Source organism: Myroides injenensis M09-0166 (assembly GCF_000246945.1).
In the GTDB taxonomy this organism is placed as follows: Bacteria; Bacteroidota; Bacteroidia; order Flavobacteriales; family Flavobacteriaceae; genus Flavobacterium; species Flavobacterium injenense.
Window position 1 is genome coordinate 1 of sequence record NZ_BAEX01000020.1, and the last position, 41,458, is coordinate 41,458.

At 31.8% G+C, this 41,458-nt stretch carries 37 protein-coding genes and 2 pseudogenes; 21 read left to right on the plus strand and 18 right to left on the minus strand.

All coding sequences use genetic code 11. From position 1 onward, the window contains the following. From RH98_RS04850 to RH98_RS04860, 3 genes and pseudogenes are all read right to left on the minus strand, one after another. Window positions 1-1,889, minus strand: a 1,889-nt coding sequence (locus RH98_RS04850) for a M1 family metallopeptidase (protein ID WP_010251142.1), incomplete at its 3' end; no start/stop codon positions are given. Window positions 1,890-1,975: 86 nt separating this feature from the next. Further along, window positions 1,976-3,594 (minus strand): annotated as a pseudogene (locus tag RH98_RS04855) (S8 family peptidase). A gap of 76 nt (window positions 3,595-3,670) precedes the next feature. Then, window positions 3,671-4,531 (minus strand): MBL fold metallo-hydrolase, encoded by an 861-nt coding sequence (locus RH98_RS04860; RefSeq protein ID WP_010251144.1) that lies wholly within the window; start codon window positions 4,529-4,531, stop codon window positions 3,671-3,673. 961 nt (window positions 4,532-5,492) lie between these two features. Between RH98_RS04860 and RH98_RS04865 the strand changes: the two genes are divergently transcribed. The 4 genes from RH98_RS04865 to sufD all read left to right on the plus strand — a co-directional run bounded on the left by RH98_RS04865 (window position 5,493) and on the right by sufD (window position 9,551). After that, entirely contained in the window at window positions 5,493-5,822 is a 330-nt protein-coding gene (locus RH98_RS04865; protein ID WP_010251145.1) for a HesB/IscA family protein, read from the plus strand. Window positions 5,823-5,924: 102 nt separating this feature from the next. Further along, complete coding sequence (sufB, locus tag RH98_RS04870; protein WP_010251146.1) at window positions 5,925-7,373, plus strand: Fe-S cluster assembly protein SufB; 1,449 nt, start codon at window positions 5,925-5,927, stop codon at window positions 7,371-7,373. 57 nt (window positions 7,374-7,430) lie between these two features. Then, on the plus strand, window positions 7,431-8,186 hold the full coding sequence (gene sufC / locus RH98_RS04875; protein ID WP_010251147.1) for a Fe-S cluster assembly ATPase SufC: 756 nt from the start codon (window positions 7,431-7,433) through the stop codon (window positions 8,184-8,186). A 42-nt stretch (window positions 8,187-8,228) separates the two neighbouring features. After that, window positions 8,229-9,551, plus strand: a complete 1,323-nt coding sequence (gene sufD, locus RH98_RS04880; RefSeq protein ID WP_010251148.1) for a Fe-S cluster assembly protein SufD — start codon at window positions 8,229-8,231, stop codon at window positions 9,549-9,551. Between the two features lie 511 nt (window positions 9,552-10,062). On the opposite strand, the gene RH98_RS04885 is transcribed toward sufD, so the two are convergent. From RH98_RS04885 to RH98_RS04910, 6 genes are all read right to left on the minus strand, one after another. Then, window positions 10,063-11,757, minus strand: a complete 1,695-nt coding sequence (locus RH98_RS04885) for a ribonucleoside-diphosphate reductase subunit alpha (RefSeq protein ID WP_010251149.1) — start codon at window positions 11,755-11,757, stop codon at window positions 10,063-10,065. Window positions 11,758-11,826: 69 nt separating this feature from the next. Continuing rightward, the gene (locus RH98_RS04890) at window positions 11,827-12,804 is read right to left on the minus strand and encodes a ribonucleotide-diphosphate reductase subunit beta (RefSeq protein ID WP_010251150.1); all 978 of its coding nucleotides are present in this window, start codon (window positions 12,802-12,804) and stop codon (window positions 11,827-11,829) included. 459 nt (window positions 12,805-13,263) lie between these two features. After that, window positions 13,264-14,304, minus strand: a complete 1,041-nt coding sequence (locus RH98_RS04895) for a hemin-degrading factor (protein ID WP_010251153.1) — start codon at window positions 14,302-14,304, stop codon at window positions 13,264-13,266. A 13-nt stretch (window positions 14,305-14,317) separates the two neighbouring features. After that, window positions 14,318-15,094 carry a heme ABC transporter ATP-binding protein gene (locus tag RH98_RS04900; protein WP_010251155.1) on the minus strand — a complete coding sequence of 259 codons (777 nt, stop codon included), beginning with the start codon at window positions 15,092-15,094 and terminating at the stop codon, window positions 14,318-14,320. Between the two features lies 1 nt (window position 15,095). Continuing rightward, on the minus strand, window positions 15,096-16,127 hold the full coding sequence (locus RH98_RS04905) for a FecCD family ABC transporter permease (RefSeq protein WP_010251157.1): 1,032 nt from the start codon (window positions 16,125-16,127) through the stop codon (window positions 15,096-15,098). A 6-nt stretch (window positions 16,128-16,133) separates the two neighbouring features. Further along, on the minus strand, window positions 16,134-16,991 hold the full coding sequence (locus tag RH98_RS04910; protein ID WP_010251159.1) for a heme/hemin ABC transporter substrate-binding protein: 858 nt from the start codon (window positions 16,989-16,991) through the stop codon (window positions 16,134-16,136). 186 nt (window positions 16,992-17,177) lie between these two features. On the opposite strand from RH98_RS04910, the gene RH98_RS04915 reads away from it, so the two are divergent. From RH98_RS04915 to RH98_RS04935, 5 genes are read left to right on the plus strand one after another with little or no spacing between them, the layout of a single operon-like run. Beyond that, the gene (locus RH98_RS04915) at window positions 17,178-18,392 is read left to right on the plus strand and encodes an aminotransferase class V-fold PLP-dependent enzyme (RefSeq protein ID WP_010251161.1); all 1,215 of its coding nucleotides are present in this window, start codon (window positions 17,178-17,180) and stop codon (window positions 18,390-18,392) included. A 26-nt stretch (window positions 18,393-18,418) separates the two neighbouring features. Further along, on the plus strand, window positions 18,419-18,841 hold the full coding sequence (locus tag RH98_RS04920; RefSeq protein WP_010251163.1) for a SufE family protein: 423 nt from the start codon (window positions 18,419-18,421) through the stop codon (window positions 18,839-18,841). Between the two features lie 8 nt (window positions 18,842-18,849). Next, window positions 18,850-19,170 carry an iron-sulfur cluster assembly protein gene (locus tag RH98_RS04925; RefSeq protein WP_010251165.1) on the plus strand — a complete coding sequence of 107 codons (321 nt, stop codon included), beginning with the start codon at window positions 18,850-18,852 and terminating at the stop codon, window positions 19,168-19,170. Between the two features lies 1 nt (window position 19,171). Beyond that, on the plus strand, window positions 19,172-19,687 hold the full coding sequence (locus RH98_RS04930; RefSeq protein ID WP_010251167.1) for a DUF2480 family protein: 516 nt from the start codon (window positions 19,172-19,174) through the stop codon (window positions 19,685-19,687). Between the two features lie 56 nt (window positions 19,688-19,743). Further along, window positions 19,744-20,589 (plus strand): DUF3078 domain-containing protein, encoded by an 846-nt coding sequence (locus RH98_RS04935; RefSeq protein WP_010251169.1) that lies wholly within the window; start codon window positions 19,744-19,746, stop codon window positions 20,587-20,589. 59 nt (window positions 20,590-20,648) lie between these two features. Here RH98_RS04935 and asnA read toward each other — a convergent pair whose 3' ends face one another. Together asnA and hflX are read right to left on the minus strand one after the other, a co-directional pair. Further along, window positions 20,649-21,653 (minus strand): aspartate--ammonia ligase, encoded by a 1,005-nt coding sequence (asnA, locus tag RH98_RS04940; protein WP_010251172.1) that lies wholly within the window; start codon window positions 21,651-21,653, stop codon window positions 20,649-20,651. Window positions 21,654-21,917: 264 nt separating this feature from the next. After that, entirely contained in the window at window positions 21,918-23,150 is a 1,233-nt protein-coding gene (gene hflX / locus RH98_RS04945; RefSeq protein ID WP_010251174.1) for a GTPase HflX, read from the minus strand. Window positions 23,151-23,606: 456 nt separating this feature from the next. Here hflX and RH98_RS04950 point away from each other — a divergent pair, with 456 nt between their 5' ends. Continuing rightward, window positions 23,607-24,947, plus strand: coding sequence for a hypothetical protein (locus RH98_RS04950; protein ID WP_010251176.1), 1,341 nt, complete (start codon window positions 23,607-23,609; stop codon window positions 24,945-24,947). A gap of 53 nt (window positions 24,948-25,000) precedes the next feature. Here RH98_RS04950 and RH98_RS04955 read toward each other — a convergent pair whose 3' ends face one another. The 3 genes from RH98_RS04955 to RH98_RS04965 all read right to left on the minus strand — a co-directional run bounded on the left by RH98_RS04955 (window position 25,001) and on the right by RH98_RS04965 (window position 27,314). Next, complete coding sequence (locus tag RH98_RS04955; protein WP_026038747.1) at window positions 25,001-25,792, minus strand: S1/P1 nuclease; 792 nt, start codon at window positions 25,790-25,792, stop codon at window positions 25,001-25,003. Between the two features lie 4 nt (window positions 25,793-25,796). Next, window positions 25,797-26,309, minus strand: a complete 513-nt coding sequence (locus tag RH98_RS04960; protein WP_010251180.1) for an acyl-CoA thioesterase — start codon at window positions 26,307-26,309, stop codon at window positions 25,797-25,799. An 81-nt stretch (window positions 26,310-26,390) separates the two neighbouring features. Then, complete coding sequence (locus RH98_RS04965; RefSeq protein WP_010251182.1) at window positions 26,391-27,314, minus strand: HU domain-containing protein; 924 nt, start codon at window positions 27,312-27,314, stop codon at window positions 26,391-26,393. 232 nt (window positions 27,315-27,546) lie between these two features. Here RH98_RS04965 and dprA point away from each other — a divergent pair, with 232 nt between their 5' ends. After that, window positions 27,547-28,647 carry a DNA-processing protein DprA gene (gene dprA, locus RH98_RS04970; RefSeq protein ID WP_010251185.1) on the plus strand — a complete coding sequence of 367 codons (1,101 nt, stop codon included), beginning with the start codon at window positions 27,547-27,549 and terminating at the stop codon, window positions 28,645-28,647. A gap of 48 nt (window positions 28,648-28,695) precedes the next feature. On the opposite strand, the gene trpS is transcribed toward dprA, so the two are convergent. Then, a complete protein-coding gene (gene trpS, locus RH98_RS04975; RefSeq protein ID WP_010251188.1) occupies window positions 28,696-29,679 on the minus strand; it encodes a tryptophan--tRNA ligase in 984 nt (327 codons plus the stop codon). Between the two features lie 140 nt (window positions 29,680-29,819). Here trpS and RH98_RS04980 point away from each other — a divergent pair, with 140 nt between their 5' ends. Continuing rightward, entirely contained in the window at window positions 29,820-30,587 is a 768-nt protein-coding gene (locus RH98_RS04980; RefSeq protein WP_010251190.1) for a lysophospholipid acyltransferase family protein, read from the plus strand. Window positions 30,588-30,611: 24 nt separating this feature from the next. Here the strand turns inward: RH98_RS04980 and RH98_RS04985 are convergent, their stop codons facing one another. Both RH98_RS04985 and recA read right to left on the minus strand, forming a co-directional pair. After that, the gene (locus RH98_RS04985) at window positions 30,612-31,502 is read right to left on the minus strand and encodes a hypothetical protein (protein WP_010251192.1); all 891 of its coding nucleotides are present in this window, start codon (window positions 31,500-31,502) and stop codon (window positions 30,612-30,614) included. Window positions 31,503-31,653: 151 nt separating this feature from the next. Then, on the minus strand, window positions 31,654-32,658 hold the full coding sequence (gene recA / locus RH98_RS04990; protein WP_010251194.1) for a recombinase RecA: 1,005 nt from the start codon (window positions 32,656-32,658) through the stop codon (window positions 31,654-31,656). Between the two features lie 784 nt (window positions 32,659-33,442). On the opposite strand from recA, the gene def reads away from it, so the two are divergent. Beyond that, window positions 33,443-34,021 carry a peptide deformylase gene (def, locus tag RH98_RS04995; RefSeq protein ID WP_010251196.1) on the plus strand — a complete coding sequence of 193 codons (579 nt, stop codon included), beginning with the start codon at window positions 33,443-33,445 and terminating at the stop codon, window positions 34,019-34,021. 165 nt (window positions 34,022-34,186) lie between these two features. Here the strand turns inward: def and RH98_RS05000 are convergent, their stop codons facing one another. After that, complete coding sequence (locus RH98_RS05000) at window positions 34,187-34,513, minus strand: magnetosome magnetite crystal formation protein family (RefSeq protein WP_010251198.1); 327 nt, start codon at window positions 34,511-34,513, stop codon at window positions 34,187-34,189. 329 nt (window positions 34,514-34,842) lie between these two features. Here RH98_RS05000 and trhO point away from each other — a divergent pair, with 329 nt between their 5' ends. The 8 genes and pseudogenes from trhO to nadD all read left to right on the plus strand — a co-directional run bounded on the left by trhO (window position 34,843) and on the right by nadD (window position 41,412). Continuing rightward, window positions 34,843-36,201: an oxygen-dependent tRNA uridine(34) hydroxylase TrhO gene (trhO, locus tag RH98_RS05005; protein WP_010251200.1), complete on the plus strand. Its 1,359-nt coding sequence runs from the start codon at window positions 34,843-34,845 to the stop codon at window positions 36,199-36,201. 10 nt (window positions 36,202-36,211) lie between these two features. Next, window positions 36,212-37,453 (plus strand): peptidase U32 family protein, encoded by a 1,242-nt coding sequence (locus RH98_RS05010; RefSeq protein ID WP_010251203.1) that lies wholly within the window; start codon window positions 36,212-36,214, stop codon window positions 37,451-37,453. After that, window positions 37,453-37,683 carry a ferredoxin gene (locus tag RH98_RS05015; protein ID WP_010251205.1) on the plus strand — a complete coding sequence of 77 codons (231 nt, stop codon included), beginning with the start codon at window positions 37,453-37,455 and terminating at the stop codon, window positions 37,681-37,683. The genes RH98_RS05010 and RH98_RS05015 overlap by 1 nt, the downstream gene beginning before the upstream one ends. A gap of 1 nt (window position 37,684) precedes the next feature. Continuing rightward, a complete protein-coding gene (locus RH98_RS05020) occupies window positions 37,685-38,041 on the plus strand; it encodes an arsenate reductase family protein (RefSeq protein ID WP_010251207.1) in 357 nt (118 codons plus the stop codon). A 137-nt stretch (window positions 38,042-38,178) separates the two neighbouring features. After that, complete coding sequence (locus RH98_RS05025; RefSeq protein ID WP_010251209.1) at window positions 38,179-38,706, plus strand: dihydrofolate reductase family protein; 528 nt, start codon at window positions 38,179-38,181, stop codon at window positions 38,704-38,706. Window positions 38,707-39,353: 647 nt separating this feature from the next. Continuing rightward, window positions 39,354-40,201: pseudogene (locus RH98_RS05030) on the plus strand (YicC/YloC family endoribonuclease). 32 nt (window positions 40,202-40,233) lie between these two features. Beyond that, complete coding sequence (gene gmk, locus RH98_RS05035) at window positions 40,234-40,812, plus strand: guanylate kinase (RefSeq protein ID WP_010251211.1); 579 nt, start codon at window positions 40,234-40,236, stop codon at window positions 40,810-40,812. Between the two features lie 12 nt (window positions 40,813-40,824). Then, the gene (gene nadD, locus RH98_RS05040; RefSeq protein WP_010251213.1) at window positions 40,825-41,412 is read left to right on the plus strand and encodes a nicotinate (nicotinamide) nucleotide adenylyltransferase; all 588 of its coding nucleotides are present in this window, start codon (window positions 40,825-40,827) and stop codon (window positions 41,410-41,412) included. The last annotated feature ends 46 nt before the right edge of the window (window positions 41,413-41,458 follow it).

Here is a 41,458-nt window from a genome sequence, read left to right on the forward strand (position 1 = left end):
ATGTTATTTTCTTGGTTGATATCAGCCATAAATTGACTTGGATCAATCATTATTGTTTTTATCGTATTTCTAGGCTTATTGATTATGAATTTATAATCTGGCTGTGCCCATCCCCATCCTTCTAGAATAGTTCTTTCATATTCTGGATATTGATTAGGTTTATTCCAGTGCATAGAAGTATATGGAATATAAAAAGTTTCCATAGTACCATCTTCATAAGTTACTAGAATATCAAGAGGCATTCCACTTCTTCCTATTCTTTTTAAACTTACTAATGTTTGATCTTTTTGTACATCTTCTACAAATTGTATAGCGTAATCAACTGTATTATTAGTCTGTGTCCAATCTAGCATATACCAATCAAGTACTGATCCAGAAACTCGTTCAGCAGTGCGTTTAAAATCATTAGGAGTAGGGTGTGAAAATTTATAGTTCGAATAATATTCTTTTAGAGTTTCCATCATATTGTCCCATCCTATGATATAAGCTAATTGAGTTAAGAATATTGCACCTCTACTGTATGCAGAAATCGAGTAAGCTCTATTAGTTAAATAGTGATCAGCATGCGTTGTTAATGGTTCATGCATATTTTTTGCTACTAAATTATAATATGATTTATAATTTGACGCAAATGGATTAGTATCCTCTTGATCTTTTTTAGGTAATATTTTTAGCATTGCTAAATCAGATATGAAAGTTGTGAAACCTTCATCCATCCATTCATGCTTCGTTTCATTAGTAGCTAATGCATGTTGAAACCAGCTATGTGCTAATTCGTGTGCAGTTACACCTACTAGACTAGGAAATGATCTTTCTCCTGTAATAAGAGTACACATAGAATATTCCATTCCTCCATCACCTCCTTGAATAACAGAGTAATGAGAGTAAGGATATTGACCTATATTTTGATTGTAGAAATCCATTAATTGAGCAGTAACTGGTTGTAGTTTTTTCCAATTCTCTACTATTGCTGGATTATTTTTATATAAGAAGTGTAATTTTATACCATCTGGCCCTTCATAAGTATCATGGATATAATTATTATCCGCAGCCCATGTAAAGTCTAATACATTCTCCGCTTTAAAATGCCAAGTTAATGTTTTATCCTTTTTATTTGGTGTTACCTTAACCCCATGATCTTCATAACCATGACCAATTTCATTATTGTTTACTAAAGTACCTGTTCCTCCTAAAGTATAATCTTTATCAATAGTAATTTTTACATCAAAATTACCCCATACGCTATGAAATTCTCTACCTAAATATTGTTCAGCGTGCCATCCTTCAAAATCAAATTCTGCTATTTTAGGGAACCATTGTGACATTGATAATGCTACTCCTTCTGCAGATTCTCTTCCTGCTCGTCTAACCATTTTAGGCGCTTGTCCTTCAAAATTCATAGTAAATTCAGTACTAGAATTTGGAGCAATTGGCTCATTAAGAGTTACTTCTAGAATAGTCCCGACTACATTAGTAGTCAGAGGTTTACCATTTTGTTTTAGATTATTAACCTTTAGAAAACCTATTTCATTAGGTTTTAATTTTGCTATTTTACTTTCAAATACTTTTCTTCCTCTGATAGTTTTTGTTTCTACCATTCTTGAATCTGGGTCAGGAATAGATTTTAGTAATGCATCCATATCGCTATTAGGTTGAAATGCATTGTAATACAAATGGAAAAATACGTTTTTTAAAGTATCTGGCGAATTATTAGTATAGGTTAAACTTTGAGTTCCTGTATAAGTAAATTTCTTAACATCTACTTTTACGTCCATAGTATAATCTACTTCTTGTTGCCAATATCCTGGATTAGGATTATTGTGAAACTGAGCAAAAGAAGTTATATAAGTCAGCGTACTTATAGTTAATGTTAGTAATATTTTTTTCATAAGTTGTTTGAAATTAAAGCTCCACAATTAATAGGGTAGTAATTGTGGAGCTATGAAACTTGTGTTAGTAAGGGTGTTTTGATTTATTATTTCTTTTGTGATAATTTTTCTGCTAATAATAAAGCATTATATGCATTTACAAATTTACCAGAAGTTGAAATAGTACTAAAGTTTCTTACTTCTTTTTTCGCACCAACAACAACATCAAAATCTACAGCAACTCCTGAATCCATTATTATTTTTTTCACTTGTGCAGCAGTAAATTCTGGGTAATATGCTCTGATAAGAGCTGCTACACCAGCTACGTTAGGTGAAGCCATAGATGTACCTTGTAAATATTCGTAAGTATTATTTGGTACAGTAGCATAAATTTTAACTCCAGGAGCAAATACATCTACATCATAGTGTCCGTAATTAGAAAATCTAGCTACCATGTTTTTACCAAACTCTGGATTTAGAGCTCCTACCACTAAGAAGTTTTCAGAAATCTCAGGTCCCATATTTACGTTGTCATTTGGATAACGCTCTACACCACCTTCAATATTTAAATCCATAGCGTCATTTCCAGCTGCTACTACGATCAGAACATCTTTTTCTTCTGCATATTTAATTGCATCTCTTACCCATTGGCTATTTTCTTCGTAGTATTTACCAAAGCTACCATTGATAACTTTAGCTCCATTATCAACTGCATAACGAATACCTAAAGCAATATCTTTATCATACTCATCTCCATCAGGTACTGCTCTTACAGCCATAATTTCTGCAACTTCTGATGCTACACCATCTCCGCCTAAATTATTGTGTCTTTGTTGTGCAATAATCCCAGAAACGTGAGTACCGTGTTTAGCCTCAGATCTCACAGGACCTAATACGTTATTATTACCGTAAAATTTGTCATTAATATCTGTTGGATCATCACCTACAACTGTACGACCGTTAAAGTCTACATTTAAATGATAATTTAATTTGCTGTTTACATAATTATTGTAATCTTCGATCCAAGATAATTCTCTACCTCCTTTAAGGATATTGTAGATTACATTTTTTGAATGTAATATTTCTTCTGAAGTTCCATCAAGAGGAATGTTGTCTAAATCCTCAATAGTATAATCTGTTTTTCCTAAAAACTTAGCAATTCTTTCATTTGCTCTTTGTAGCATTTCTGCTCTAACTTTAGTTTCTAGAACCTCATTTTTTTCTTTTTCTAATTCTTTTACAGCTCTTTTGTATTGTGCAGAACCGTCATCACCTCTACGTATTACACGTACCATTTCCATATATTTTCATGAACAGCATCTCCTAAAAAGTTCCATCCATGAATATCATCTACATATCCATTATTGTCATCGTCAATATTGTTTCCAGCGATTTCTTTTGAATTAGTCCATACTTGATTTTTTAAATCATCATGTTCAATCTCAACACCTGAATCAACAACACCTACCACTATTTTATTTGGTAATGGTTTGTTTTTTAAGATAAGTTCATAAGCTTTGTCTACAGACATTCCAGGTACTGTGTCTGTTATGATGTCTAAATGACTCCATCTTTTCAATTGTTCCTCAGACAATTCTGTTGTTCTCTTTGGTAAATGATCAGCAGAAGTGATTGGAGTAAGATTTGTTGTGATTTTAGATCCTCCACAGCTTGTTAAAGCTAATGCCAAAACAGCAGAAAGATACATAGGTTTAATCAATCGCATTATATTTAGATTTTTGTTTTAATTAAAAATTTGCCTAAAAATATCAAATAGTTAGAGTTAAATAATGTAGTTAACACTAAATTAAGATTTCTGAGGCTTTATAAATGTCTTTAAGGCGCACACCTTTTTCTGTATTTTGCACAGTAATAATTTCGTTATGAGCATCGTGTTCAAGAAAAAGATACCATTGTTCATCAGCTGCTTTTTGAAGGAATAGTTCTTTTTCAGCTAATGTTAGTAGTGGTCGAGTGTCATAGCCCATTACATAAGGAAGCGGGATATGACCTACAGTAGGTAGTAAATCAGCAACGTAGGCAATTTTCTTTCCATTGTAGTTTAAAATAGGGATCATTTGCTTATCAGTATGTCCATCTGCATAAAATAGATCAAATCCTAATTCACAATTTTCAGAAAACTGTTGGTCTGTTTTGCTTATGAAATTTAATGCTCCACTATCTTGGATAGGAAGAATATTTTCTGATAAGAACGATGCCTTTTCCCTTGCATTTGGTTTTGTTGCCCATAGCCAGTGTTCTTCATTAGTCCAATACTTTGCATTTTTAAATGCATTTTCATAACCAGTTTTATCACTATTCCAATTAACTGCACCTCCGACATGATCAAAATGTAGGTGGGTTAAAAAAACATCTGTGATATCGTCGCAGTGAAATCCATATTTGGCAAGTGATTTATCTATACTGTTGTCTCCCCATAAATTGTAATATCCAAAGAATTTTTCAGATTGTTTATTCCCCATCCCAGTATCAATAAGGATGAGTTTATTGCCATCTTCTATTAGTAGTAATCTAGCTCCTAAATCGATGAGGTTATTTGAATCTGCTGGATTTGTTTTGTTCCAAATGACTTTTGGAACCACGCCAAACATAGCTCCTCCGTCGAGTTTGAAATTTCCACTTTCAATTGAATATAGTTTCATAATTTGATTAGTTAGTTATTTGGTAAGTGCAAATTAAACATTTAAAATAGTTACTACAAAGTTACTTTTGCCAATTTTAGGCTTTACTATTATTTCTATTAAATAAACATCTCTTATCATAAATGACATTGACTTTATTGAGTAAGAGTTTCTTAAATCAGTCAGAGAAAAATAAAAAAAGTAGTATAGATTTTTGGCTATTTCTCTACAATAAGCGCTGTTTTTACAAATTGAGGCTCTCGTGAAGCTAGTATTAATAAGGGATGTGAGCAAGTTCTTCAACACTTCTTCAACACTTCCTCAAGATTCCTTCAGTTTAAAGCCTGTTTGTTGAAGGAATGTTGAAGCGGTGTTGAAGAAGTGTTGAAAAAGTATGTAATTTTGAAGGAGTAATTACTTACGCCGTGTACTTGTATAGTTAAATATCTTTTTTAAGATGGCTTAGCGTTATATTCAAATTTAGAGGGGGGAGAATAATTGCTGTTCTGCCATTTTATTACATAAATCATTTTAAGTAGGATAGGAGATTTATGATGCTAGTTTATCGTGATATTATTGCAATGGTAAAAGCCTAATTTTTTGCTTTTCAAGTGGTTTATGTAGCGCGATTTAGTCTTTATTTATGTTATTACTATACTTTTACAGTTAAGTTCCTCTTATTGTTCAACACCTTCTTTTTTTTGTCCTTGATTAGTTTATTTATTGATGGCATCTTTGTATGAAATAATTGATTAATTGTTTTTTGTAACAGTTTTAGGTCTATTTATGTGTTTCATTTATAGTAGTTATTTAGCTAAAGTGTTTGTGAAAAAATAGTTATAACGACTTATGCTATAATAGATTTTATTGATTTTAGTATTAAAACTTCTAATCGTTATAAATATGTTAGTTAGTATTACAAACCATTTTTTTATAATACCTTTGCATATACATTTTAGAACTAAATCTATTTAAATAACGTATGATAAAGGTTTCAGATATAGCAAGTAAGCGTGTAGCTCTTTTAATGGAGGATGAAGGATTTGATCCTACAAACGACTATGTTCGTGTGGGAGTTACTAGTGGCGGGTGTTCTGGTCTTTCTTATCAGCTGAAATTTGACAAAGAAATTTCGGAAAGCGATAAAGTTTTTGAAGACAATGGTGTGAAAATTGCTGTTGATAAAAAGAGCTTTTTGTATTTGGTAGGAACAACCTTAGAATATTCAGGAGGATTGAATGGAAAAGGCTTTTATTTTAACAACCCTAACGCTAGTCGTACATGTGGTTGTGGAGAAAGTTTTTCTTTATAAGTTATTAATTGGAGAGCGAACGCTTTAGTTCGTTTTCCTTTTAGAAATATTAAATAGTTAAAACTAGGAAGCAATAAAACAATTGCTTTTAAGTATGGAAATATGAGCAAGTATACAGAAGAAGATTTAAAGAAAGAATTAGAAACCAAGGAGTATGAGTACGGGTTTTATACTGATATAGAATCAGAGACTTTTCCTAATGGTTTAAATGAAGACATTATTAGAGCTATTTCTGCAAAGAAAGAAGAGCCAGAATGGATGACAGAATGGAGACTGAAAGCTTTTAAGATTTGGAAGGAAATGATTGAGCCAGAGTGGGCTAATGTTAGATATAAAAAACCTGATTTTCAGGCAATATCATATTATTCAGTTCCAAAGGAAACTGCAAAATATAAAAGTTTAGAAGAGGTGGATCCAGAGTTATTGGACACTTTCAATAAACTTGGGATATCAATAGAAGAACAAAAACGCTTATCTGGTGTAGCGATGGATATTGTGATGGACTCTGTGTCTGTAGCAACTACATTTAAAGAAACGTTAGCAGAGAAAGGAATTATTTTTTGTTCTATTTCGCAAGCAATTAAGGATCATCCAGAATTAGTTAAGAAATATTTAGGATCAGTAGTACCACAGACAGATAATTTCTATGCAGCATTAAACTCTGCTGTATTCTCTGATGGATCTTTCTGTTATATTCCTAAAGGAGTAAGATGTCCAATGGAATTATCTACTTATTTCCGTATTAATCAAGCTGGTACTGGTCAATTTGAAAGAACATTAGTAATTGCTGATGAAGGAAGTTACGTTTCTTATTTAGAAGGATGTACTGCTCCATCACGTGATGAAAATCAATTACATGCTGCCGTAGTAGAATTAATTGCTATGGATGATGCAGAGATTAAATATTCTACTGTTCAAAACTGGTTCCCTGGAGACAGTGAAGGTAAAGGAGGGGTATTTAACTTCGTGACTAAGAGAGGTCTTTGTGAGCGAAATGCTAAGATTTCGTGGACGCAAGTAGAGACTGGTTCTGCTGTGACGTGGAAATATCCATCATGTATTTTAAAAGGTGATAACTCAATAGGAGAATTTTATTCTATTGCTGTTACTAATAATTACCAACAAGCAGATACTGGGACTAAAATGATTCACTTAGGTAAAAATACTAAGTCGACAATTATATCTAAAGGTATCTCTGCTGGTAAATCACAAAATAGTTATAGAGGTCTTGTTTCTGTAGGGCCTAGAGCAGAGAATGCGAGAAATTTCTCTCAGTGTGATTCTTTATTAATGGGTAACGAATGTGGTGCGCATACCTTCCCTTATATTGAAGCTAAGAATCCTTCTGCACAAATAGAGCATGAGGCTACTACAAGTAAAATTGGTGAAGATCAAATATTCTATTGTAACCAAAGAGGTATTCCTACTGAAAAAGCAATTGCATTAATTGTAAATGGTTTCTCAAAAGAGGTACTTAATAAATTACCTATGGAATTTGCTGTTGAAGCTCAAAAATTGTTAGAAATTTCTTTAGAAGGAAGTGTAGGTTAATCTTACCATTTTAAAGACAATTTATAACGCATTCTCAAAAATATTAAAAGACAATTTATGTTACAGATAAAAAATTTACACGCAAGTGTTGACGATAAAGAAATTTTAAAAGGAATAAATTTAACTGTTAATGCTGGAGAAATTCACGCAATCATGGGACCAAATGGTGCTGGTAAAAGTACTTTGTCTTCTGTGATAGCTGGTAATGAAGCATTCGAGGTTACTGAAGGTGAAATCTTATTAGAAGGAGAAGATATTGATGAATTAGCTCCAGAAGATAGAGCTCATAAAGGTGTATTCTTATCTTTCCAATACCCAGTTGAGATTCCTGGAGTTTCTGTTACTAACTTTATTAAAACTGCAATCAACGAATCAAGAAAAGCTCAAGGTTTAGAAGATATGCCTGCAAGCGAAATGTTGAAATTGATTAAAGAAAAGTCAGAATTATTAGAAATCGATAGAAAATTCTTATCTCGTTCTCTTAACGAAGGTTTTTCTGGTGGAGAGAAAAAACGTAATGAGATTTTCCAAATGGCGATGTTAAACCCCAAATTAGCTATTTTGGATGAGACTGACTCAGGATTAGATATCGATGCATTAAGAATCGTTGCAAATGGTGTAAACAAATTAAAAAGTAAAGACAACGCTATTATCGTTATTACTCACTATCAACGTTTATTAGAACATATTGTTCCAGATTTCGTACACGTTTTATATGACGGTAAGATTGTAAAAACAGGTGGTAAAGAATTAGCATTAGAATTAGAAGAGAAAGGTTATGATTGGATTAAAGCTGCTGTTGAAAAAGAGTAAGCTAACTAATGAAACAATCATTTTAATCTAATCGGAAATAATATGGAACTTAAAGAAAAATTAATATCGTCTTTTGTTGCTTTTGAACAAGGATTGAAAGGTGAACATGACTGTTTACACAATATTCGTTTAGAAGGACTAGAGACATTTGAAAATAAAGGTTTCCCTAGTAAAAAAGAGGAAGCATGGAAGTACACTTCACTTAATTCTGTTTTAAAGAATGAGTTTTGTGTTCAACCTAAAAAAGAGGTAGCAATTGAATATAAAGATGTAAAAAAATACTTTTTAAGTGATTCAGACACTTTTAAATTAGTATTTATCAATGGAGTATTTAGTTCTCACCTTTCAGAGACTACTCATGATAATGGATTTGATGTTTGTCTTATGTCTGCGGCATTGACAAAACCAAAATACAAAATGGTGATTGATAACTATTACAATCAAGCAGCTGATAAATCTGATAGTCTTACCGCTCTTAATACAGCGTATGCAGTAGAAGGTGCTTATATTAATGTACCAAAAAGTACAGTAGTTTCTAAACCAATTGAAATTATTTACTTGTCTACAGTAGAAGATCAAGCTTTATTAGTGCAACCTCGTAATTTAATTGTCGTTGGCGAAAATGCTCACGTTCAAATTTTAGAACGTCATCAAAGTATTAGTGAGTGTAGCATATTTACAAACTCAGTAACTGAGATATTTGCTCACAAACGTGCTATTTGTGATTTTTATAAATTGCAAAACGACTTAGATACAGGTACTTTAATTGACAACACTTTTATCAAACAAAAACAAGAAAGTAGAGTTTCAGTACACACTTTCTCATTTGGAGGTAAATTAACGCGTAATAATCTTAATTTCTATCAAGATGGTGAGCGTATTGATAGTACTTTAAAAGGAATTACGTTAATAGGTGGTAAGCAACATGTCGATCATTATACATTAGTATCACATAATCAACCAAATTGTGAAAGTCACCAGGATTATAAAGGGCTTTACAATGATAATTCTGTAGGAGTTTTCAATGGTAAGATCTATGTAGATAAGATTGCACAAAAAACGGATGGTTTCCAACAGAGTAATAATATTTTGTTGAGCGACAAAGCAGTAGTTTACACAAAACCACAATTAGAAATCTTTGCTGATGATGTTAAATGTTCGCATGGTTGTACTATCGGACAATTAGATGAAGAAGCTATGTTTTATTTACGTCAACGTGGGATTCCTAAGAAAGAGGCTAAGGCATTGTTAATGTACGCTTTTACTGATGATGTAATGAAATCTGTTAAGATACCAGAATTGAAATCTAAAGTAGCAAAAGTAATTGCTGATAAGTTAGGTGTTTCAATGGGATTTGAAATTTAATTTCGATTTATATATTCCTTCGATGGAAAGAAAAATAGGCTATCTGAGACAGATAGCCTATTTTTTTGATTGAAAGGGATATTGAATTGGTTTTGGTATATATTGTTGTTTACTTTTATATCATGCTTTTAAAGCCTTTAAAATAGCTTATAAGACTACTTTAAGCTTAGAGAAAAGAAAACCAAGCTGATTTAGGGAGGAGCTTGGTTTTCTTAAAAGAAAAATTTGTTGTTTTGTTGTGCAAGTATATATACATATATCGTACCAAAAAAATGGCACGTAGTAATTTTATGGTTAAATAGAAGTAATACTACTAAAGAAGTACATTAAATCCTTCTTTTTCATACTCTGATATTTATCAAAACTATTTTATGTTAGAATAAATTCATGTTTTTTGTGCAGTTATCTCTTTTATTGTAAAAATTATTTTTTGTGAACATTAGTATGTCTGCATAAAAAAAGGATTGACCATTATATGATCAATCCTTTCTTCTATGAATTATAATTTAGATTAAGATTCGCAACTACTGCAGGTAACTAGATTTGTTACCATTTCTTTTGATACACTTTGACTACGTTGGTAGTAAAGAGTTTTTACTCCTAGTTTCCAAGCCTCTATCATTAAGTTATTTACTTCTTTGATAGGTAGAGCAGAAGGAATATTTAAGTTTAAGCTTTGTGCTTGATCTACATATTTTTGTCTAACTGCTGCTTGTTGGATAATTTCTAATTGACTTATTTCTTTGAACGTTTTGAAAACTGCTTTTTCTTCGTCAGTTAATTCCTCTAATTGTTGAACACTTCCACCATTTAGCATGATGCTTCTCCATGTTTCTTCATTGTCAATTCCTTTTGATTCAAGCAATTTTGTTAGGTATTTATTTTTACGCATAAAATTACCTTTCGAAAGACCTGCTTTATAGTAATTACTGCTAAAAGGTTCGATGCCAGGAGATGTTTGTCCTAAGATAGCTGAAGAAGATGTAGTAGGAGCAATAGCCATTGTAGTGGTATTTCTTCTTCCATATCCTTTTAATACTTCAGGTTCACCATATATTCTAGCTAATTCTTGTGTCGCTTTATCAGCCTTTGCACTAATATCTGCAAAGATTTGATTCGTTAACATTTTAGCTTGTAATCCTTCAAAAGGAATCATATTCTTTTGAAGATATGAATGCCATCCTAATACTCCTAAGCCTAAAGCTCTATGACGTTTAGCAAAGTTATTAGCTGATGACAGATAATAATTTCCTTCTGTTTTTTCAATAAATTCTTGTAGTACCGCATCTAAGAAGTAAATAGCTAATTTTACTGCTTCTGTATCTTTCCATTCATCGTATAATTCAAGATTCATAGATGATAAACAGCAAATAAATGATTCATCATCTGAAGAAGGTAACATAATCTCAGAGCACAAATTACTAGCATTTATTCTCATGTTTTTGTCTTTGTAAACTTGTGGTTTATTCACATTTACATTATCTGAGAAAAATAGGTAAGGCATTCCTTTTTGTTGTCTGCTTTCCAATACTTTTGCCCATAAGCTTCTTTTTTCTCTATCACCATCTATCATTTCTTGCATCCAATAATCTGGTATGGATACACCGTAGAATAAGTTTTGGATGGGATTTCCAATATTTCTAATGTTTAAGAACTCTTCACAATCTGGGTGATCAATATCTAAGTAAGCTGCAAATGCACCTCTACGTACTCCTCCTTGAGATATAGTGTCCATTGCTGTATCAAAAAGTTTCATAAAACTTACTGCACCACTACTTTTACCATTATCTGTTACAGCACTTCCTCTTTCTCTTAATCCTCCAAAATAACCAGATGTACCACCACCTATTTTCGTCTGCATAATAACTTCTCCAAGCTTATGAGTGATTCCTTCTATGCTATCAGGTATATTCACGTTGAAGCAAGAAATTGGTAGTCCTCTCTCAGTCCCCATGTTTGCCCAAATAGGAGAGCTTAAGCTCATCCAACCTCTTTCTATCATCTCTTGGAAAGACTCTTTTAATTCTGGCTTATAAAGGCGTCTTGCGGCTGCAGAAGCTATACGGTCTATTGCACCTTCAACTGTTTCTCCTTTTAATAAGTATCCTCTGTTTAAAATTTGTTCGCTTTCTGAATTTTTCCACCATAGTTTTTCACACAGGCTTGCAGTTTCATCTATTTGTAATGGTAGTGAGAAGTTATTCATATTATTCTAATTCTTTGATCGTGTTTATTATTAAAAAAATGCTTTGTCAGTAATACTTATCGGTATTTACTAGAACAAATCGTCAGCAGTAAAACTCTTATCGTGTTTTGTATAATCTACTGGTCTCTTTGCAAAGAAATCATCTAAGCTATTTGCAAATACTTCTTCTTCAAACCAAGCCATTGGTTTATATTGTTCTTGAGTTATATTAAAGACTTTATTTAAGCCAATCTTAACCATGCTTTCATCAACTCTAAACTTCATAAAGTTTAATAAGTCTTTTTTACTAACTGTTTCAATTTCGCCAGTCTCAAAAATCCAATCTAATATTTTACTCTCAATATCTATTGAATGAATAATAACATCATTTACATGATTAATTAATTCTTCATCAAAGAAATCTGGGAATTCTTTTCTAATAACGTTTATTATATAAATACCTGCGTTTGCATGTACTTGCTCATCTATAGAAGTCCAAGCAATAATGTTGCTCACATTTTTCATTAGACCTTTAAATCTTGTGAAAGATAGGATAATAGCAAATTGACTAAATAATGATACATTTTCAATTAATAGAGAAAACAGAATTAACGATACTACATATTTTTTTCTGTCTGTATTATTTTGTGAGTTTTCTAAAACTTTTGATAAATAGTCTACGCGCTCTTTGATTACAGGAATGCTTAATAACTCTTCAAATTCATCGTTATAACCTAATACATCTAATAAGCGAGAATAAGCTTCTGAATGTCTAAATTCACATTCAGCAAAAGTACTTCCTAGTCCATTAAATTCTGGTTTTGGAAAGTGCTGGTATAGGTTTCCCCAGAAAGTTTTTACTGCTACTTCAATTTGTGCAATAGCTAATAGACTGTGTTTAATCGCTAATTGCTCCCCAAGCGTTAGATGCGAATGGAAGTCTTGTGTATCTGCAGTAAAATCTACTTCACTATGTACCCAAAAAGATTTATTAATAGCATCTGTGAATTGATATATTCCTGGATATTCAAATGGTTTGTAGTTAACTCTTTTATCAAAAATAGACATAGCAAATATTTTATTATAATTAGTATTGTGATTATTTCTTTTTCAGAAAATGGGTGAGTTTTGATACATTTTAAATTATTTAAAACTAAATAATTTAAAATAAGAATGTATTTAAAGGGATACAATATCCTTACTCAGGATAGCTAATTTACACTATCCAAATATGGATGTCAACTTATATTTGTCAGAAATCGAAATTAGTTATCAACAATCGTTTAATAACTTTTATTATTTTATTTTTTGTGATTATCAAGTTTATTTTCAATGCCTTGTAGTCATTGCGATATATTGAATTTTTAGTAGAGTAGTAGCTAGTTTTTTTAGGATTTATCTCATTTCGATGATTAAATATTTAGGTTATTTTTGTTGGGTTTTTGACAAATAAAATATTTGAATATTGAAATATACCTTGAAGTAATAAAAAAAGGGTGATTAATTAAATCACCCTTTTTCGTTGTTTTATTCTATTGAAGAAACTATCTCTCTCCATGTTTCTAATTCTGGAATTCCTGGTTTTCTCTTACCAAAGAACTGTACAATTATTTCTCCCATTTCGTTAAACACTTCGATCGCTGTTACAATACCATCTTCTGTTGGTTTTCTAACAATCCATGTCTGTGCAATTTTATCCATATCTAAATGCATGTTGAAATCAGGATCTAATACATTATACCAGTTTTGATGCCACATTGTTCTTTTTACTTCTCCCGTATGAATCTGTATTAATCCCTTATTCCCTACAAATACCATGATAGGGGTTTGAAGTTCTGCAGCTTTCTCTAACATTGTTACAATAGCATCTTTGTTTATCTGTTTAGCATAATATTCATCAGGTGCTAAGCGCAAAGCTTGTGTACGCGTTAGATTATATTTTTTAAGCAAAGAAAAGAAGTCATGAGTATCTTTTAATTCTTTCCATTCTTTTCTGAAGCTTTCTACATCAATCTCCTCATCTAATCGTTCATCAAGATTATGAAGATACACCTCTGTTGTTTCTTCTTGACTTTGATCAGGTGATTTATATTTCTCGACAAGAGCTGTAAAGGCTTCTTCATTGCTCTGTGGTACTAAATATATTTTGTGAATTGCTTCACCATCTTTTCCGAAAAACTGTAAGCTCTTTCTAGTTTTATCTCCAGCTGGTTCAACTACTGCAAAAACTTTTTTCCAATGACTTAAGAAGATTCTTAAATCAATATCTGGGTTGACAAATAGACCAGCATGAGATGATTTGAAATCAGGATTGCTGTATATACCTTTTCTTTCATGAACACATTCGTCATTTCTAGTTAGGGCCATTACTTTTCCAAGCGTCTCTATTTCAGATAGAATTTCTACAAATTCTGGTTTTAGTCTTGTTACTGTATCTCCTATTTGTGTAGCTAAAAGCTCCATTTCGCTGACATTTAATTCATTGGCAGCATTTCTGATTCTTAAATGTGGTTTTGATTCCTTTAAGGCATCCCAACGTTGTTTTAAGGTAAGGGCTTCTTTACTCATTATATATTTTTAATTAAGCGCCAAATATAATTAGCGGGTTATTATTTACTGGATTTTTAGTTACTATACAAGGAAAATTATATACAGAAGATATAATTTCTTGTGTTAATACTTTCTCGGGTGAATCATAAATGACTTTCTTACCCTTTTCTAAAAGAAGGATTTTATCAGCATATTGAGCTGCTAAATTAAGATCGTGTATTACTACTATTGCTGTATTTCCCTTGCTTGTAAAGTCTCTAATAATATCTAGAATCCGATGTTGGTGTAATACATCTAGATTGTTTAGAGGTTCGTCTAAGAAAAGAAGTTTATTATCTACATCATTGTTTAGCTGAGATAAAACGCGTGCTAGATGAACACGTTGTTTTTCACCACCAGATAAATGATTGTATTCTCTGTGTTGTAAAGGGCATATATCAATGCATTCCATGCTTTCTTGAATAGCTTCTTTATCTTTTTCGCTTGGTATGTGATCAAAATAAGGATATCTTCCCATCATTACTACATCTTCTACATTTAGAGGAATATCGCTATTGTTGTGTTGTGAAAATTTAGCTTTGTGTTTAGGAAGTTCTCTATCACACCATTTTGTATATTCACAAGCCTTAAGAAGAATATTGTTTCCTTTTTGGTGTAGTTCGTTTGCAAGAATACTTAGAAACGTCGATTTACCAGCCCCATTAGGACCTAATATTGCTATGAATTCTCCATTTTCACAAGAGAAATCAATATCATTGATAATTAAAGTATCTTTTGTTTTGTAGTTTATTTTTTGTGCTTGTATCATTTTACAATGATTTTTTAAATCGTACTAAAATAGCAATAAATACTGGAGCTCCCATTATTGAAGTTAATATTCCAATAGGTATTTCTGAAGGTGGTACAATAGTTCTACTGATAGTATCTGCTGTCAATAAAAGTATACTTCCACAAACAGTCGATAATGGTAGAATGAAATAATAATTAGATTTAAATATTAATCGTAGGATATAAGGTACTATAAGACCGACAAAACCAATAGTTCCTGTAAAAGCAACAGCTGTTCCTACCATTAAGGCAGATAACAATACTATTCTTTTTTTGATTTTCTCTACTGGAATACCAAGATGAGAAGCGTCGCGTTCTCCTAACATCATTGCATTAAGCGATTTTCCTTTATTGATTAATAAACAAATGGATGCAATAATAACTATACCTAGTATAATCACTTTATTCCATGTCGCTCCAGCTAAACTTCCCAATGTCCAAAAGGTCAAATTTCTCAATTCTTCCTCGTCTGAGATATAAGTAAGTAATCCTGTTGCAGAACCTGTTAAAGCTGTAATAGCAACACCTGATAGTAATAATATACTAACATTCGTCTTTCCATTAGTAGTTGACATTTTATAGACAAAAGTCATAGTAATCATGGCGCCTATAAAACTCATGATACTTAATAAGGAGTAGTGAACTACTTCAGGAACTACTGATTTTATGTAACTTCCTAAAACTATAGTTACAGCAGCGAACAATACGGACCCTGCTGTAATTCCTATCAAATCTGGTGATGCTAAGGGATTTTTAAACATCCCTTGCAAACAAGTACCAGCCAATGATAAACCAGCACCAGTAAGTATTGCCATTAATATTCGTGGTAGACGAACATCAAAGAATACATAATGGTCACTTGGATTAATGGGTTGACTGGTGAAAAGTATCTTTGTAATTGTATTTATACTTCCTTCTTCAAATTGATAAACTCCAATGAAAATCGACGCAATGGCTATAATTATTAATATCACTAATAAAGTAATTGCGTAAAAAGAGAGTTTTTTCTGCATTTTTGATTATTCTGAAAGTAATTTATTTAATTCTTTAGCTGCTTGACCTACTCTAGGACCAAAACCTCCAAGTAACTGACCATCCATAGCAATTACTTTTTTGTTTTTTCCTGCGTTAGTTTGGTTGATTCCTTCTATTTGTAGAACTCCATCAATCCCTCCCATACTTTGTAATCCTGAAGTAAACATTAAGATATAGTCTGGATTGCTGTTAAGCAATGATTCTGGAGTTAGAGGTTTGAAATCTTTGAACTCAGTAATAGCATTTTGTCCTCCAGCTAATGCAATAACGTTATTTACTGGAGTATCGTCTCCCGCAACTAATAATGTAGATGCGCCACGAGCATAAATGAATAATACTTTAGGAGTCTTTTCAAATTTTGTAATACCTGCTAAATCTTGGTCAATTTTAGTGATTAATGCCTCGTAATTTGTATTGTTTAATGTTTGAGCGACAGCTTTAATCATTTCTTTTGTTCCATCAACAGAATATTCTTGTTTGATTAATTCTAATCTGATTCCAGAGTTTTTTAATTGTGATTTAAAGTCATCTTTAATGTCCTTATCATTTGCATAAATGATGGTTGGTTTTAAAGACATGATACTTTCAATTGAAATCTTTGAAGTATGTCCTAAATCTTTTGTAGTTTCCTTGATGTTTTCTGGATATGTACTTGTTACGTCCACTCCAATTATATTTTCTTGTTCTCCTAGGTCAGCTAATATTTCTGTAATAGCACCATTTAATGAGATTATTCTTTCTTTTTGAGCATTTGTTGCCTGCTGTTCAGATGGCTGTTCTTTTTTTTGATTACAACTAACTATAGTAATTAGTAGCAGTGTAAAAGCGGCTAGTTTTTTCATTTTTCCTCTAATTTGAATTAAATCTAAATTATCGCAAATTTAGAATCTTTTTGATGCGTTACAAAACATATTTAGATTAATTTTAAATTAATATTTGGTGGGCAAAAGTATACGAATCCGTATCTTTGCTTTTAAATTTGTTTGTTTTATTTCAAAACAAGGTTTTAATTTCTAAAGAGAAGTAATATGTTAGATATAAAGGCAATAAGAAATGATTTTCCTATACTTGATGAGAAAGTGAATGGAAAACCTTTGGTGTATTTTGACAATGCAGCTACTGCTCAAAAACCACAAGTGGTAATCGATGCAATTGCTGAATATTATGAAACTATAAATGCTAATATCCACAGAGGAGTTCATACTTTAAGCCAATTGGCTACTGACGCATATGAAATTGCAAGAAAAAAAGTACAACACCATATAAATGCAAAAGAAGATAGAGAGGTTATCTTTACTGCAGGAACTACATTTGGTATTAATTTAGTAGCAAGTGGTTTTGCTCGCTTATTAAAAGAAGGGGATGAGGTACTTATTTCTGCAATGGAGCACCACTCTAATATTGTTCCTTGGCAATTTGCATGTGAGCAGTCAGGAGCTACCCTTAAAGTCATTCCTATGAATGAAAAAGGTGAGTTAGTGATGGAAGAGTTTGATAAGTTAATAAACGAAAAAACTAAAATAGTTGCTGTTACTCATATTTCAAATGCATTGGGTACTATCAATCCTATCAAGAGAATTATTGATAAGGCGCACGAATATGGTGCAGCTGTGTTGATTGATGGAGCGCAAGCAACTCCACATGTTAAGCCTGATATGCAAGCATTAGACTGCGATTTTTATGTGTTTTCTGCTCATAAAATATGTGGACCTACTGGAACTGGTGTTTTATATGGAAAAGAAGAATGGCTTAATAAGTTACCACCATATCAAGGAGGAGGTGAAATGATTAAGACAGTTACTTTTGACAAAACTACTTTTGCATGTTTACCTCATAAGTTTGAAGCGGGTACTCCTAACATAGCTGGAGGAATTGTATTAGGATGTGCCATTGATTATTTAAACAGTGTTGGTTTTGATAATATTGTAGCTTATGAACAAGAGTTATTAGATTACGGAACTAAACGCTTATTGGAGATAGAAGGACTTAAAATTTATGGTACTTCTGATGATAAGGCATCTGTAATTTCATTCAATATAGAGGGGATTCATCCTTACGATATTGGGGTAATAGTTGATAAATTAGGTGTAGCTGTGCGTACAGGTCATCATTGTACTCAACCTATTATGGACTTCTACGGAATTCCTGGAACAGTGAGAGCTTCTTTTAGTTTTTATAATACTAAAGAAGAAATCGACACACTTGTCGAAGCAGTTAAGAAAGCTAAATCAATGCTTTCGTAGTTTAAGAATAAAAAATAATACAGAATATGACAATAAAAGAAGCACAAGAGGAGATAATTGATGAATTTTCAATGTTTGATGATTGGATGCAACGCTACGAGTATATCATTGAATTAGGCAAAAGTCTTCCAATAATCGATGAAAAGTATCAAGTAGAGGAGAACCTGATTAAGGGCTGTCAATCTCAAGTATGGCTTCATGCTGAAGAAAAAGACGGCAAGATATGTTTTACGGCTAATAGCGATGCTATTTTGACAAAAGGTATTATTGCTATTTTGATACGCGTTTTTTCTAATCAAAATCCAGAATCAATTGTCAATGCTGATATGTCTTTTATTGACGAAATAGGGTTGAAAGAGCATTTGTCTCCTACTAGAGCCAATGGACTTGTTTCAATGATTAAACAGATTAAAATGTATGCTTTAGCATATCAAGCTAAACAAAATTAAGATTAGGTATGGAAGAAATAGATGTACAACAATTAGGCGAGAATATCGTAAGAGTTTTAAAAACAGTTTACGATCCTGAAATCCCAGTAGATATTTACGAACTAGGATTAATCTATGATGTTTTTGTGAATGAAACTAATGATGTAAAAATCCTGATGACTTTAACTTCTCCTAACTGTCCAGTAGCAGAAACATTGCCAATGGAAGTTGAAGAAAAGATTAAATCAATCGATGAAGTAAAGGGAGTAGAAATTGAATTAACTTTTGAACCTGCTTGGACAAAAGATTTAATGAGCGAAGAAGCGAAACTTGAATTAGGAATGTTATAATATGGAGGGAGAAATCATTAATAAAGTTGCAAATAGCGCTTTAAAGGTTTTTGATTTAGAGGACTATTATCCTACTAATCCTCGTATGGAGATTGATATTGCACAGTGGCTTTACGAAGGTTTTGTGTTAAGAGAGAAAGAGTTCAGAGCTGCTTTAAAGGAAGTCGATTGGGCGCTTTATCAAGATGCTTTTGTAGGACTTTATTGTTCGACAGACGCTATATTACCAGGTTGGGCGTATATGCTTTTGACAAGTCATCTTCAGCCAGTAGCAAAGAGAATCTTTCTTGGTGATAGACACCATTTAGAAAAATCAATCTATCAAGAAATACTTTTTAACATTGATTATAATGAATATAATGATTTACCAGTCATTGTTAAAGGATGTTCTAAGAAAGAGATTCCTGAGGAAGCATATGTTCTAGTAACACAGTTGATGATGAATCACGCTAGATCAGTAATGTTTGGAGAAGCTTGTTCGGCTGTTCCTGTTTTTAAACGTACTGTCAAAAAATAATATGTTTTTTTGCGTTTTTAGTCTATAGTCAGTACTTTTGACTAAAAATTAACAATATGAAAAAAGTTTTATTAGGATTAGCTACGCTTTTCGCAATTTATTCAACTCAAGCTCAGGAAACTGAATCTAAGGATGAAGTACAACCTTGGACATCAAAAGGTAACTTTGCTCTTTTAGTAAGTCAGTCAAGTTTTTCTAATTGGCAAGCAGGTGGAGATAACAATTTCTCTGGAAACTTGAATGTTAATTATGACTTGAATTATAAAAGTGATGATTGGAATTGGGATAACAAAGTAATAGTAAATTATGGTCTTACTAAATTAAAAGGGGAAGATCAAAAGAAAACAAATGACCGTCTAGAGTTAAATTCATTACTAGGGAAAAAAGCAACAGGTAATTGGTATTACTCAGCTTTTTTAAATTTTAAAACTCAAATGGATTCAGGTAATGATAAAGATGGTATTAGAAACTCACATTTCTTTTCTCCTGCTTACTTGCAAATTGGACCTGGTTTATTATGGAAGAAATCTGATGATCTAAAAGTTAATATTGCTCCTGCAACTTCAAGATTTATTTTTGTACATAAACATTTCACTGAATTTGGAGATGCTTTTGGTGTAGAGAAAGGGAAGTCTATGGAATATCAACTGGGGATGTCTATTAATGCATATTATAAGTTGAATTTAATGGAGAATGTTTCAGCAGAAAATATTCTTAACTTATATTCTAACTATTTAGATAAACCTGCAAATATTGTAATGGATTATCAGTTAAACATTGTAATGAAGATTAATAAATATCTAAGTACAAACTTTACTTTCCAAGCAGTCTATGATGACGAAGCTTATAAAGGTTTCCAAGTTAGAGAAGTGTTAGGAGTAGGGCTTAGCTATAATTTCTAAACAAATAATTTCAAAAAATAACAAAAAGCGTTTGATGAATTCATCAAACGCTTTTTCTATTATAATAGGTTTATTCCTTTTTCTAATGCTTGTTGTCGCACAGAATCTGGCCATATACTTGCTTGTACTTCTCCGATATGTTTTTTCTTCAGTAAGAACATACAAATTCGCGATTGACCTAATCCACCACCTATTGATAATGGAAGTTCATTCTGCAGGAGTAGACTGTGGTAAAACAGATTTTGTTTATCCAGTGAATCAGTAATTGTTAATTGATGTTGCAATGCTTTTTTATCAACTCTTATTCCCATAGATGAAAGTTCTAATGAACTATTTAATGTTTCATTCCAAACAAGTAAATCACCATTTAAACCAGCATAACCATCTTCTGTTGTACTGCTCCAATCATCGTAATCACTAGATCTACTGTCGTGAGGTTTTCCGTCAGATAGTTTATTGCCAATTCCTATAATAAATACAGCTCCATATTCTTTCGCAATTGCATGTTCTCTTTCTTTTGGAGATAATGTAGGATACAATTGTAAAAGTTGCTCAGAATGGATAAAAGATATGATTTTTGGCAATGTAGGTGCGATACCATAAGTCTCCCACACTTTCTGTTCTGTATCCAAAAGAGTTTGATAAATTTTTCTCACAATATTTTTGAGATAGCTAAGTGTTCGGTTAGTTTCATCAATTTTCAATTCCCAATCCCATTGGTCAACATAAATAGAGTGAATGGGACTACTATCTTCATCTGGTCTCAGGGCTCTCATATCAGTTAAAATACCTTCATGAGTAGATAACTCTAGTTCTTTCAATCTAATTCTTTTCCACTTTGCTAGTGAATGTACAACTACTCCACGATTATTATTAAGAAATTTTACAGGAAATGAGACAGGACGCTCAATACCGTTCAAGTCATCATTGATTCCTGTTCCTTCATTAACAATCATTGGTGACGAAATAGGATACAAGTTCAATGCATTGCACAATTTTTCGGTGAAATGTTTTTTCACTAATGCAATGGATTCTTCGGTTTGTAAAATTTCTTTTTTACGCATAATATGTAGTTTTAAAAAGTTTAGGACAAAAAAAAAGCTCCTCGAAGAGGAGCTTTTAAACGGATAATGAAATAATATATAATTAACTTAAATCAATAACAATAGCTTCCCTCTTCGAATCGTGACCACAATTCAAATTATTATTAGAGAAATTATTGTTTATTGATAGATACATATAATCTTTTCTTGTTATTCTATAATTGTAAAAGTAATAAAAAAATGATTACTAAACTTTTTGATTTCAAAAATTTATTAACAATTAAGTTATTCTTCCGCATCAGGACCTATTAAATGGTCATAATCTGGGTATAAAAAATTGTTGTAAGGGAAACGTGTAATGTGTATAGATCTTACTGTTTCGTATACTTTTTTTCTAAATTCTTCAAAGTTTTCTTTATTTGTAGCAGATATAAAAATAGCATTCTGTTCACCCACTTTATTCATCCACGTTTTCTTCCATTCCTCAATAGTGTAATGTCTAGAAGTACGTTCTGTCATTAAATCATCTTCTTCTATTACATCTGGTTCATAAGCATCAATCTTATTAAAAACCATTATAGTTGGTTTGTCATTACTCTTGATGTCTTTTAAAATTTCATTTACAGATGCAATATGATCTTCAAAATCGTGATGAGAAATATCCACAACATGTAGTAGTAAATCAGCTTCTCTTACTTCATCAAGGGTACTTTTAAAGGATTCTACTAACTGCGTAGGTAATTTTCTTATAAATCCTACAGTGTCAGAAAGAAGGAAAGGTAAATTACCTATAACAATCTTTCTTACAGTTGTATCAAGTGTAGCAAATAGTTTGTTTTCAACGAATACTTCGCTTTTTCCAATGCTATTCATTAATGTTGATTTACCAACATTGGTATATCCCACTAAAGCAACTCTAATCATTGCGCCTCTATTACTTCTCTGTGAAGCCATCTGCTTATCAATGACTTTTAACTTTTCACGTAATAGGGTGATGCGATCGCGCACTATACGTCTATCTGTTTCTATTTCTGTTTCTCCAGGTCCACGCATTCCAATACCACCACGCTGTCTCTCTAAGTGAGTCCACATACCTGATAGTCTAGGTAGCAGATATTGAAACTGTGCTAGCTCAACTTGTGTTCGGGCATATGAAGTTTGTGCTCTTTGTGCAAATATATCTAGGATAAGATTTGTACGGTCTAGTACTTTACAATCTAATATTTTTGAAATGTTTTTTTGTTGTGCAGGAGATAACTCATCATCAAAAATAACAGTATGAATATCATTTTCTACGATATAGTGATGTATCTCCTCCATTTTCCCTGTCCCTACAAACGTTTTTGGATTTGGCTTATCCATTTTTTGTGTAAAACGTTTGAAGACTTCACCACCTGCTGTAAAGGTCAAGAATTCTAATTCGTCTAAATATTCATTAAGTTTTGACTCATCTTGATCTTGTGTAATAATACCAACTATTACAGAACGTTCAAAATTTGTTTCTTCTCTATCAATCATATAACTATATTATAATACAAAATTACTAAAAATGTTAGATGATATTACAAATCGACTAAAATACCTTTTCTTTTGCATGGATATAAGATATTTAGGTCAGTCAATTTATCTAATCAAAAGACGCTAAATAGAAAAAAGCGAATGTTTTGTTTTTTTTTATCTCAATTTTCTAATTAAAATTTGTGGTTAAACTATACACATTTAGTACTTTAAAAGTATTGGATTATGTACTATATTTTTTTTGTATGGCAAAATCACATTTCTGTCAATAAATTAAATTTAAAACCAGACAGTTAAGTGTTTTTCTATAATTTATAAATTGCTAAATCTCTTTAAATCAATTAATTTAAGATATTTTTAAAAGAGTAGCACAAGTTTTTCAGTATCTTGGTCTTAAATATTAGGTACGTTTATTGTATTACTTTATCTAATATATAGTGATAAAAGGAATTAGATATGAAAGTTTTAAGATATTTTTGGTTTGTTTTTTTAATTGTAGGAATGACAAATATTTCTGCACAAAAAACAACGGTGACTGCTAATAGCTATGACATTAGCGACAATCTCGACTTGCAAGCAATTGCTTCTATTTTTGGTGAATCTTCAGATTTAGAAGATTTTGAGTTTCGTCTAAATAACCCTGAATTGCGTATTTCTAATTTAGATTTGAATAAAGACGGATATGTAGATTATCTACGTGTTGTGGAATTAGTTGAAGGAAATACCCATTTAATTGTGTTGCAAGCAGTATTGGGAAGAGATAAATATCAAGATGTTGCTACTATTGAGGTAGAGAAAGATCAGCGAAAAGGGAATGTATATGTACAAGTAGTAGGTAATTCATACTTATATGGAGCAAATTATATTTATGAGCCCGTATATATTAGTACACCTCCATTAATATCACTATTCTGGTCTACTTCATATCGACCATATTATTCATCGTGGTATTGGGATTATTATCCAGATTATTATTATAATTACTCACCTTATGCAACCTCTCGTTATGTAACTCATATTCATACACACATCAATTATAGCAATAATTATTTCTACCATCCTTATCGCTATAGTAGTAAAGCTGAGCAAATGTATTCAAACTCGAGAAATAATTATTATGAAAGCCAAAACCCTAATGAATCTTTTGATTCTAGATATGGTAATCAATATACTAATCGTTTTGAAGCTGCAAAGGATAGAAGAGATGGTTCTACGAGAAGTGCTTATTCAGTAAGTGGAACTAACGGTAATACAAATAGTAATTCTAATTATAGAGATATTAACCAAGTAGAAGGAAGTAGATCTTCTTATACTACTAGCAATAATGATGGTGATTATTCGCGTGGAAGCAGTATTAGTGATAATACAACGGATGGTCGTTCTTCGTTTTCTACGGGTAGTAATCGTTCTACTTATAGTAATAGTCGCTCTTCTTATACAAGGGGAAATGCCTCAGGTAATACTACTAATACTTCAGGTAACTATAGTCGATCATCTTACCAAACAAACGGAAGTACTTCTTCGTCAAATAGTAGATCATCTTATCCAAGTAGCAGTAATAGTTCATCAAGTTATAGTAGATCATCTTATCCAAGTAGCAGTAACAGTTCATCAAGTTATAGTAGATCATCTTATCCAAGTAGCAGTAACAGTTCATCAAGTTATAGTAGATCATCTTATCCTAGTAGCAATAGCAGTTCATCAAGTTATAGTAGATCTTCTTATCCTAGCAGCAGCAGTAGCTCGTCTACTAGCTCTAGATCTGGTAATCAAAGTAGATCATCTTATTCAAGATAATAATATACAAATAAGGCTGCCAAGGGCAGCCTTATTTGTATATATTGAGATCATTAATTGAATATTTCGTTTAGAACTTTAGCTAAGCGAACTCCTCCTTTTAATAATTGATCTTCTAGAGTGTCTTTAAAATCGAAATGATATCTATAACTCAAAGCTTCATTCTCATCAATTACACTGTCATAAATAGTGTTAGCAGTAGAATATGAATCATATAACCAATCCTCTAGTGTTCCTGAGGCTAACTCTTTGTTATATGTTTTACCGTGAACATCTAATACTGTAGCATATTCAGTGAAACTATATTTATCAAAATCAACTAATGCAGAGTCCCAAAGACTATGTAAGTTAGTTGGTTTTCTAAACCATTCTATTTTCACTCTATTTCCTCCTAAATCTTCTGATCTACCAACGTGTAATGGTTGGTGAGCATCACCAATTATGTGAATTAAGAAATATAGTTTTTCTTGTTTCTGTTCTTTTGTTAAGTTTTTATTTTTTAGCTCATCTATTAGTATTAGTGCTCTTTTATAAAGATTCTCATCAGTAGAAGCTTGTAATTCTTTATCAAAAGAATCTCTATCAAGATTTCCTTCTACATTGATATAATGCCAACTTTGTGAAAAGTTCCAACTAGGATCTGATTTTATAAAGTCTGGCCAGTTCGCCCAATAGGCTAATTTTTGGTCACCTATAATTTCTTTTAATTGTTTTTTAGCTTTTTTAGATAAATTTCTTTCAGCTATTTCAGCTACAACGCGATGACCTGTTGTACCCCATGCAAATATATTTGTCGTTTGTAACGCAAAAATAGTTACTAGTAGTAATAAAAGTGTTTTTCTCATTTGATTATTCATTAAATAAAGCAATTAATTCAGTTGCTTCGTTTGGTTTCATTTTACCAGCTAATACTAAGCTTAGTTGCTTTCTTCTTAAAGCACCAATGTATCTTTGTTTTTCTATTTCTGTTTCAGGTATAATTTCAGGGATGCTTACAGGATGTCCTGAGTCATCTACAGCAACAAAAGTATATATTGCTTCGTTTGCTTTCTTTTTGTTTCCTGATTCACGATCTTCAATCCATACATCAAGGTATACTTCCATTGAAGAATTGAAGGCACGCGATATTTTTGCTTCTACTGTAACGACACTTCCCAATGGAATAGGTCTGTTAAAGGCAACATGGTTTACAGAGGCAGTAACACAAATTCTACGAGAATGTCTTCTAGCTGCAATACCTGCTGCTCTATCCATTCTAGCAAGTAATTCACCTCCAAACATATTATTCAGTGGATTGGTTTCACCAGGTAAGACTAAATCTGTCATTAAAGTAGTAGATTCTGATACTAATTTCGCTTCCATTTATTTATTGTTTTTCGCAAATATAGAGACAATAAATAAAAAATCCCGAAACTTTATGTTTCAGGATTTTAGTTTAACGTTTTATTTTACAAGTATCCACGCATCACCATTTAAAGTGCGATGAATCTTTCTTAATTCTTTTTGAGCCTCAGCTTGATCTTTATAACCACTATAGGCTACAGGATACATACCGTATTTGGTTCTGTCAAGTGCAACAGCATTTTTAAAACCTTTCTCTTGAAGTTTTTCAGCCTCTTGTTTAGCTGTTTCAGCACTTCTAAAGGCACATGCAATAATGTGGTAAGGCAATGGTGTATCTACTTGTTCTTTTACTGGTAACGCAATTGTTGTGGCAGTTGGTTCTATAATAAAAGTAGCTTGTTGAATTTTGTCATTCACTTTAGTTTGAACATTTTTTTCAATAGTCAAGCTTTGATCATCCAAGTAAGCTTCATAGCTGTTTTTTAATAAGATACCACCTACAGCAAGAATTGAAGCAACAGTAGCCGCATATTTTACAAATACCGTAGTTTTTCTTCTAGCTGATTTTATTGGTTTTACTTCTTTTAATGGAATGATAGGTGTTCTAGCTACTTTTTGTGATGTAATTGATGAAAGTCCAAAAGATGTCTTTAAGAAATTACTATTAGTGCTAGGAGTAAATACTAAATGACCTTCTTTGTTAGCACTAAAATCTCCAATTCCGTCAATTGAAATATTACCAATTGTCTTAATAATTGTATTCCAATTATTAAGTTCATTTTTGATAGAACTGACAGCTTCATCATAACTAATGTTTTCTTGTTTAGCGATATGATTGGCTAATAAACCATCGTTATGCTTTATGTTTACATTAAATGATAGCTTTTTATGAGGAGGGAAAAAAGTTTTAGTCTCTTCATCGTAAAAAGATGACTGGATTTCAGTCAAAAAAGCACCAAAGCCTGGTACGATTACGCACTGGTATCGGTATAATAATGCTGATATGTATTTTTCAATCTTCATACTACAAAGTTACACGAAACATCATCTTAAACAAAAAAATATAAGCTTTCCTATTCTTTTTTTTTAACATTTTCAGTTTGAGTACCTTTTTTTTATTAAGAGAGCATTTGTAAAGTAATTAGTTGGTTTAGTTTATCTTATCGTTAAATCCTTTGCTTGTGGGGGTTATTACAAATTATTTAAAAAGATGGATTAATATTTGAGGATTAGTATGTTGTAATTTGTATTTTTTATGGACGAAGAATTGTTTTATCGACTTGCATTATTAAATGTCGTGGGTATTGGTAGTATTACTGCTAAAAGATTAATCGAATATTTTGGTAGCGCTAAAGCCGTATTTGTCGCTTCACCAAAAGAAATATTACATGTCAATAAAATTGGAGAGACTTTACTCAAGAACCTTTCTAATGCTGTTCCTTTACAACTTGCCGAAGTACAGTTAGCACACATTAGAACAAATAATATCAATGTCATTTCATATGAAGATAGCAATTACCCCTATTTGTTAGGGCAGTGTGAAGATGCTCCTTTATTTCTTTTCTCTACTGGACTTTTTGATTTTAGTGACCGAAAAATCATAAGCATAATTGGTACTCGTAACCCAAGTGGGAGAGGAGTTGCTTTTTGTGAAAAACTGATTGATGATTTACGCGAATTTAATCCTGTAATAGTTAGTGGTTTAGCATATGGAGTAGATGTTTGTGCTCATAATGCTGCTTTAAATTGTGGACTAGATACTTGCGCTGTTCTAGGTCATGGATTAGAGCGTATTTATCCTGAGAAACATATGGCTATTGCTAATAAGATTAAAGATAACGGTGCATTACTAACTGAATTTAATTGGGATAGTAAAATTGATAGAGAAAACTTTATTCAGAGAAATAGAATTGTAGCTGGGATGAGTCAGGCAACTATTGTAATAGAAAGTGCCATTAAAGGTGGCTCAATGAGTACAGTGCGATTTGCAAATGATTACAATAGAGATGTATTTGCTGTTCCAGGGCGTGTTACTGATATAATGAGTCAAGGCTGTAATGAAATTATTCGTTCAAATAGAGGTCAACTCTTATGTTCTGCTACTGATATTATTGAAGCCTTAAATTGGAACCATAAAGAGCGAAAAGCAAAAAGCATTCAACCGCAATTGTTTCTTGATTTAAGTAATGAAGAACAAAAAGTGTATGATTATTTAAAAGAACAAGGTAAGGAGGTTATTGACTTCATAGCTCTTGCTAGTGAGCTGCCTATATACAAAGTTAGTAGTATTCTTCTAGAACTTGAATTGAAAGGATTAGTTCGACCTTTACCAGGTAAGTATTTTGAATTGTATTAAAAGATAAGAGGTGCATTATTGAAAATAGTGCACCTCACTTATTTCTATTTATTTTGCTATTGTACCGTATCCCATTTTTTCTCTTACTTTCTGTAAGGTTCTGTTTGCAACAATTGCTGCTTTTTCAGAACCAATATGAAGCAAGCGATCTACTTCTTCTGGATTGGTGATATAATATTCATATTTTTCACGAACATCTTTAAACTTATCTACAATTAATTCATACAAAGCTTGTTTTGCATGACCATAACCATAGTTACCACCCTCGTAATTTGCTCTCATTTCAGCAATTTGTTCTGGAGTAGCAAGTAGTTTATAGATAGTAAATACATTACAAGTATCTGGATTCTTAGGATCTTCAAGAGGAGTACTGTCAGTCTCAATAGTCATTACTTGTTTTCTTAGTGCTTTATCACTTTGAAAAATATTAATAGTATTATTACGAGATTTACTCATCTTTTGACCATCTGTACCAGGTACAATCATTACTTCTTCCGAAATCTTAGCTTCTGGTAATACAAATGTTTCTCCCATTTGATGATTAAACTTAGAAGCTACATCACGAGTTATTTCTAAATGCTGTAATTGATCTTTACCTACAGGAACATAATTTGCATCATACAGTAAAATGTCTGCAGCCATTAACATAGGATATGTAAATAATCCTGTATTTACATCTGCTAATACCGATGCTTTATCTTTAAATGAATGTGCTAATGTTAATCGTTGGAAAGGAAAAAAGCAACTTAAGTACCAAGTTAGCTCAGTCGTTTGCGGTACATCTGACTGGCGGTAAAAAGTTACATGATTAACGTCTAAACCACAAGCAAGCCAAGTTGCCGCAACACTATAGGTGTTTTCTTGTAATGTTTTTGGATCTTTTATTTGTGTTGCTGAATGTAGATTCGCAATAAAAATAAAAGACTCATTCTCTTTGTTATTAGCCATTTCTACCGCTGGTAGAATAGCTCCTAAGAGATTCCCTAAGTGTGGAGTTCCTGTACTTTGAACTCCTGTTAGAATTTTAGCCATTGCGTGATATTATATTTATAAAGTAGCAAAGATAATTCTTTTGAAATTTACTTACCTTGTTTTTTAGTAGTTATTGTATTAATCAAATTGATTAATCCTTATTTTTGGAAGTAATTTTTTATAAAGTACGATTTATCTCTATGAGAATATTAAGAACAATATTAAGTTGTATATGGCGATTGTGGTTTTATGTTTGGATGGCAATCGTTATTATTTTATTAAGTCCTTTTTTATTAGCAACGATATGGAGCGAAAAGACTTATCCTTATTTTTATAGAGTAGCCCGGATTTGGGCTGTAATGACTTTTTACGGTATAGGAATGCGTTGTGAGGTTAAGTATTTACAGAAGCTTGAGAAGGGTAAGAGTTATATGTTTATTGCTAATCATACCTCTATGCTTGATATAATGATGATGTATATGGTGGTAAAAGTTAATCCTTTTGTCTTTGTAGGAAAGAAAGAGCTTGCAAAACTTCCTTTATTTGGGTTTTTTTATAAGAAAACTTGTATTCTCGTAGATCGTTCAGACGCCAAGAGCCGTTATCAAGTTTTTAAAGAAGCACAAGAGCGTTTGGATAAGGGGTTAAGTATTTGCATATTCCCTGAGGGAGGGGTACCAGATGACAGAGATATTATTCTAGATACATTTAAAGATGGTGCTTTTAGATTAGCTATAGATTATCAAATTCCAATTGTACCAATAGCATTTGGTAAGTTGAAATTTCACTTTCCATTTATTTGGGGAATTGGCTATCCTGGCAATGTACCTGCATTAGTCTTGCCTTTTATAGAGACTAAAGGAAAAGGACAAGATGACAAAAAAGAATTAAAAACGATAGCTTATAATACTATATATGAACCTGTGGATACATGGGAAAAGGAGTATAAAAAGAAAAGAGAGGTATAACCTCTCTTTTCTTTTTATCTAAATTTATTTTTCTTGAAGTTCTATTATACCAGCTCCTGAAAGCTTTCCTGAATTGCTTACAAAGTCATTCATTGCTTGGTTTTGCTCTGTAGTGTTTTTTCCATAATCGACATCTATTTTTGATCTTTTCATCGATAGGTCAAATAATTCTTTTTGAATTTCTTTTTGACGACTTTTATCTTCAGAATGGATGCGTTCATTTACTAATTCTAACTCTTTTTTATAAGAGTTAATTAATTCCTCATTGTCGATATTTGGGATGGCTACTTCTGTAATAGCTATTTCAGTAATAGTATTCTCACCATTAATATCCTTGTTCTCTAGATGAAAGTTTTTATACTCCTCTTCTGCTTCACTTGATATGAAATCTATGAACTCTTGCTTAGTGAAAAATTTATTATAAAAGTTCCCAACAGACGTCTTATTATGAGTGATCATTTCTTCAGGATATGGCGTTCCAAGCTCATAAGTACATCTGTAGAAGTTATTATCAATAAAAAGCGCATTAGTTGACTTAATATTATCTTCATACAAGATACCATCAATATAGACTGGGCGACTTAATGATTTGAATTTATCAAAGTTTCCTTCAGTAGCATATACCATTGAGTAAATATAATGAGGTTCTAGAGTTGGGTTTATTATACCTCCTGTGTTTGTACTAAAAACGTTGAATAAAGTTTTCTTACCATTGTATACAAGATTGTGCTTACCAGGTAAGATTTTTATATCTTGAAAAGAATTAGCTGCAAGTATGTAGTCCTTGTCATCTATTGTTACAGTAATTTCTTTATCTGTTGGATTAGACAATTGGAATTTATGGTTTTTGAATGCATCGTCACAACTGATAAATGCCATAATTGTTAGCATAAAAGCTAATAATCGTAATTTCATATTGTTTGTTTTTGTATTTAAAGAATACAAAAGTAAGAAATTCACTTTTATTCTATATCCCTAATTATAGCGAATACTTGTGCTTAGTAAAGTGATTATTTTCATGAATGCATAAAAAAAGTCGATTCTTATTTGAATCGACTTTTAAATATTAAGCTTCTTTGTTCTGTATTATTTCTTTTATTTTAACTTCAAGTTCTTCCATAAGTTCTGGATTATCCTTGATTAATGCTTTTACAGCATCTCTACCTTGACCTAGTTTCGTATCGCCATAGCTAAACCATGATCCACTTTTCTTAACAACTTCGTACTCTACTGCTAAGTCTAATATTTCACCTACTTTAGAAACACCTTCACCATACATTACATCAAATTCAGCTGTACGGAACGGCGGAGCTACTTTATTCTTAACAATCTTAACTTTAGTTCTATTACCAATAACGTTATCTCCATCTTTTATCTGAGTAGATTTACGAATATCTACACGTACTGAAGCATAGAATTTTAATGCATTCCCTCCAGTAGTAGTTTCTGGGCTACCAAACATTACCCCAATCTTATCACGAAGTTGGTTAATAAAAAATACCGTACAGTTAGTTTTACTAATTGTTGAGGTAAGTTTACGCAATGCTTGAGACATTAAACGAGCATGTAATCCCATTTTAGAATCTCCCATTTCTCCTTCTATTTCACTTTTTGGAGTTAATGCTGCAACAGAGTCAATTACTACAATATCAATTGCTCCAGAACGAATTAAGTTTTCTGCAATTTCTAATGCTTGCTCTCCATTATCAGGTTGAGATATAATTAAGTTATCAATATCAATTCCTAATTTTTGTGCGTAGAAACGATCAAAAGCATGTTCTGCATCTATAAATGCTGCTATTCCTCCAGCTTTTTGTGCTTCTGCAATTGCATGTAGTGTCAATGTAGTTTTACCAGATGACTCAGGTCCATAAATTTCAATAATTCTTCCTTTAGGATAACCACCAACACCTAGTGCTAAGTCAATTCCAAGAGATCCAGAAGAAATTACCTCCATTTCTTCTATTGCGGTATCCCCTAATTTCATCACCGTTCCTTTACCGTATGTCTTGTCTAATTTATCTAACGTTAATTGTAACGCTTTTAATTTGGCTTCTTTATCTGCACTCATTTTTTTAAAAATAGGTTCTTACTGATGTAAAAGTAAGATAAAAAATTAAGAGTTCAAGATTAAGTTATTATTATGCTATAAAATATAGCAAGTTTTTGTTTGTGTTTTGCTATGGGTTTGTTGCGCTTATTTTTGGCACAAAGATTTGACATTAGAATATAATATGGAATTTACAGCTTCTCCTTTATTTTTATTGGATTAATAAGAGTGGAGTCATCTTGACTTTTTGGTTTTCTGTAAACTCTTAAGCTATGTGAGCAAAGAAAGAATCACCTCACTTTTTTTAAACCCTAAAAATCGTATCTAATTAACTTACAGATCTTTAATATATAAATAATTTATTGAGCTATAATTTGAATACTTGCCAAAGCCAGTATTCATAGGTATTAGAGCGAAATCCTTCAACACTTCTTCAACATTTCCCCATGATTGCTCCATATAGAGGGCTGGTTATTGAAGGAATCTTGAAGAACTGTTGGCGCATTGTTGAAAAAATCATATCTTCTATAGTAATAAATGTATACAAGTAATCTATTATTTCAAGGATCATTTTAGACACTTTTATTTATAAATACTTTTAAAATAGTTTGAAAATTAAACGCTGTAATGAATTAGATGAGCGATAATTAACATGAAATTATCTTGACTTTTAGTGTTTTGAAATTACTATAAGCCTTATTTATTTTACAAAAGTCAAGATGACCTCAATATTGTAGAATATGTTTATAGTTATTTATTGTATAAGTAATTCTTTATTAGGAATTTTGTAGCAAATCAAATAACAATGAAATTATCAATTCTTGCTTACGGAAACAAAGCATTAAAAGAAGACTGTACTCCAATTACACCTGATTTTCCAGAACTAGATTTATTGATTGATAATATGTGGGAAACGATGGAGGGTGCTTATGGTTGTGGTTTGGCAGCACCACAAATTGACAAAACAATTCAACTTTTTGTAGTAGATAGTATTATAATGTATGAAAATGCTGATGATGAAGATAGAAAACGAAATTTTGTAGAAGGCGATACAGGAATACGTGAGACATTTATTAACGCTAAGATAATTGGAAAATCTGATGAAACTTGGGATGAAATAGAAGGATGCTTAAGTATTCCTGATATATTTAAGCGAGTTACTCGTCCTTGGTCTATTACTATTGAGTATCAAGATAGGGAGTTTAATAAGCATTTAAAAACTTTTTACGGAACTACAGCTAGGGTTATACAGCATGAATATGATCATACTAGAGGTGTTTTATTTACCGACCGCTTGAGTTCTTTAGGTAAGAAACTTATTAATAATAAGTTGACTAAAATTATGTCAGGCAAAGTATTTACTGATTATAAAATGAAATTATAAAAAAAAAGCTGAGAGTATATCTCAGCTTTTTTTGTAAAGTAATTAGTATAAAAGATTATCTCTTTCTATGTCTATTATGAAATATTTAGAATAGTTTGACAAAAGGGAAAAAAGAAAAGATTTTACATTTCTTATTTTCCCTAATGAGTATAAAAAATATAGTTACTATTTATTTAAGAATGTAAAACTATTAGCTGCCCAATTTCCAATAATAGGCAATGGCTTTTTCTTCTCATTAGCCGCATTAATAATACCAATAATCATCAATACTAAAAATACATATCCGATGTAACCGATAACTGCTAAACTAGGTAGAATACTTAATACTATTGTAATGATGATTTGAACGATAAAAGAAACAATAATTAAACCTAATGACTGTTTTAAGTGATATTTTAATAAATCATCTGCTTTTTCTTTTCCTACAAAAAATGCAATAAGCCATCCAATAAGTGTAATGTAAGATACGATTGATAATGTTTTGTTATTCATAGTGGGTAATTTTTTTAATTAATATGTATTAATATATTGGTTACTTAAATTGTACATGACAAAATTATTAAACCCCTAGTTTCTTAAAATAGCTATTATTAGTGGTTTTTAAGATTTCTATAACTTATAGTGCTATTTTTCAATGTTATTTAAAGTACTATATGATTTTACAATTAATTATTTCTCTCTGAAAGTGAGGCTTTTTTTATGAGTAGATGTTAATGAGAAATTTTATTGAATTAAAATTCAAAGTATTATCTTTGCCGAGAAATTCTTCCATTTAGGATTTTAAAAAAATAGTAATAATTCTACACTTAAAATTATATAGCATGCAACTGTATAACACCTTAAGCGCAGAAGAAAGAGCTGAACTTATTGAGCAAGCTGGCGAGAATCGTCTGACTTTATCTTTCTATGCGTACGCTAAAATCGAAGACCCACAACAATTTAGAGATGATTTATTCCTTGCTTGGAATGCACTTGATGCCTTAGGACGTATATACGTTGCGCATGAGGGTATTAATGCACAAATGTCTGTTCCAGCATCTAAATTTGATGAATTCAGAGCTACTTTAGAAGAGTATGACTTTATGAGAGGCATCAGATTAAATGTGGCTGTTGAGCACGATGACTTATCATTTTTAAAGTTAACAGTAAAAGTTAGAAACAAGATTGTTGCTGATGGTCTTAACGATGATACCTTTGATGTTACAAATAAAGGAATTCATTTAAAAGCAAAAGAGTTTAATGAACTTCTGGCAGATCCTAATACAGTAGTAGTGGATTTTCGAAATCACTATGAAAGTGAAGTAGGGCACTTTGTAGGTGCAATTACTCCTGATGTTGACACTTTTAGAGAGTCTCTTCCGATTATTAAAGAACAGTTAGAGGAGATTAAAGAAGAGAAGAACCTATTAATGTACTGTACTGGTGGTATTCGCTGTGAGAAAGCATCTGCTTATTTTAAACATCACGGATTCAAGAATGTTTACCAATTAGAGGGGGGAATTATCGAGTATACTCGTCAAGTTAAGGCTGAAGGTCTTGAAAGTAAATTTATTGGTAAAAACTTTGTTTTTGACCACCGTTTAGGGGAAAGAATTACTGATGACGTGATTGCTAATTGCCATCAATGTGGTAAACCTTGTGATACACACGTTAACTGTGCTAATGAAGCTTGTCATTTATTGTTTATACAATGTGATGAATGCGCTGAAAAAATGCACGGTTGTTGTTCTGATCACTGTTTAGAAGTTATTCAGTTACCAGAAGAAGAACAAAAACGTCTACGTCAAGGTGTTCAAAAAGGGAATTTAATATTCAAAAAGGGAAGATCAGAATCTTTACAGTTTCAAAAGGAGCGCAATGTTTTTGAAGAGATAAAGGCTGTAAAAGTTAGTACAGTTACGCAAATCAGAAAAAAACAAGCTGAGAAAAAAATCTTGGTAGGTGTGGCTCAACATTACTTTACTAAAGTTAGTGTAGGGCAATTTGAAATAAACAAAGAGATTAAAGTAGGTGATAAAATTGCCATTGTAGGTCCAACGACAGGCGACGAGCGTTTGACTATTGAAAAAATGATGGTAAATGGTACAGAAGTTAAAGAGGCGAAAGAAGGGGATAGAATGACAATGGAGTTAAACTTCCGTATTCGAAAAAACGATCAAGTATACAAAATAATAGACTAATAAGATTAATATGACAGTTTCAGGAAGAATTGAGTTAATGGCTCCTGCAGGTAATTTTGAATCTTTACAAGCCGCACTAGACAACGGTGCTGATTCAGTTTACTTTGGAGTTGATCAATTGAATATGCGTGCACGTTCAACAGTCAATTTCTCAATTGATGATTTGGAGGAGATTGCAAGACGTTGTAAAGAAAAAAATGTAAGAACTTATTTAACGTTGAATACGATTATTTATGACCACGATTTATCAGTAGTCAAAGTATTGTTGAATAAGGCAAAAGAAGCTGGGCTTACTGCTGTTATCGCAGCGGATCAAGCTGTTATTGCTTCTGCTAGAGCAATAGGTTTAGAAGTACATATTTCTACACAATTGAATGTAACGAATATTGAAACTGTTAAGTTCTATAGTTTATTTGCTGACACGATAGTATTATCACGTGAGTTGAGTTTGCGACAAGTAAAGAAAATTACTGAAGCAATAGAGCGTGAACAAGTTAAGGGACCTTCTGGAAATCTTGTAGAGATTGAGATATTTGGTCATGGAGCTTTATGTATGGCGGTATCTGGTAAGTGTTATTTGAGTCTGCATTCACATAACTCTTCTGCGAATAGAGGAGCTTGTAAGCAGAATTGTAGAAAGAAATACACTGTAATTGACCAAGAAAGTGGTTTCGAAATTGAAATAGACAATGAGTATATGATGTCTCCTAAAGACTTATGTACTTTAGATTTCTTAGATCAAGTAATTGATGCAGGTGCTAAAGTATTAAAGTTAGAGGGGCGCGGGCGTGCTCCTGAATATGTGGCTACTGTTGTACGTACTTATAGAGAAGCTATTGATGCTATAGCTGAAGGTACTTACTCAGAAGAAAAAGTGGCTGAATGGATGAAAGCTTTAGAGACTGTTTACAATCGCGGTTTTTGGAGTGGTTATTATCTAGGTCAAAAACTTGGTGAATGGAGTGACAATCCTGGAAGTAACGCTACACAGAAAAAAGTATATGTAGGAAAAGCGGCTCACTATTTTCAAAAAGCTTCTATTGGAGAGTTTAAGATCGAAGCCTATGATATTAAAATAGGAGATAAGATTTTAATTACTGGACCTAGTACCGGCGCACAAGAACTTGTTATCGAAGAAATGTATGTCAATGAAAAGGCAGTCGAGAAAGCGACAAAAGGTGATGATTGTACTTTTAAATTGCCTTTCCGTATTCGTCTGTCAGATAAGTTGTATAAAATTGTTGAAGCATAATGATAGTCGTTACCTTACAGAGAGATAAATGTATTGGTTGTAACTATTGTGTTGAAGTTGCGCCACAACAATTTCAAATGTCCAAGAAAGACGGTAAAACGGTATTGTTAAAATCGGTGAACAATAAGGGATTTCATACTTTAAAGTCACCTGATTATACTATATTAGATAGTTGTGAGCAGGCAGAAAAGGTTTGTCCTGTTCATATTATTAAAGTTAAAGATATTTAATATGAGAAAGATATATTACTTAAGCACTTGTGGTACTTGTAAGCGTATTTTAAGTGAAATGCCTGATTTAGATACTTTCGAGTTACAAGAAATTAAAAAGAATCCTGTAACTGAATCTCAATTAGAAGAAATGTACAAACTTGTTGGTAGTTATGAGAAACTATTTAATAAGAGAGCACAATTGTATAAAAGTGAGGGGTTAAAAGATAAGAATTTTCAAGAGGAAGACTTTAAAAAACTTATTCTTGAGCAATATACTTTCTTGAATCGTCCCGTAATGTTTATTGATGGTGTTATTTACGTGGGAAATAGCAAGAAAACAGTAGAAGCTGCCATAGAGCAAGTTAAGAAGAAGTAAGAAATAAAATATTATCTCTATATAATACCCCAATAAGTTCACACTTATTGGGGTGTTTTTTTTATATTCTCATGCGCAGACAAGATTCCTTTCTTAGATTCCTTCTACTTTTGTAGTCTTATGTAATAGATTAAATTATGAGACAAGTAATATTATATATTTCATGCAGTATTGATGGTTATATCGCCCAAGTAAACGATGATTTAAGTTTTTTAAATATTGTTGCACAGGAAGGTGAAGATTATGGATATAATTCATTCATTTCATCTGTAGACACTGTTATTTTAGGTAAGCGAACTTATGATTGGGTTACTAAGGCAACAGGTGAGTATCATCATTTGGACAAAGAAAGCTATGTAATAACTCATCGTGAATTACCGAAAGAAGGGAATGTTCATTTTTATAATGGTGATATTAGTGAATTAATTATGAGTTTGAAAAAAAAGCAGGGAGCGAATATCTTTTGCGATGGGGGCGCGCAGATAGTACATGCTTTGCTAAACGAGAGATTGATAGATGAGGTTATTATTTCGTTTATACCTATTCTATTAGGTGGAGGGATAAAGCTCTTTAATGAAGGATTTCCACTTCAAAACTTAAAATTGCTTTCTTCTAAAAATTATCCTTCAGGGTTAGTACAACTACATTATTCTATTTTGAAATAGACTTATAGATTATAAAAATGCTCCTATTGTTAAAATTTCGACAGAAGAACAAATATAAATATAGAATGGTATCTTTTTTGATATTATTTAATATGTGTTTTTATTATAAATTATTATTGAAAATCAAAAATATAAATTAACCTATATTGTTGGTTTATAGTAATTTATGGTGTTGTGTAAAAAAATATTTGTTTTTTTATGTGACCAAATGTGAATCTTGCTGTCTTAATATCGAAACGAAAGGGAGAAATTGCTATGAAATCCTTTCGAAAAGTGTTTTTAAGTGTATAGTGAATTTGGTTGGAATTTACATTAAACGGACTATAATCGAATTTAGGGGTAAAGTAGATTTAGACGTGTAAATTTTTAAGTCACTATGGTGAGTATTACAAGTTGTAATGCTTTTCAGTTATGATTGTTTTGGTTTTACTTCAGTACAAGTTAGATTGAATTATGTTGAAGTAAGAAATTAAAAAGAGGGAGCTTGCTCCCTCTTTTTTTGTTTGAAACTTTTTTTATGTGTTATATAATTCTCTTTTTTTTAAGATTTTGTTCTCGTTTAGGATGATTTTATACTATAATAGAGCTATTTAGTTGAGATTTTAGTACCTTTGTGGCTATTATTTTTTTAGAATATGATACATTCGATGACCGGATTCGGTAAGGCATGTTTGCAATTACCTACCAAAAAAATCACAGTAGAGGTTAAGTCTTTAAACAGTAAAAATTTAGATTTAAATGTACGTCTACCTTTGACTTATAGAGAAAAGGAATTACCACTTCGCAATGTAATTGCTCAAGAATTAGAAAGAGGAAAAGTTGACTTTTCTTTGTATTGCGAAATTACTGCTGAGGAGACATCTAATAAGATTAATGGTCCGATTGTATTATCGTATATCAAACAAATGCAAGAGATTATTCCTGATGCTGACGCAACAGAATTAATGAAGATGGCTGTAAGAATGCCTGATGCATTAAAAGTAGAGCGTTTAGAATTAGATGAAAATGAATGGACTGAAATTGAAAAAGTAATAAAAGAAGCATTAGTAATATTAATGAGTTTAGACTTAGTGAAGGGCGTTCTTTAGAGAATGACTTTAGAATCCGTATTGCTAATATAAATGATGCTTTACAACAAGTAATTGAGTTAGATCACGAAAGAATTCTTACTGTTAAGGAAAGACTTCGCAATAATTTGCAAGAACTTCAGGTAACAGTAGATGAAAACCGTTTTGAACAAGAGGTGATTTACTATCTTGAAAAAATGGATATTACAGAAGAGAAAGTTCGTCTTACTAAACATTTGGAGTACTTCTTAGAAACCTTGAATGGCAAAGAAGCTAATGGACGTAAACTTGGTTTTATTTCTCAAGAAATGGGACGAGAGATTAATACGATGGGTTCTAAATCTAATCATGCAGAAATGCAAAAGTTAGTTGTTAGAATGAAAGATGAACTAGAGAAGATTAAAGAACAAGTTTTAAACGTTCTATAATTCTTATATAAATATTATTTGAAGCTTTTATTATGAAGAAAGGTAAACTAATTGTTTTTTCTGCACCTTCAGGATCTGGGAAGACAACGATTGTAAGACATTTACTTGAGCAAGAAGATTTGAACTTAGAATTTTCTATTTCATGTACTTCTAGAGCTCCTAGAGGAGAAGAGATTAACGGAAAAGACTATTATTTCATCTCCTTAGAGGATTTCAAAAAGCATATTAAAAATGAAGACTTCTTAGAATGGGAAGAAGTATATCGCGATAATTTTTATGGAACGCTTAAGTCTGAAGTTGAAAGAATATGGGCGGAAGGAAAGAATGTAATATTTGATATTGATGTAGCTGGAGGATTGCGTATTAAACGTAAGTTTCCTGAAGAAACTATTGCAGTATTTGTAAAACCACCAAGCATTGACGAATTAAAAATACGCTTGAAAAAACGTTCTACAGAAAGTGATGATAAAATAAATATGCGTATTGCTAAAGCATCTGTCGAATTAGCTACTGCTCCTCAGTTCGATAAGATTATTAAGAACTACGACTTAGATACAGCTAAAGCAGAAGCTACTCAGCTAGTAAAAGATTTTATACAATCAGAAAAATAGAATAATATTATTATGAAGGTTGGTTTATACTTTGGTACGTTTAACCCTATACACGTTGGTCATCTAGTTATTGCAAACCATATGGTGCAATATACTGATTTAGATGAGGTGTGGATGGTAGTAACTCCTCATAGTCCTTTAAAGAAGAAAAAAGGCTTGCTAGAAGATTTTCATAGAATACATATGGTAAATTTAGCAACTACGGACTATGATTATATAAAACCTTCTGATATAGAATTTAATTTGCCTCAGCCGAATTATACTATTAATACGATGGCTCATTTACACGAGCGATATCCAAAGTATGAATTTGCTTTATTAATGGGGCAAGATAACCTAGATAGTTTTCCAAAATGGAAGAATTATGAGGTGTTACTAGAGCGTTATTCGATTTATGTCTATCCTCGAATATTTGAAGATAGAATGGAGAGTAATCCTCTTTTGTCTCATCCTAATATTCACTTAGTAGAGAATGCTCCTATTATGGAGATTTCAGCTACCTTCATTAGGGATTCTATTAAGAATGGAAAAAATATAGAACCACTATTAGATAAAGAGGTCTGGAAATATATAGATCACAATCTATTCTATAAGAAATAAATATGTATAAAAAAAGGAATGCATTTAAGCATTCCATACTACGTGT

Bases quoted from the DNA above. Each gene is read 5' to 3' on its own strand.
- RH98_RS04860 (WP_010251144.1), bottom strand. From the start codon at position 4,531: ATGAAACTATATTCAATTGAAAGTGGAAATTTCAAACTCGACGGAGGA.
- RH98_RS04865 (WP_010251145.1), top strand. From the start codon at position 5,493: ATGATAAAGGTTTCAGATATAGCAAGTAAGCGTGTAGCTCTTTTAATG.
- sufB (WP_010251146.1), top strand. From the start codon at position 5,925: ATGAGCAAGTATACAGAAGAAGATTTAAAGAAAGAATTAGAAACCAAG.
- sufC (WP_010251147.1), top strand. From the start codon at position 7,431: ATGTTACAGATAAAAAATTTACACGCAAGTGTTGACGATAAAGAAATT.
- sufD (WP_010251148.1), top strand. From the start codon at position 8,229: ATGGAACTTAAAGAAAAATTAATATCGTCTTTTGTTGCTTTTGAACAA.
- RH98_RS04885 (WP_010251149.1), bottom strand. From the start codon at position 11,757: ATGAATAACTTCTCACTACCATTACAAATAGATGAAACTGCAAGCCTG.
- RH98_RS04890 (WP_010251150.1), bottom strand. From the start codon at position 12,804: ATGTCTATTTTTGATAAAAGAGTTAACTACAAACCATTTGAATATCCA.
- RH98_RS04895 (WP_010251153.1), bottom strand. From the start codon at position 14,304: ATGAGTAAAGAAGCCCTTACCTTAAAACAACGTTGGGATGCCTTAAAG.
- RH98_RS04900 (WP_010251155.1), bottom strand. From the start codon at position 15,094: ATGATACAAGCACAAAAAATAAACTACAAAACAAAAGATACTTTAATT.
- RH98_RS04905 (WP_010251157.1), bottom strand. From the start codon at position 16,127: ATGCAGAAAAAACTCTCTTTTTACGCAATTACTTTATTAGTGATATTA.
- RH98_RS04910 (WP_010251159.1), bottom strand. From the start codon at position 16,991: ATGAAAAAACTAGCCGCTTTTACACTGCTACTAATTACTATAGTTAGT.
- RH98_RS04915 (WP_010251161.1), top strand. From the start codon at position 17,178: ATGTTAGATATAAAGGCAATAAGAAATGATTTTCCTATACTTGATGAG.
- RH98_RS04920 (WP_010251163.1), top strand. From the start codon at position 18,419: ATGACAATAAAAGAAGCACAAGAGGAGATAATTGATGAATTTTCAATG.
- RH98_RS04925 (WP_010251165.1), top strand. From the start codon at position 18,850: ATGGAAGAAATAGATGTACAACAATTAGGCGAGAATATCGTAAGAGTT.
- RH98_RS04930 (WP_010251167.1), top strand. From the start codon at position 19,172: ATGGAGGGAGAAATCATTAATAAAGTTGCAAATAGCGCTTTAAAGGTT.
- RH98_RS04935 (WP_010251169.1), top strand. From the start codon at position 19,744: ATGAAAAAAGTTTTATTAGGATTAGCTACGCTTTTCGCAATTTATTCA.
- asnA (WP_010251172.1), bottom strand. From the start codon at position 21,653: ATGCGTAAAAAAGAAATTTTACAAACCGAAGAATCCATTGCATTAGTG.
- hflX (WP_010251174.1), bottom strand. From the start codon at position 23,150: ATGATTGATAGAGAAGAAACAAATTTTGAACGTTCTGTAATAGTTGGT.
- RH98_RS04950 (WP_010251176.1), top strand. From the start codon at position 23,607: ATGAAAGTTTTAAGATATTTTTGGTTTGTTTTTTTAATTGTAGGAATG.
- RH98_RS04955 (WP_026038747.1), bottom strand. From the start codon at position 25,792: ATGAGAAAAACACTTTTATTACTACTAGTAACTATTTTTGCGTTACAA.
- RH98_RS04960 (WP_010251180.1), bottom strand. From the start codon at position 26,309: ATGGAAGCGAAATTAGTATCAGAATCTACTACTTTAATGACAGATTTA.
- RH98_RS04965 (WP_010251182.1), bottom strand. From the start codon at position 27,314: ATGAAGATTGAAAAATACATATCAGCATTATTATACCGATACCAGTGC.
- dprA (WP_010251185.1), top strand. From the start codon at position 27,547: ATGGACGAAGAATTGTTTTATCGACTTGCATTATTAAATGTCGTGGGT.
- trpS (WP_010251188.1), bottom strand. From the start codon at position 29,679: ATGGCTAAAATTCTAACAGGAGTTCAAAGTACAGGAACTCCACACTTA.
- RH98_RS04980 (WP_010251190.1), top strand. From the start codon at position 29,820: ATGAGAATATTAAGAACAATATTAAGTTGTATATGGCGATTGTGGTTT.
- RH98_RS04985 (WP_010251192.1), bottom strand. From the start codon at position 31,502: ATGAAATTACGATTATTAGCTTTTATGCTAACAATTATGGCATTTATC.
- recA (WP_010251194.1), bottom strand. From the start codon at position 32,658: ATGAGTGCAGATAAAGAAGCCAAATTAAAAGCGTTACAATTAACGTTA.
- def (WP_010251196.1), top strand. From the start codon at position 33,443: ATGAAATTATCAATTCTTGCTTACGGAAACAAAGCATTAAAAGAAGAC.
- RH98_RS05000 (WP_010251198.1), bottom strand. From the start codon at position 34,513: ATGAATAACAAAACATTATCAATCGTATCTTACATTACACTTATTGGA.
- trhO (WP_010251200.1), top strand. From the start codon at position 34,843: ATGCAACTGTATAACACCTTAAGCGCAGAAGAAAGAGCTGAACTTATT.
- RH98_RS05010 (WP_010251203.1), top strand. From the start codon at position 36,212: ATGACAGTTTCAGGAAGAATTGAGTTAATGGCTCCTGCAGGTAATTTT.
- RH98_RS05015 (WP_010251205.1), top strand. From the start codon at position 37,453: ATGATAGTCGTTACCTTACAGAGAGATAAATGTATTGGTTGTAACTAT.
- RH98_RS05020 (WP_010251207.1), top strand. From the start codon at position 37,685: ATGAGAAAGATATATTACTTAAGCACTTGTGGTACTTGTAAGCGTATT.
- RH98_RS05025 (WP_010251209.1), top strand. From the start codon at position 38,179: ATGAGACAAGTAATATTATATATTTCATGCAGTATTGATGGTTATATC.
- gmk (WP_010251211.1), top strand. From the start codon at position 40,234: ATGAAGAAAGGTAAACTAATTGTTTTTTCTGCACCTTCAGGATCTGGG.
- nadD (WP_010251213.1), top strand. From the start codon at position 40,825: ATGAAGGTTGGTTTATACTTTGGTACGTTTAACCCTATACACGTTGGT.